This window comes from Variovorax sp. efr-133-TYG-130 (genome assembly GCF_030208835.1).
GTDB lineage: Bacteria > Pseudomonadota > Gammaproteobacteria > Burkholderiales > Burkholderiaceae_C > Variovorax.
Window position 1 is genome coordinate 1 of sequence record NZ_JARVTD010000044.1, and the last position, 55,803, is coordinate 55,803.

Here is a 55,803-nt window from a genome sequence, read left to right on the forward strand (position 1 = left end):
AAATAAAGGAGGAGGGGCGCAGCCCCGGGGGACATTCGCGGAGGGGAGTACCCGGCGGCCTGTGCGCGCGCCCCGAACAACGGCGTCGCGACCCGACATGAACAGTTCCCCAGACACCATCGCCATGGTGCCCCCCATGGCAAAGCACGCAAGCGCGTTCGATCGAGAACGCTGGATCACCGGCGCGGCCGTTCTGCTGGTCGTGCTGCTGCTGATCGTGATCGTCGCGCTGCCGGTCGGCGCGCTGGTCGGCCAGAGCTTCTTCGACCGCGCGGGGGCCTTCGTCGGCCTGGCCAACTTCGCGCGCTATCTCGACAACCCGGCGCTGGTGCAGTCGGCGTTCAACAGCCTGGGGCTCGCGTCCCTGAGCGCGGTGATCTGCACCGCCATCGCCTACGTCTACGCCTACGGCCTCACGCTGTCGTGCATGCCGGCCAAGGGCCTGCTGCGGGCGGTGGCGCTGGTGCCGCTGCTGGCGCCGTCTCTGCTGCCGGCCATCAGCCTGGTCTACCTGTTCGGCAACCAGGGCCTGTTCAAGGGGCTGATGGGCGACGTGTCGATCTATGGGCCGCTGGGCATCGTGCTGGGCTCGGTGTTCTGGACGCTGCCGCATGCGCTGCTGATCCTCACCACGGCCATGGCCACCTCCGACGGACGGCTCTACGAGGCCGCGCAGACGCTGGGCGCCTCGCGCTGGCGCATCTTCCGCACGGTGGCGCTGCCGTCCTCGCGCTATGGCCTGATCGTGGCCGCGATGGTGGTGTTCGTGCTGGTCATCACCGACTTCGGCGTGCCCAAGGTGGTGGGCGGCCAGACAGGCGTGCTCGCGACCGACATCTACAAGCAGGTGGTCGGGCAGCAGAACTTCCAGATGGGCGCGGTGGTGGGCCTGGTGCTGCTGATTCCGGCGGTGCTGTCGTTCCTGGTGGAGCGGCATGTGCGCGGCAAGCAGGCGGCGGCGCTGTCGGCGCGTGCCACGCCCTACCAGCCCGAGCCGGTGAAGGCGCGCGACCGTGCGCTGCTGGCCTTCTGCGTGCTCACGGCCTGCGGCATTTTCGTGATGATCGGCATGGCGGTGTTCGCGTCGCTGGCCACCTACTGGCCCTACAACCTGGCGCCTTCGTTCAAGAACTACGACTTCAGCAACATGGACGGCGGCGGCTGGGGCAGCTACTTCAATTCGCTGCGGCTGGCCGTGTGCGCCGCCGTTGCGGGCGCGTTCATCACCTTCGTCTCGGCCTACCTGGTCGAGAAGCCGCGCCACTTCGGCCTGCTGCGCGAACTGCTCAACCTGCTGGCCAACCTGCCGCTGGCGGTGCCCGGGCTGGTGCTGGGCGTGGGCTACATCTTCTTCTTCATCTCGCCGTCGAACCCGCTGCGCGCCATCTACGGCAGCATGACCATCCTGGTGGTGTGCACCGTGGCGCACTTCTTCTCGGTGGCGCACCTCACCTCGCTCACCGCGCTGCGCCAGCTCGACCGCGAGTACGAGCTGGTGTCCGAGTCGATGGGCGTGCCGTTCTGGCGCACGCTGTGGCGCGTGCACCTGCCGGTGGCGCTGCCCACCGTGCTCAACGTGGGCGGCTATTTCTTCGTCAACGCGATGACGACCGTGTCGGCCGTCGTGTTCCTCTATTCGCCGCAGACCTCGCTGGCCGCCATTGCCGTGCTCAACATGGACGATGCCGGCGACGTCGCGCCCGCCGCGGCCATGGCCTCGCTGATCATGCTCACGGCTGCCGTCGGCCGCGGAGTGTTCGCGCTGGCGGGGCACTGGGCGCTCGAGCGCACCCAGAACTGGAGGCACCGGTAATGCCCGGTACCCAAGCCCATCATCCCGATCATTTCGACCTCGTCGTGGTCGGCGCCGGCATCGTCGGCCTGGCCCATGCCTACACCGCGGTGCAGCGCGGCCTCAAGGTCTGCGTGGTGGAGCGCGACGCGGCCTGTATCGGCGCCTCGATCCGCAACTTCGGCTTCATCACCATCACCGGGCAGGCGCCCGGCGACACCTGGCGCCGCGCCATGCACGCACGCGACGTGTGGCAGCGCATCGCGCCCTGTGCGGGCATCGACATCGTGCACCGCAACCTCTGGCTCGCGGCCTGCCGGCCCGAGGCGCACGAAGTGCTCGAAGCCTTCATGCGCACGCCGATGGGCGAAGCCTGCGAGCTGCTCGACGCCGCCGATGCGCAAGCCAAGGCACCGGCGCTGAACCTGTCGGACGCATGCTCGGTGCTGTTCAGCCCGCATGAGCTGCGCGTGGAATCGCGCACCGCCATCGGCCTGCTCACAAGGTGGCTGGCCGAGGCGCACGGCGTGACGTTCCGCTTCGGCGAGGCGGTGCTCGAGGTGCAGACGCCGCGCGTGCGCACCTCCCGCGGCACGCTGCATGCCGAGCGCGTGGCTGTCTGCACCAACACCGATCTTCACGGCCTCTTTGCCGATCGCATGGCCGCGCACGAGCTCACGCTGTGCCGCCTGCAGATGCTGCGCGTGAAGCCCGAGGCGGGCTTCCAGTTGCCGGGCTCGGTGATGACGGACCTGAGCCTGGTGCGCTACGAGGGCTACAGCACGCTGCCCGAAGCCGCCGCGCTGCGTGCCCGCCTGCAGCAGGAGGAGGCCGCTTCGCTGGAACACGGCATCCACCTGATCGTGGTGCAGAGCGCCGACGGCTCCCTGGTGGTGGGCGACTCGCATCACTATGGCGACGCGCCGGAGCCCTTCGCGATGGAAGAGGTCGACCAGCTCATCCTGCGCCATCTGCGCAGCACGCTCAACCTCGAGACCGCGCGGGTCACCGAGCGCTGGACCGGCGTGTACCCCTCGTCGAAGACCACGCCCTGCGTGATCGACGCGCCCGACGACGCCACGCGCGTGGTGATCGTCACCAGCGGCAGCGGCGCCAGCACCGCCTTCGGCATTGCGCACGACGTCTTCGAGCAATGGTGATGCGCCCGCCGCGCTTGCCCCCGTTCCCATTCTTCCTGTCCTTGCAGCCATGAACGCCCACAACCATTCCCAGCTCCAGGCCGTCGTCTTCGATTGGGCCGGCACCATCCTCGACTTCGGCTCCTGCGCGCCCATGGGCGCCTTCGTGAAGCTGTTCGAACAGTTCGGCGTGGACATCACCATCGCCGAGGCGCGCGGCCCGATGGGCGTGGCCAAGTGGGACCACATCAAGGCGCTCGGCACGCTGCCGCGCATCGCCGCCCAGTGGGAAGCCAGGCAAGGCCACGCTTTCAGCGATGCCGACGTCGACAGGCTCTACGAAATCTTCACGCCGATGAGCGCAGCCAGCGCGCGCGACCACGCCACCTTCATTCCGGGCGCGGTCGAAGCGGTGAACGTGGCACGCCAGCGCGGCCTGAAGATCGGTTCCACCACCGGCTACAACCGCCCAATCATGGAAGTGGTCGTGCCCATCGCCGCGGCCGGCGGCTATTCGCCCGACAACCTGGTGTGCGGCGGCGACCTCGCCGAAGGCCGCCCGTCGCCGCTCATGATGTACCGCTGCTTCGCCGACCTCGGCGTGTGGCCGCCGCATACGGTGGTGAAGGTGGACGACACCGGCGTCGGCCTGCAGGAAGGGCTGAACGCGGGCACCTGGGCCGTGGGCGTGGCCATCAGCGGCAACGCCAACGGTCTCACGCTGGCCGAGTGGCAGGCGCTCGACGAAGCGCAGCAGCAGGAGCGCCGCACGCGCGCCACCGCCGAACTCGAGGCTGCCGGTGCGCACTACGTGATCGACAGCGTGGCCGACCTGCCGAAGGTGCTCGAGGACATCGAGCAGCGGCTGCAGCGCGGCGAGCGCCCCACGGCCTGATCGAAGCCGCGCGGCCCCGGCACGCGGCGGCGTCCGACTTGACGCGCCGCGGGGCAGGCATAGCATGGCCGCATGCGAAGCACATCCTTTGTTCTTCTGTTCTGTCTGGGCCTGCTCGTGGGCGCCTGCGACGACAAGCCGAAGCCCGGTGTGCCGGTGCCGAAGGCTTCCGTGAGTGTCGCCGTGCCCGTGCTGGCCGAAGGCTGACCCCGCAGGCAGGCGGTTGCGGCGCCTTCGGCGCGGCCGGCGCGCGCTTCAGCCATTGCCGTGCAGCACCAAGCCTGCGGCTGTCTTCCGCGAGAATGCCACGCGACATGCGCTGGCCCTTCCCGGCGCGGAGAAGAACAATGACGACGACCCGAGAGACAACCGCCCACCAGGCGGATTCGCGCTACGCCATGCTGCGCCTGGGACTCACGCTGCTGATCATGACGGTCGGCAGCAGCGGCATGTACGTGGTGTCGGTCATGCTGCCCGCGGTGCAGGCCGAATTCGGCATCGCCCGCGCCGATGCTTCGCTTCCCTACACGTTGCTGATGCTGGGCTTCGGCCTCGGTGGCGTGCTGATGGGCAAGCTGGCCGACCGCGTCGGCGTGATGTGGCCGCTGCTGTTCGGCTCGGTGTTCCTGGGCGCGGGGTACATCGCCACCGGCATGTCGGGCGGCATCGTGACGTTCACCGTGGCGCAGGCACTGCTGGTGGGGCTGCTCGGCAGTTCGGTGGCCTTTGCGCCGCTGGTGGCAGACACCTCGCTGTGGTTCGTCAAGCGGCGCGGCATCGCGGTCGCGGTGTGCGCGAGCGGCAACTACCTGGCGGGCGCGGTGTGGCCGCCGATCGCGCAGCACTTCGTCGAGCTGGTGGGCTGGCGCCAGACCTACATCGGCATGGGCGTCTTCTGCGGCGTCACGATGGCGCTGCTGGCCCTGTGCTTCCGTGCGCGGCCGCCGGCGCTTGCGCAGGCGCCGGCCGAGGTCAATGCATCGAGAACGGCACTTCCGCGAGACCCGGCACGGCCCTTCGGCCTGAGCATGGGCACGGCGCAGGGCCTGCTGTGCGTGGCCGGCGTGGCCTGCTGCGTGGCGATGGCGATGCCGCAGGTGCACATCGTGGCCTACTGCGGAGACCTCGGCTACGGTCCGGCGCAGGGCGCGATGATGCTGTCGCTGATGCTGGGCTTCGGCATCGTGAGCCGGCTGGTGTCGGGCGCCATCTGCGACCGCATCGGCGGGCTGCGCACGCTGCTGCTGGGCGGCGTGCTGCAGTGCGTGGCGCTGCTGCTGTTCCTGCCTTTCGACGGGCTGGTGCCGCTCTATGTGATCTCCGCGCTGTTCGGGCTGTTCCAGGGCGGCATCGTGCCTTCGTACGCGATCATCGTGCGCGAGCACTTTCCGCCGGCGGAAGCGGGCGCGCGCGTGGGCACGGTGCTGATGTTCACGCTGTTCGGCATGGCGCTGGGCGGCTGGATGTCGGGCAAGGTGTTCGACCTCACGGGCAGCTACCACGCGGCCTTCCTGAACGGCATCGGCTGGAACCTGGTGAACGTGAGCATCGCGTCGTTCCTGCTGTTCAGGACGCTTCGGCGATCAGGCGGCCGAGTGTTTGCATTGCCCGCTCGCTGAGCGCATGCCGTTGCGGGGCAGCACTTCATCTGCACCGGTCAATTGAGGCGAATCTGCATCTGTTCTTTTTTGCCCGACGGGGCCACACTAGTCCTCATGTCGAATCTGCTGGGCGCGGTGCGCGCCGTTCTCTGGAGTTTCATCGGGCTGGGCGGCCGCCGTGCCGATGCCGACAAGCGGACCGCTCAGGTCGGCATCCTGCCGCTCATCGGCGTCGCGCTGGTCCTGGTGCTGCTGTTGATCGCCGGGCTGCTGGCCCTGGCGCACTTCGCAGCCGGCGCATGAAGGCCGGCCTCCGATTCGCCGCGACCGCGCTGCTGCTCGTGGTGTCCGGCCTGGCCGGGACTGCAGGTGCCGCGACGCCCGCCGTCGTGCCCGACACCATCGAGCAGCGCGTGGCCGCATGCATCGCCTGCCACGGCCGCGAGGGCGCGACCACCAATGCCGGCTACTTTCCGCGCCTGGCGGGCAAGCCGGCCGGCTACCTCTTCAACCAGCTCGTGAGCTTCCGCGACGGGCGGCGCTCCAACAGCGACATGGCGTACATGGTGCAGCACATGTCCGACGCCTACCTGCGCGAGATCGCCGAATACTTTGCCGGGCTCGATTTGCCCTATCCGCCGATCTCGCCAGTCAGCGACGCCAAGCCCGAAGTGCTGGAGCGCGGCCGCGTGCTCGCGCTGCAAGGCGACGCGGAGCGCCGGCTCCCGGCCTGCGTGCAGTGCCACGGAGCGGCCCTGACCGGCGTGCAGCCCGCCACCCCGGGCCTGCTGGGGCTGCCGCGGCTCTATGTGGCGTCGCAGCTCGGCGCCTGGCTCACGAACGAGCGGCACGCCATCGCGCCCGACTGCATGGCCGAAGTCGGCCGCCGCATGTGGACCTCGGACGTCAATGCGGTGGCGAGCTGGCTGGCAACGCAGCCGATGCCGGCCAATACCAAGGCCGTTGCGTCGCTGCCGGCGCCGATGCCGATCGCCTGCGGCGGTACCGCGAAGTGACGAAAGAAGCACCCATGAGCCTGCTGCGGCGCACCGTATGGGTGGTGCTGGCGCTGATCGTGCTGCTGGCGCTGGTCTCCGGCGTCCTGGTGGCAATGAACCTGCGCGGCGAGGACGCGCTGCCCGCGCAGGCCGAGAGCTTCAATGCCACGCCGCAGCTGGTCGAGCGCGGCCGCTACCTCGCCTTGGCCGGCAATTGCGCGGGCTGCCACACCACGCGCGGCGGCCGGCCCTATGCGGGCGGCCTGCCCATCGAGACGCCTTTCGGCACCATCTATTCGAGCAACCTGACGCCCGATGCGCAGACCGGCATCGGCGGCTGGAGCAGTGCGCATTTCTGGCGCGCGATGCACAACGGGCGCAGCAAGGACGGGCGCCTGCTGTACCCGGCATTTCCGTATCCGAACTTCACCAAGGTGACGCGCGAAGATTCGGACGCCATCTACGCCTACCTGCGCAGCCTGGCGCCGGCATCGGAGCAGAACCGTGAGCACCGGCTGCGCTTTCCATACGACACGCAGGCCGCGCTGGCCGTGTGGCGCGCGCTCTCGTTCAAGCCCGAGCCCTTCGTCGCCAATGCGGGCAAGCCGGCCGAGTGGAACCGCGGCGCCTACCTGGTCGACGGGCTGGGCCATTGCATCGCCTGCCACGGCAGCCGCAATTCGCTGGGCGCCACCGAAGCCAAGCGCGGCCTGTCGGGCGGGCTGATCGCGGTGGAAAACTGGTACGCCCCGTCGCTCACCGATCCGCACGAGGCCGGCGTGGCCGACTGGCCGAGCGCCGACGTCGTCGCGCTGCTCAAGACCGGCGTTGCGCCGCGCGGCTCGGTCATGGGCCCGATGGCCGACGTGGTGTTCCGCAGCACGCAATACCTGAGCGATGCAGACCTGGGCGCAATGGCCAGTTACCTGAAAGACCTGCCCGACACGGCCGCCACGCCGGCCGCGTCCGCAGGCCCCAGGGCGCCCATCCGCCGCGACGCCGGCACGATGGCGCGCGGCGCGAAGATCTACGACCAGCGTTGCGCCTACTGCCACGGCGACCAGGGCCAGGGTGCCATGGGCGCCTACCCGCCGCTTGCGGGCAATCGTGCCGTGAACATGGCGCGGCCGACCAACCTGATGCAGGTCATCGCGCACGGCGGCTTCCTGCCCACCACGGCGGGCAACCCGCGCCCCTACGGCATGCCGCCGTTCGGCCAGACGCTCGATGCCGCCGACGTGGCGGCGGTGCTCACCTACATCCGCGGCTCGTGGGGCAACGACAGCGCCCCCGTCACGCAGCTCGACACGATGCGGCGCTGAACGCCGCGCGGCTCAGGCGGTGTGCGGGTGCCGCGCGGCCTCGTACAGCGTGCGCGCGAGGTCGCGGTGCCTTGCCAGCAGCGGCGCCAGTTCCAGCCCGGTGAACTCGCCGCCGCGGATGCGCACAGCGCCGCCGATCACGCTCAGCGACACCGATGCCGGCGTGCAGAACACCAGCGCCGCCACCGGGTCGTGCCCGGCGCCCGCGTGGGCGACGCCGCGCGTGTCGAAGGCCACGATGTCCGCCGACATGCCGGGCGCGAGCGCGCCGATGTCGTCGCGGCCCAGCACCTGCGCGCCGCCGAGCGTGGCGATCTCCAGCGCCTCGCGCGCCGTCATCGCCGCCGGGCCATGGCCCACGCGCTGCAGCAGCATGGCCTGGCGCGCTTCGCCCAGCATGTGCGCGCCATCGTTCGACGCGCTGCCGTCCACGCCCAGGCCCACGGGCACGCCTGCGCGGCGCATCGCACCGATGGGCGCGATGCCCGAGGCCAGCCGCATGTTGGAGCAGGGGCAGTGCGCCACGCCGGTGCCGGTGCGGCCGAACAGCGCGATGCCGGCTTCGTCGAGCTTCACGCAGTGCGCGTGCCACACGTCGCGGCCGACCCAGCCCAGGTCTTCGGCGTACTCGGCCGGCGTCATGCCGAACTTCTCGCGCGAGTAGGCGACGTCGTTGTCGTTCTCGGCCAGATGCGTGTGCAGCGACACGCCGCGCTCGCGTGCCAGCTCCGCCGACAGGCGCATCAGGTCGCGCGACACCGAGAACGGCGAGCAGGGCGCCAGCACGATGCGGCGCATCGAATGGCGCGAGGCGTCGTGCCAGCGGCCGATGAGGCGTTCGCTGTCGCGCAGGATGGCTTCCTCGGTCTCGACCACCTCGTCGGGCGGAAGGCCGCCCGCGCTGCGGCCCACGCTCATGCTGCCGCGCGCCGCGTGGAAGCGCATGCCCATGGCGTCGGCCGCCTCGATCGAATCGTCGAGCCGCGAGCCGTTGGGGAACAGGTAGAGATGGTCGCTGGTCGTGGTGCAGCCAGAGAGCATCAGCTCGGCCATCGCGGTCTGCGTCGACACGCGGATCATCTCGGGCGTGATGCGCGCCCACAGCAGGTACAGGTTGGTGAGCCAGCCGAACAGCTCGGCGTCCTGCGCCTCGGGCACGGCGCGCGTGAGGCTCTGGTACATGTGATGGTGCGTGTTGACGAGGCCCGGCATCACCACGTGGCCGCGCATGTCGATGGCCTCGGCACGGCCGTCGCGCAGGGCTTCGTGATATGCGATGGGCAAGTCGGCGGTGGGACCCGTCCAGGCTATGGCGGGGCCGTCGCACACCACGGCGCCGTCGGCGATTTCGCGCCGCGCGGCGTCCATGGTGACCAGGATGTCGGCGTGTCGGAGGATCAGCATGCCGGCATTCTTGCCCCGGTCAGCAGCGGGGGCAAGCACGAGGCCGGGCGCTCGGTTCAGGGCTCGTTGCTGATGCCGCTGCTCACGTGCCCGGCAGGCACATGTCGCGAGGCCGCGTCGACGTGCCCCGTCTGGTCGTCGAAGAAGAAGTCGGGCTCGAACTCGCGCAGGAACTCGCCCTTGGGCAGGCCGCCGAGGAACATGGCCTCGTCGACGCGGATGTTCCACTTCATCAGCGTGCGGATGGCGCGCTCGTGCGCCGGGGCGCTGCGTGCGGTGACCAGTGCGGTACGGATGCGCATCTGCGCATTGCCGGCCATCTGCAGCCGGTGCAGCGCCATCAGCAGCGGCTTGAACGGGCCTTCGGGCAGCGGCAGGTCGGCCTTGCTGAGTTCGTGTGCCTGGAAGGCGTCGAGGCCCTCGGCCTGGAACACGCGCTCGGCCTCGTCGGAGAACAGCACGGCGTCGCCGTCGAAGGCAATGCGCACTTCGTTCGGCCATGCGTCGCTGGCTTTCACCGATTCGACCAGCACGCGCGCGGCCGGAAAGCCGGCATTGAGCGCCTCGCGCACGTCCTGCGCGTTGACCGACAGGAACAGGTGGGCGCGCAGCGGGCGCAGGTAGCCGAAGGGCGGGCGGCCCTGCGTGAACACGCCGCGCTGCAGCTTGATGTCGGCGGCAGCGCTCGACCTGAAGATGCGCATGCCCGACACCGGGTCGTTGCGCGAGAGGATCACCACCTCGACGCGCTGCACGCCGTCGTCGTTGAAGCGCAGCAGCTTGCGGATCAGCGAATACGCGATGCCGGGCGCGGCCGGCACGTCGATGCGGTCGAGCTGCAGCTTCATGTAGCCCTCGTTGTCCCCCGACTCGAAGATCGTGTTTTCTTCTTCGAGGTTGAACAGGGCGCGCGAGGAGATCGCGACCACGAGCTTGTCTTCGAGGGTTACGGGCATGTTGCGTCCTGCCTGGCGGTGGCCGTCACTTGACGAACTGGTTCAGCTGGATGATCGGCAGCATCACCGCGAGCACGATCAGCATGACCACGCCGCCCATCGCCACGATCAGGAGCGGCTCGAGGATGGTGGCCAGGTGCATCGCGCGGCGCTGCACTTCGGCGCCGAGCTGGTTGGCCGCGCGCTGCAGCATCAGCGGCAGCGTGCCGGTCTGCTCGCCCAGGCGCGCGAACATCGACACGAGGCCCGGAAAGCGCTTTTTCTGCGCCAGCGCCGAGGCCAGCGGCGCGCCTTCGCGCACCAGCACCAGCGCGTCGAGCGCGTCGGCGCGCATCGCGCGGTTGCCCAGCGTTTCGGAAGCGGCTTGCAGCGCACGAAGAATGGGCACGCCGGCCGTGGCCAGCATGGCGAGCGTGCTCGCGAAGCGCGCCGCGTTGTAGCCGCGCGCGAGCTTGCCCACCAGCGGCAGCCTGAGCCAGGCCGCGTCGAACTTGAGGCGGAAGGCTTCCTGCGCCAGCGCCATCCGCATGCCGACGGCACCCAGCACGACGGCACCGAGCATCCACCAGCCGTAGTTGCGCACGCCCGCGCTCAGCGACAGCATCACCGTGGTGAGGAACGGCAGCGAGCGCTTGGTGCCCGCGAACACCTGCGCCACCTGCGGCACCACGTAGCTCACGAGGAAGATCACGATCACGATCGCCACCAGCGTGACGATGGCCGGGTACAGCGCCGCGCCGATCAGCTTCTGCTGCAGCGCCTGGCGCTCCTCGAGGTCGTCGGCCAACCGGTCGAGCACCAGGCCGAGGTTGCCGCTCTGCTCGCCGGCGCCGATCACCGCCGTGTAGATGGGCGAGAACTCGCGCGAGTGCGCCGACAGCGCCCGCGCGAACGGCGAGCCCGCGTTGACTTCCGCGCGCAGCGAGGCGACGAGGTTGCGTTGCGGCTCCGATTCGGCTTCATCGGTGAGCGCGGTGAGCGCGCGTTCCAGCGGCAGGCCGGACGACACGAGGCCCGCGAGCTGGCGCGTCCACACGGCGAGGCCGGTGGAGTTGAAGACCCGCTTGCCGCCGCCGAGCCAGCGCGACATGCCGCTGCGCTGGCCGGTGCCGTTGACGTGGTCGCTGCCGACCGGCTTGACCGACAGCGGAATGAGCGCCTGCGCCCGCAGCAGGCTGCGCGCGCTGCGGGCGGTGTCGGCTTCCAGCACGCCTTCGCGCGACTGGCCGCTGGCATCGATGGCTTCGAAGGAATAGGCGGGCATGGGGCGGCCGGGGCGCTGGTCAGTCGCGCGTGACGCGCAGCAGTTCGGCGCGCGATGTGATGCCGGCCTGCACCAGCCGCTCGCCGTCTTCGCGCATCAGGCGCAGTCCGCCGCGCGCGCCGGCCTGCAGCAGTTCGCTTTCGGCGGCCTTGCCGTGGATCAGCCCTTGCACGGTCTCGTCCGCCACCAGCAGCTCGAAGATGCCGGTGCGGCCCTGGTAGCCGGTCTGGCCGCAGACCTCGCAGCCGGCGCCGGCGCATGCCGTGCACACCTTGCGAACGAGGCGCTGCGCGAGCACGCCCAGCAGCGACGAACTCAGCAGGAAGGGCTCCACGCCCATGTCGGTCAGGCGCGTGACGGCGCTGACGGAATCATTCGTGTGCAGTGTGGCCAGCACCAGGTGGCCCGTGAGCGAGGCCTGGATGGCGATCTGCGCGGTCTCGAAGTCGCGGATTTCGCCGATCATGATCACGTCGGGGTCCTGCCGCAGGATGGCGCGCAGGGCCTTCGCGAAGGTGAGTTCGATCTTGGCGTTGATCTGCGTCTGGCCCACGCCCGGCAGCTCGTATTCGATGGGGTCTTCCACCGTCATGATGTTGCTGCGGCTCGCGTCCAGCCGGGCCAGCGCGGCGTACAGCGTGGTGGTCTTGCCCGAGCCTGTGGGCCCGGTCACCAGGATGATGCCGTGCGGCTGCGCGATGAGCTTCTCGAAGCGCTCCAGCGTGTCGCCCTGCATGCCGACCGACTCGAGCGTGAGCTTCGATTCGCTCTTGTCCAGCAGGCGCAGCACGGCGCGTTCGCCGTGGGCGCTGGGCAGCGTCGACACCCGCACGTCGACCGCGCGCGTGCCGATGCGCAAGCTGATGCGCCCGTCCTGCGGCAGCCGTTTCTCGGAGATGTCGAGGTCGGCCATGATCTTCAGGCGCGAGATCAGCGCGGCGTGCAGCGCGCGGTTGGGCTGCACCACCTCGCGCAGCGTGCCGTCGATGCGAAAGCGCACGGACGAGGTGCGCTCGTAGGGCTCGATGTGGATGTCGCTGGCGCCGTCGCGCGCGGCCTGCGTGAGCAGCGCGTTCAGCATGCGGATGATGGGCGCGTCGCCGGCGCTGGCCAGCAGGTCTTCGACCGCGGGCAGCTCTTGCATCATGCGGGAGAGGTCGGCCTCGTTCTGCACCTCGCTCACCACCGCGGCCGCGCTCGACTCGCCCTGCGCATAGGCCGCGCTGATGCGCTGCGCCAGCGGGCCGTCGGCCAGCACCTCGAAGGTCCGCACGCCGTACTTGCGCGAGACCTCGCCGACCGCGCTGCGCGCCGGATGGCTCGACATCCACAGCGTGTAGCTGCCGTCGTCGGTCTCCTCGAGCAGGAGTTGCTGGCTGCGTGCGAACGCGTAGGGCAGGGGATAGCGCATGGGCGGGATCAGCGGGGCGTGTGCGTTCTTGGCTTGGCGACGGGGAATGGTAGAGGCATCAGGGCAGTTCGCGCGCCGTGGCGGGGTCGGCCGTGGGCGGCAGCGTGCCGCGCAGCGGGCTCGGGGCCAGCCGGCGGGTGTCCGCAGCCGGGCGCGGCGGCGGAATGAGCTGGGTGCCTTCGATGCGCGACTCGACGCGCCGGGGCGGCTCCGCCGCGCGCGCCGGCGGGGCCAGCTCGGGCAGCACGTTCGCGCCGTCGACGCCGCGCAGCATCACGTTGGAGGTGTCGGGCTGCGAGCGCTGCTGCATGCCGCGGATCTCGTCGTAGCGGTCGTAGGCGAAGGCCTCGGTGGAAACGGCATCGCGCATCACCGCCGGGCGCAGGAACATCATGAGGTTGAGCTTCTCGCGCGTGCGCGCCTGGCTCTTGAACAGGTTGCCGAGCACGGGAATGTCGCCGGCCACCGGCACCTTCTCGACCGTGTTGTTGTAGGTGTCCGACAGCAGGCCGCCGAGCATGACGAGGCCGCCGTCTTCCACCAGCACGCTCGATTCGATGGAACGCTTGCTGGTGGTGGGGCCGTTCGGGTTGTTGACGGTGTTCGGGTCGACCGTGGAGGTCTCCTGGAAGATCGTCAGCTTCACCGTGCCGTTCTCGTTGATGGTCGGGCGCACGCGCAGCGTCAGGCCGACGTCCTTGCGCTCGACGGTGGTGAACGGGTTGACGCCCACGGAGCCCGAGGTGCTCGCGTACTGGCCGGTGACGAAGGGCACGTTCTGGCCGATCACGATCTTGGCCTCTTCGTTGTCCAGCGTCAGCAGGTTGGGCTTGGACAGCACGTTGGAGTCCTTGTCGCTGTCGAAGAAGCTGGCAATCGCGCCCAGGATGTACTGGCCGCCGATCTTGCCGGCAATGCCCAGGTTCAGCCCCGAGGTCAGGTTGAGGTTGGCCGGGTTCTTGGTGGCCAGCGCCTGCGTCAGCGTCAGCAGGTTGGCACCCGCCACCGACGAGTTGGTGCCGAGCACGGCGTTGTTGCCCAGCGCGCTCTGCCACTGCACGCCGAACTTCGCGGCGGCGGTGTCGCCCACTTCGACGATCAGCGCCTCGATCATGACCTGCGCGCGGCGGCCGTCGAGCCGGTCGATCACGGCGCGCATCTGGCGGTACTGCGGCTCGGGCGCGGTGATGATGAGCGAATTGGTCGACGGATCGGCCTGGATCTGGCCGCCGGTCGAGGGCTGGTTGGCGTTGTTGAGCGGTGCGCTGGCGGCGGGCGAGCTGCCGTTCTGGCCGCCGCCGCTGTTCAGGTTCACCTGCATGGCCTGCGGCGCGCTCTGCTGCGGCACCGAGCTGCCGCCCGCCGCGCCGGGCTGACCCGGGGTGCCGGACTGCTGGTTGGCGGCCATGGCCGCGCGCAGCGTGGCCGCGAGGCGCACCGCATCGGCGTTCTTCAGATAGACCACGTAGATGTTGCCGGCCGCGCCGTTGCTGCTTTCGGCGGCGGGGCGGTCGAGCTTCTCGACCAGCGTGCGCACCAGCTGCACGCGCGCCGGGTTGGCCGCGCGAAGGATCAGCGCATTGCTGCGCGGATCGGCCAGCAGCGTGGTGCGGAACGATGCATCGGCGGCACCCGGGGCGGCGGCCGCGCCCGGTGCGCCCGAGCCGCTGCCGTCGACCAGCCGCGTGAGCAGCGGCACCATGTCGGTGGCGACCGAGTGCTTGAGCTGGATGACCTCGACGTCGGACGCGTTGGGCACGTCGAGCGACGCGATGATGCGGGCCAGCCGGCGCATGTTGTCGGCGTAGTCGGTGATCACGAGCGAGTTGTTGCCCGGATTCACGTTGATGGTGTTGTTCGGCGGGATCAGCGGGCGCAGCACCGGCAGCAGGCTGTTCGGCGACTCGTAGTTGAGCCGGAAGATCTGCGTGACGATCTGGTTGCTGCCGCTGGACGAGACGGCGCCGATGGAGGTGTTGACGGCGCTGCTCTGCAGCTTGGCGTCGGCCTCGGGCACCACCTTGTAGAGGCCGTCGGCCTCCACCACCGCGAAGCCCTGCAGGCGCAGCGCCGAGGCGAACTGGTTGAACGCCGCCGCCGGCTGGATGGCGCGGTCGGTGACGAGGTTCATGGTGCCCTTGACGCGCGGATCGACCACCACGTCGCGGCCCGTGACCACGGCCATGGTGCGGGCCACGGCCTCGATGTCGGCATTGGCGAAGTTGAGCGTGATCGGCTCGCCGCGGCGCGGCGCGTCGCCGGCCTGCGCGAAGGCCGCGGGCGCGGCCTGCAGGAACGTGGCGGCGATCAGCACGCGCACGGCGAGCGCAACGGTGCCGGTCGAAAACAGTGGCTTCATCATGAGGATCAACCCAGGGTGATGATCGAACGCGCGTTGTCGCGCCGTCCGATGATGTTCAACAAATTGGAAAGTGCGTCTTCGCGGCCGGGCGCGGCATTGGCTTCGCCGTTGAAGCGGAAGGTGGTGCCGTTCCAGCTGCCGCTGCCGTTCAGTTCGAGGCTGCCTTCGCGCGTGCTGAGCAGCAGCGTGGGGCGGTTGCCGCCTTCGAGCGTGAGCCGGTAGCTGCCCATCGGACGCAAGGTCGACAGGCTGGAGGAAACGTCGGTGGCGTCGAGCGTGGCCTGGCCCGCGATGCGCAGCGCGGGGCCGTCCCATTGCATCGCGAAGGCCTTGGTGGTGAGGTCGAGCGCGCCGTCGAGCTTGAGCGTGTTCCAGGGCGCGCCCAGGCCGGTGAGCATGCTGGCGGGCCAGCGCGAGCGGCTGTCCTGCCATTCGAGCAGCACGCCGCCGGCGCGCGGGCTGGCGCGCAACTGCAGCGGCTGGGCCGCGCAGCAGGGCAGGTCGAGGCTGGCGGAGATGCCGCCCCAGCCCGGACGCATGCGCCAGTGCAGCAGGCCGGGCAGCGACACCGCGTCGGCGCCGCCGGCACCGCTGGCGAACACCACGGCGGCCGTGCCGTTCCAGACCGTGCCGCGCGGGTTGGCCAGCACCAGCCGGCCCTGGCTCCACCCCGACAGCGCCGCCGACAGCCAGCGCGCCGGCGCGAACATCAGCACCGTCAGCACCACGCCGATCGCGATGCCGAGCAGCGCCCAGCGCCAGCCACGGCGCGGCGCGGGACCGGAGGAGGGAGGCCGGGTCACCATGCGGGATGGCTCATCGTGCTGCGGGCAGCGCCATGACGACGGTGCCGTCCCAGCGGACCTGCGGCGCGGACGAAGCGTCCTTGTTGCCGGCTGAGGGCGTGGGCGTGGAGGCCACGGGGGCGCGGGTCAGGTGCGCCTCCCGCGGCACGGCATGCGCGTTGCCGCGTGCCTGCGCGAGCCACTGGGCGACAGTGTTTGCGGGCACCGACCGCATCGTGACGGTGGCGGCGCCGTCGCCGCCGATCGTCATGAGCTGGGCGTTGCCGTTGCCCAGGCCTTCGCGCACGGATGTTTCGAGGGCGCGCATCGCGTCGTCGCGGTTCAGCCGCGGCTGCGACTGCAGCGCCTTCGCGCGGTTCTGCAGCGTGGCCATCTGCTGCAGCTGGGCGTCGAGCTGCGCGTGTTCGGCCGGTGCCGCGGCCAGCGTGCGCAGGGCGGGCGCCAGCGCGATCCACCAGAGCAGCGCCAGCGCCACGAGCGTGACGGCGATGGCGACCATGCGCCGCTCGCGCGTTTCAAGAGTGGCCCAGCGGGCCTTGAGCTGTTCGCTGAAGTTCATCGGGTGGCCTCGGCCTGGACGAGCAGCAGGTCGCCTTCGGTGCGCACGTTGTAGCCGCGCGGCGTGAGTGCGTTGGTGATCTGCGAGACCTCGGAGGGCTGCAGGCCGAGCCCGCGCAGGCGCAACTGGCCGGCGCTGTAGTCGACGGCGGTCGGTGTCTTGCCGGGCGGGAGGTTGGTGGCGAGGGCGCCGACCATGGGTTCGAAGTCGCTGCCGACCACGTCGCCCACGGCCTGTTGCAGCGCCGCCACTTCGCGCTGCATCTGCAGCGGGGCGTCGACCACGATCTTCACCGAGGGGAAGGTCTGGGTCAGCATGGCCCTGGCGGCCTGGCGCTTGGCATCGAGCGCGTTGCGCTCCTTCCAGGCCCAGGCGTTCAGGCCGATCAGCTGCGTCAGCAGCAGCACGACCACGCCCCAGCGCGCGGCGCGCCATTCGGGGGCGTAGCGCAGCGTCTGCAGCACCGACGCGAACTTCTTGCCGGCGCGCGCGCGGCCGGTCGCGGCAAGGTCGAACTGCGCGAGTTCCCACGGCGTGCGCGCGGCCTGCAGCCAGCGCTGCGGCGTCTGCACGATCGGCACGCGGCGCTCCAGCAGGTGCTCGGCGGCCTCGGCCACGGCGGGCTCGGTGGTGATGACCGCGGTGTCCAGCGGCAGGCCGTCCGACAGGGCCATCCCCGCGCCGGCCAGTGGCAGCGAGACCACGCCGTCGGCGTCGCACACCGTGAGCTGTGGTGCTTCGGGCTCGCCCGTGATCTGCAGCAGCGGCGGGCCGTCGGCCGGCTGCGGTGCGAACTCCGGGACGATGCGCACCACGCGCCGCCCGGCCGCTTCGAGCCCTTGCACGACGCTGCGCAGCCAGATGCGGTTGCAGGCCGCGACCCACACAGGCGCGCCGGCCTTGGCGTCGGGTTCGAGCGCGAAGTGCAGGGCTTCGGGTTCGTCGAGCAGGTGTTCTTCGAGCAGGCCGTCCAGCACGGCGCGCAGTTTCGAGGCGCTACCCGTGCTGCCCTTGGGCAGGGTGACGCGGTGCCACGACAGCGCCGCGGAGGGAATGCCGAGCATGACTTCAGTGCTCGATGGCAGGAGCGCCAGCAGCGCGCGGCCTTGGTTGCGCAATGCAATGCCGTCGTCGCCTGCCTGGGCCCAGTCGTACTCGCTCGCGGCATCGGCCGGAGGGAGGGGGGCAATGAGCAGCAGGGGAGTCATGTCGATGTTGGAAAAGCCGGTGATTGTAGGTGGGCGTCTTACAGGCTGGCGCTCTGATTTCGATAGCGTAACTTGTTGACGTGACGGGCGTTGGAGGACCTTTTGTTAACAAAAATGCGCTCGAAATCAGGGTTTGACCGGAGAGTTCGTTGCGCCGGCGCCGCGCGTGCGCCAGACCGTCGTCACCGTGACACCGTTGCGTTGTAGGAGCGAGTGCTCCTCGACCCAGGTGCGGTCGAGCCTCAGCTTGCCGTAGACCTCGAAGAACTGCGTGCCCACGCCGTGCTGCGCGGCATTGAATGGAGCGCCGCCGCTGGGCAGCGCGGCATTGGCGGCGGCCAGGTCCTTGAAGAAGGCGCGCGTGCGCCGCTCGACGAGCTGGCGCGCATTGGCGATGCTGAGCGACTCCATGCTCGCGCTGATGGCTTCGGCGCTGGCCGTGTTGATGTTCAGCGTGGTGCGCACCGGCAGGATCGTCACGTAGGGTTCCAGTGCCGCGGCGGTGGAAGGCGAGAGGCCGAGCCACACCAGTTGCGAGACTTCCTGCGGCATCAGCGGCGCGCCGCTGCCGTCGGCACCGCTGTCGCTGGCCAGCGCACCCGCGAGCCCCGCCGTCATGCGGTTGAGCTCCGACAGCGGCAGGCCCAGCAGGTTGAACAGGCGGGTGAAGGTGGCCACGCTGGCCGGCACCGGCTTGCCGCCGTCGACCAGCGACAGCACGTTGAGCTTGGACTGCGCATCGACGATGCGTCCCGACAGGAATGCGTCGGGCAGGCCCTCGAGGTTGTCGCTGGCCACGTTCTTTTCGGCCGACAGGAAGCTGGTGAGCCGCGCTTCCTCGAGCGGCACGGCCCACGGCTCGCCCAGGTGGTCGGGGCCGCCGGCGCGCCCGTCCTCGGACAGGATCAGGCGCGACCAGTCGAGCGCGCCGATCAGCACCCATGCCGCCTGCACGCGCGCGCGCTCGGCGCCTTCGACCTCCGAAGCGCGCCACTGCTGCCACAGCGCGGCGGCCGCGAAGGTCGCGACCAGCATGACGGTCAGCATCGCCGCCAGCAGCGCGGCGCCCGACTGGTTGCGGCGGGTCGTCGTGGTCATGATCTGGGCGATCCCACGGTAGGGCGGACCCAGTCGCGCGTGAGCGTGCCCGAGAGGCCGTCGCCCGGCGGCAGGCTCAGCACGAGGCGCACGCCGTCGGGCATCGCGATGACGGGGCCCGCCGGGTTGTTGGGGTTGGGCGCGACGCTGGCCAGCTGGCTGGCGGGCACCCAGCTGTTGTCGCGGAAATAGAAGAGCTGCCAGCTGTTGACGGGCACCAGCGCGGTGTCGGAAGCGCCGCCGGTCTGCGTGCCGCCGTCCTGCGACCACGCGGCGGCGAGGTTCCAGGCCTGCTGCCATTCGCCGCGCGTGGTGAAGGGCAGCGACTGCCAGCGCCGCCAGCGCGTGCCGTCGGGGCCGGCCCGCAGCGCCCAGGCCACCACCAGCACCGAAGGCGACGTGGTGTCGCCGCCGCGCCGGGTGAGCCGCAGCACGCGGCCGTCCCAGTCGATCGGGCGGGTCTGCGCCAGCGTGGTCATGGCGTCGAGGTCGGCGCCCCACTGCGCGAGCGTGGCCTGCAGGGTCAGGACCGCGTCGGCGCGCTGCTTGTTCTGGGTGGTGGCGCGCGACATGCTGTCGAGCCCGCGCCAGCTCACGAGCGAAAGCAGCGCCATCACCGCGATGGCCACCAGCAGTTCGATCAGCGTGAAGCCGCGTGAAGTTGTGCCCCGACGGGCCTGGCGGGCGTCGTGCATCAGTAGCGCCCAACCACGGTGGAGATGCGCAGGATGGGCGCATTGGCCTCGTCGCGCACCTGCACGTCGACGCGGCGGAAATTCGGGTTGAGCGTGGGCGTGGTCGTCGTCGTCACGTTGAACGACAGGCCGGCCTGCGCGCAGATGGAGCCCGAGTCGCCCACGGCCGGCATCTGCCGTGCGAGGCGGGCCTTGGCGAGCTCGTTCTCGGCGCACAGGTCGGCCAGCACCAGGTCGGACTGGCGCTGCGCGTTGCGCGTGAGCGACATCGTGGCCTGCGAGCCGGCGGCCAGCGCGATCGCGACGATGCCCAGCGCGATCAGCACTTCGATCAGCGTGAAGCCGCTGATGCGCGCCTTGCGCGAGGCGAATGTGGCAGGCCTGCTGCGGGTCATGGTGCGTCCGCAAAGACGGTGAACGGGCGCAGCCCGTCGGTGGCGATGCGCAGCGTGCGTGCGGGTGGGCCGGCGGAGAAGAGCGTCACCTGCTGCGCCGGAATGATCGGGTCGGGACCGAGCTGCAACACGGGCACCGGCGTGCCGTTGGCAAGCGCGGGCTGGGCCGTGATGCCTTCGGCGGCCCAGCCGCTGGGCAGTGCGTCGGGCGGCAGGCCGTCGAACACGAAGCTGCCTTCCACGGGGCGCCAGCGTACGGCGACACCGCTGGCCCTCGACTGCGCGCGGGCCGATTCGAGCAGGGCGGCGAGCCGGTCGGCTTCGCGGTCGAGCTTGGCGGCGTTGGTGTCGCGCATCGCGAAGCTCACGGCGGCGGTGGCGATCGCGATGATCGCGATCACGACGATCAGCTCCAGCAGCGTGAAGCCGGAGGATGAGCAGCGCGGAGGCTGGTTGCGGCGCCGCGCGCCAATGCCGCTACTGCCAGCTGCCGATGTCGGCATTCTTGCCTTCGCCGCCGCTCTGGCCGTCGGCGCCGAACGAAAGCACATCGACCTCGCCCTTGATGCCCGGGTTCATGTACTGGTAGGGGTGGCCCCACGGGTCGTTGGGCAGCTTCTCCACGTAGGGCTTCCAGTTGGGCGCGGCCGGGCCGGTGGTCGGGCGCGTGAGCAGCGCCTGCAGGCCCTGCTCGGCGGTGGGGTAGCGCTGGTTGTCCAGGCGGTAGAGCTTGAGCGCCTGCATGAGATTGTTGATGTCGGTGCGTGCGGCCGTCACGCGGGCGTCGTCGGCGCGCTCGATCACGTTCGGCACGATCAGTGCGGCCAGCACACCGATGATGACCAGCACCACCATCAGCTCGATCAGCGTGAAGCCGCGTTGGGCGGTGCGGGTGGCGGCACGAAGGAATTTGTTCATAGGTTGGACGACATGATTCGGAAAGCGCGCTGCATGATAATCCGCGGCCATGACAAGTCCTTACTCCGCCGCCCGCTGGCATGCCCCACTTGCAACCACGGGAGTTTGGGCGCTGGCCGCCGGTGCCGCGGTGTTCTGGGTACTCCGGCTGGCTTCGCCCGCCGACGCGGTGGCGGCGGCAGCATCGATGCCGCGCCCTTCGGTGGCGGCTGATTCCGACGCGGTGGCCCGCCTGCTGGGCGTGCTGCCCGCGTCGAGCATGGCGCCGGTAGCGCCGGAAGCGGCGAGCCGCTTCGCGTTGTCGGGCGTGGTCGCGGACCCGTCTAGGCAGGGGGCGGCGCTCATTGCCATCGACGGCAAGCCGCCGCGCCCGTTCCGCGTCGGCTCCAAGGTGGGCGACAACTACGTGCTGCAGTCCGTGGGCCTGCGTTCGGCAACGCTGGGCGCGCAGCTCGACGGGCCGGCGGCGTTCACCCTGCAACTGCCGGTGCGCGCGCCCATCAGCGTGAGCGCGTCGCCGGTGCTTCCCACAGTGACTTCGCCCACGCCGGTCGTCGTGTCGCCTGTCGGACTGCCGCAGGCCGCGCCGCCCGCGGCCATGGCGCCGCAGCCGATGCCGGCGCAAGCGCAATAACGCGAACCACGCGCACCACGCGAACGACGAACCGAGCCGGCCTTGCGCCGGCTTTCGTTTTTCGGTCTTCCGCTCAGGCTTGCAGGAAGAGCCGGTATGCGGGGTTTGCCGTTTCCTCGACGTAGGGATAGCCCAGCGTTTCGAGGAAGGCCGTGAACTCCGTCGACTCGCCAGCCGGCACTTGCAGCCCGACGAGGATGCGGCCGTAGTCGGCGCCTTGGTTGCGGTAATGGAACAGGCTGATGTTCCAGTTCGGTTGCATCAGGCTCAGGAACTTGAGCAGCGCGCCCGGCCGTTCCGGGAACACGAAGCGCAGCAGGCGCTCGTCGTGCGCGAGGCCCGTGCGTCCGCCGACCAGGTGCCGCAGATGCTCTTTCGCAAGCTCGTCGTGCGTGAGGTCGAGCGAGTCGAAGCCGTGGTCGTTGAAGGTTCGTGCGATGGTGGCCGACTCGCCGCGCGCCGCGGTGGTGAGGCCGACGAACACATGCGCCTTGGCGGCATCGCTGATGCGGTAGTTGAACTCCGTCACGTTGCGCGGCGCACCGCCGCCCTCGGCATCGCTGGCCGGCATTTCGCTGATCAGCTCGCAGAAGCGGCGGAAGCTGCCGCGCTCTTCGGGCATCGTGACGGCGAACAATGCCTCGCGCTCCTCGCCGACCTCGGCGCGCTCGGCCACGAAGCGCAGCCGGTCGAAGTTCATGTTGGCGCCGCAGAGGATCGCCGCGTAGGTCTCGCCCTGGCGGCCGTGCTTCGCCACGTATTCCTTGATCGCGGCCACGGCGAGCGCCCCGGCGGGCTCGACGATGCTGCGCGTGTCGACGAAGATGTCCTTGATGGCTGCGCACACGGCGTCGGTGTCCACGGCGATGTAGTCGTCGACGAGTTCGTTGGCGATGCGGAAGGTCTCCTCGCCCACGAGCTTGACGGCAGTGCCGTCCGAAAACAGGCCGACGTCCGGCAGGTTCACGCGCTGGTGTGCCGCGACCGATTGCATCATCGCGTCGGAGTCGTTCATCTGCACGCCGATCACCTTGATCTCGGGGCGCACGGCCTTGATGTAGTTGGCCACGCCCGAGATCAGTCCGCCGCCGCCGATCGCGACGAACACCGCATCGAGCGGACCCTGGTGCTGGCGCAGGATTTCCATGGCGATCGTGCCCTGGCCTGCGATGACATCGGGGTCGTCGAACGGATGAACGAAGGTGAGGTTTTGTTGAGCCTGCAGTTCGAGTGCGTGCAGATATGCATCTGAATAGCTGTCGCCATGCAAGACGATTTCGCCGCCGAAACCGCGCACTGCGTCGATCTTCAATTTGGGTGTCGTCACCGGCATGACGATGACGGCGCGCGTACCGAGCTTGCGCGCGCCCAATGCAACGCCTTGCGCGTGATTGCCGGCCGATGCGCAAATCACGCCGCTCGCCAATTGCGCCGCGCTCAAGTGCGCCATCTTGTTATAGGCACCACGCAGCTTGAAGCTGAAGACCGGCTGCTGGTCTTCGCGCTTGAGCAGCACTGTGTTGCCGAGTCGCGCGCTGAGCGCACGCGCCTTCTCGAGCGCGGACTCGACGGCAACGTCGTAGACCCGGGCATTGAGTATTTTTCTGAGATAGTCGGCGGGCGTCAGCGCCGGAGTAACAGGTGCATTGCGCACGATTTTTTCCAAGGGAGTTTTCAGTTGTTAACTGTCGATGATAAGAGGCATCGCGATTGCATGCGGGATATGACATGGACACAAATGTCATAAACCTCTTCAACAAAGCCCCTGCCGCTAACGATTCGGGATTTTTTGGACGCACCTATCCCGCGATTCATACCACCGCCAATCAATTTACGATTGAGCAAAATCTGTTATCAATTTCTGTCAGTGATCTTTCGAAAGGGCTGATGCAAGCGGAGGCCGCGCGCGTTCAGCGAAAAGAAATCGGGCGTGCCACATGGCAGGTGATGGGCAACAGATTGCGCGCGCACATCGTTCCGCTGCTGGGTGATGTGCCTGCGCTGTCGTTTGCAACTGCGGACGCGCAACGTTTGATCGATCACCTGGGTGAGCAGGGCTTCACCAGTACGACGATTGCCCAGTACCTCGTGTTGCTGCGCAAGGTGGTCATGCACGGCGTTCACATCGGCGTGCTTCGCGATGCGCCTGCCTTTCCTAAGGTCAAGGTGCGCAGCCAGCCGCGTGGGAGCTTCAGCGTGGCGGAGTACCGGACGATCATCGAAACCGCGCGCAGCTTGCGAGGGCAATCGCATCCGGTGCTCGATCAACTTGCTGCCGGCGAACGTTTCTGGATAGCGCGCGAGTTGCTTGTGATGCCGGACGAGTTGCCCTGGCTGATTCGATGGATGGTTAACACCTTCGTGCGTCCGAGCGACATCAAGCTCATGAAGCACAAGCACATCGAGATCGTGCGCGGCAAGCACGTGTATCTGCTGATGAATTTGCCGGAGACCAAGCGGCACAGCCAACCTATCGTGAGCCTTCGTCCCGCGGTGCGCGTGTACGAATGCTTGCTCGCCTATCGCGGCGAGCATGGTTACGGTGGCGCAGAAGACTACATCTTCATGCCGCAGTTGAAGAACCGCGAGCATGCGCTGGCGGTGCTCAACTTCTTCTTTCACTGGGTGCTCGAAAAGGCCGGTCTCGCGAAAGGGCCGTTGGGCCAGTCGAGGACGCTCTACTGTTTGCGCCATACCGCAATCACGCTGCGGCTCCTGTACGGGCAGGGGATCGACATGCTGACCTTGGCGCGCAATGCGCGTACGAGCGTCAACATGGTCGAACGTTTCTACGCATCGGTGTTGAGCGGAGAAATGAATGTGGGGTTGCTGCAAAGCCGGCGGAGCCGGGGCAGCTGAAAAAGTGGGATGGAAAGGCCAAAAAGCCGCCCGGCGTGAGCCGGGCGACTTGAGGCGTTGCTGTTGACTCGAACTGGCAGGAGCCAGCATCGGGATCAGGCCGAGAAGATCAGAAAGCGTGGCGGACGCCGAAGTCGTAGCCCGTCGAGGTCTTCGGCGTGAACACGCGATCCGTAACCTTGTAGAAGCCAGGGCCGCCAACGGTCAGGGCGGCACCGTTCTTGTTGCTGACGCGAGCGATCGTTGCGTACAGAGCGGTGCGCTTCGACAGGTTGTGCACGTAGCCCAGAGCCAGCTTGTTGGCCTTCGGGTCGGCGTTGTTCAGCACGAACGGGTTGTACGGCTGGTTGAAGTCGTACTTGACTGCCGAGTACGACGCGCGGATCAGGCCAGCGCCCACCGGCACGGTCACACCGATCAGGTAACCGGTCAGATCGACGTCGGAACGCGCACCGGTGATCGGCCTGATTTCGTAGTCGCGCGAGTTCTTGAGGCGCGACAGCTCGCCGAACAGCTTCGCGGGGCCGAAGTCGTACGAGGCGCCCAGGTTGAAGGTCTTCACCGAGTCGGTGGTGCCGGCGTAGAACTGATCGCCGACCGTGCTGTTGCCATAGGCCATTGCCACGTCCAGGGGGCCGTTGGCATAGCCGATGCGACCGCCGATGTAACGGCCTGCGCGGCTCTTCGAGGTGGCGCTGTCTTCCGGGGTGAATCGGCCGCTGCTGTACTTGTCGTTCTCGTGGAACGCGTACATCACTTGACCATAGAAGCCACCAAGGTTCGGCGGCAGGAAGTAGCCGATCGAGTTGCTGGCGCGAGCGTAGTTCTGGTTGCCGCCGAAGCCGCCGGTGTCCTTGGCGCCGCCCGTGCTCAAGTTGTAGCCGCTGGCCGTGTTGATCAGGTTGGAGCCCACGCCGTTGGTGCCGAACGGGTCGAACACGGTGTCGTTCCAGAAGGTCGGGGTGTAGTCACGACCCAGGCGGATTTCACCGAAACCGCCCGACAGGCTCACGGTAGAGCGACGCGAGAAGGTCGAAACGCCAGTGGCGCCGTCGTCGTTGGAGACGGGGGCTTCGAGCCAGAAGCTGGCTGCCAGGCCGCCACCGAGGTCTTCCGTGCCACGGAAGCCCAGGCGGCTGGTGTTGTAGCCAGAGTTGGCCAGGGCCGTACGGCTGACCTTGACCGAACCTTGGTTCAGGTACGTCGGAATGCCGAATTGGTTGGGGAACACGGTCGGACGGTTGTCGCGCGTGGTGGCCGAATAGCCGCTGATCGATGCGTCGACCACACCGAACAGGGTGACGGACGACTGAGCAGAGGCAACACCGGCGACAGCCAGGGCAGCCAGAGCAACTGCCCTTTCGGCGCGAAAACTAGAGTGGCTTCAGGGGGCGCAAGGGTGGCGCGGAAAGAAAAAAGCCCCGAGCTTTGCAGCTCGGGGCTAAATCCACCAATTGGAAGGGTGGAGGAGACAACTGGGTGCGCATACGTTTGCGCGATGAAATAAAGTATATCGGCTGTTTGTTGCGATGCAACAAGCGAGTGATGCTTTTCCCACACACAAACGGGTGTCGATGTGCATTTTTGCCCGACATCCCTCACTGGAAACCCAATATTTCATGGAATGCACAGTAAGTTGGACCGGCGACTCGGGCACCAGGTCGGCGATGGGCTTCGTGGCCGAGACGGGCAGCGGCCACGTCCTGATGATGGATGGCGCCCCTGACGCCGCAAAACCCGAGAACGGCGGCCAGAACCTGGCCGCCAGACCGATGGAAACCGTGCTGGCCGGCACGGGCGGCTGCACGGCCTATGACGTCGTGCTGATCCTCAAGCGCGGGCGTCACCAGGTGGAGCGATGCAGTGTCAAGCTCACCAGCGAGCGCGCTGAAAAGGACCCCAAGGTCTTCACCAAGATCCACATGCACTTCACCGTGGCCGGCAAGGGCATTCCGGCCTCCGCCGTGGAGCGCGCGATTGCGCTGAGCCACGAAACCTACTGCTCGGCCAGCATCATGCTGGCGAAGACCGCTGAAATCACGACCAGCTTCGACCTGATCGAGACCTGAGGCTGGCGGCCGCCCTCAGATGCGGTGTGCCAGCGTGGTCATCACGCGGGAAGCCATGCGCATCAACGCCTTGGCCGGGGCGGGCAGCTCCGCGGCGCCTGCATCGACGGCTTGCGCGGCGTGGCGTGCTTCGTCAACCTTCATCTGCTCGACCACGGCCCTTGAGGCGCTGTCCGCCAGCGGAAGCCGGTCCAGATGGCTGTCCAGGTGGGCCTCCACCTGCCGCTCCGTCTCCGCAACGAAGCCCAGGCTCATTGGGTCTCCAAGACGCCCCGCAACGAGGCCGAGGCCGAATGCCCCGGCATACCAGATCGGATTCAGGAGGGACGGCCTCGCCCCCAGATCATCGAGGCGCTGGCGTGTCCAGGCCAGGTGATCCGTTTCCTCATGCGCAGCCTCGATGAAATGCGCGCGCAGGGCGGGATCACGTGCCACGGCGGCCTGGGCCGTGTAAAGCGCCTGCGCGCAGACTTCGCCGACATGGTTCACGCGCATCAACGCGCCGGCTTCGCGGCGCTCCGCCTCGCTCATTTCGCCCGGTGGCTGGGAAGGCGCAGGCAGTGCCCGGGTTGCGTGGGGACGGGCAAACAGGGTGCGCAATGCCGCGTCCGCCGCGGTCAGGACGGGATCAAACAAAGCAGTCATGCCCCTATTTGACCGCACACGGGAAACCCCGGATCGAACGGGCATTGCATTTCATATAGTGGAGCGAAGCTGCCCTAAGACCTTTGTTGCAGGACTGCAACGAAACGCGCAGACCAGCCAACATTTCGGGAGATTTGTTTTGCCCTGCCGCAGCGGCTCTGGTGCAATAGCATCAACTTCCCAAAAGGAGGTTGGCCCGGGGTCCGGTGGGAGCACAAATGTGCCAGTCACGGTGAGCCCTTCGCACCGGAGCCCTATGTTTAACCTTGGAGAAACTTGCAATGAAAAAATCTCTAGTTGCTCTGGCTGCCCTGGCTGTCGCCGGTGTTGCCTCGGCTCAGTCGTCCGTCACTCTGTTCGGTGTGGTCGACGCGTCGATCAGCGGCTATTCGAGCACGGCACGTGACCTGAACCCGACCGTGTTCCCCAATGCTTTCGGCATTCCCGTCTACCTGAACCAAGGTTCGGTCAAGACCAGCAGCCGTCAACTGGCTAACTCGGGCTACAACTCCAGCCGTCTGGGCTTCCGTGGTACGGAAGACCTCGGTGGTGGCCTGGCAGCCAGCTTCTGGCTCGAAGCCCCGATCTCCAACGACGACGGCCAACAAGGTATCGCTACGTTCGCACGTCGCTCTACCGTGAGCCTGTCGGGTGGTTTCGGTGAAATCCGCCTGGGTCGTGACTACACCCCGACGTTCTGGAACGACACCGTGTTCGATCCGTTCGGCACCAACGGCGTTGGCACCAACCTGATCTCGACGGCTAACACCTCGTTCGGCGGCTTCGGTACCCCCGCAGCTTCGACCGGCGCGTTCACCAACGTCGGTACCAGCAACTACGTTCGCGCAAGCAACACCATTGGCTACTTCCTGCCCCCGAACCTCGGCGGCTTCTATGGCCAAGTGATGTACGGCATGAGCGAGAAGACCAAGTACGACAACGGCATCTACACGCCCACGACGGCTAACGCCGCTCGTCAAGGTCGTTACGTCGGTGGCCGTTTCGGCTACGCGAACGGTCCTCTGGACGTGGCTCTGGCCTACGGTTCGAGCACTGTTGGCGACAACTACTACGCTGGCACGACCACCAAGATCAACACCCTGAACCTGGGCGCTTCGTATGACTTCGGTCCCGTGAAGCTGTTCGGTGAAGTGTCGCAAGCCAAGAACAAGATCGACTACGAAGTGACGCCTTTCCTGGGCGGCCGCAACGACATCGACCTGAAGGGCTACCTGATCGGCGTGACGGTTCCCGTCGGTGCCGGCCTGATCCGCGCTTCGTACTCGGCAGTCAAGTACGACCTGAACCAGCCGTTCAACCCGTTCGTGCTGAACAACAACGCCGACCCGAAGGCTAACAAGCTGGCTCTGGGCTACGTGCACAACCTGTCGAAGCGCACGGCTCTGTACGCTACGGTTGCTCGCATCAGCAACAAGAACGGCGCTGCCCTGACAGTTGGCGGCCCTGGCTTCTACCAAAACGCAGCTGGCACCTTCACCCCGAAGAGCTCGACCGGCTACGACTTCGGTATCCGTCACGCTTTCTAATTTGACGCTGGCGCAAGCCAGCTTCGGATGAAAAAGCCAAAAGCCACTCGGCGAAAGTCGAGTGGCTTTTTTTCGTCCGCAGTTTTCATGCTGCCCTTGGGGAAATCACGGACAGCACCCTCGGGGAACCACCGTGCGGGCACGTACCTTGCACTGCTAGCATGCCAGTTCACTCTGTTTATTGAATGATTGCCTTCGTACTGCGCCGCCTGATCCAGGCCGTGATCGTGATGGTCGCGGTCGCGTTCATCGCCTTCCTCTTGTTCCAATATGTCGGTGATCCCGTCGTGTTCCTCCTGGGGCAGGACGCGAAACCCGACCAGATCCGTGAATTGCGCGCCGCATTGGGGCTCGACCAGCCCTTCTTCGTGCAGTTCTGGCACTTCCTGGTCAATGCCGCCCAAGGCGAGTTCGGGCTGAGCCTGCGCCAGGGCGCGAAGGTGTCGCGCCTGATCGGCGAGCGCTTCCCGGCCACGCTCGAACTGGCGCTCGTGGCTGCCGTGCTGGCGCTGTTCATCGGCATTCCGATGGGTGTCTACACCGCACTGCGCCGGGGCACCTTCCTGAGCCAGTTCTTCATGACGGTGTCGCTGCTCGGCGTGTCGCTGCCCACATTCCTGATCGGCATCCTGCTGATCCTCGTCTTTGCCGTGACGCTGGGCTGGTTCCCGAGCTTCGGGCGCGGCGAGACCGTCAAGTTCGGCTGGTGGAGCAGCGGTCTCTTCAGCGTCGACGGCTGGCAGCACATCGTGCTGCCGGCGGTGACGCTGGCGATCTTCCAGCTCACGCTCATCATGCGGTTGGTGCGCGCCGAGATGCTCGAAGTGCTGCGCACCGACTACATCAAGTTCGCGCGCGCCCGCGGCCTGTCGAACCGCGCGATCCATTTCGGCCATGCGCTCAAGAACACGCTGGTGCCCGTGATGACCATCACCGGCCTGCAGCTCGGCGGCCTCATCGCCTTTGCGATCATCACCGAATCGGTGTTCCAGTGGCCCGGCATGGGCCTGCTGTTCATCCAGGCCGTGACCTTCGCCGACATTCCGGTGATGGCCGCCTACCTGTGCCTGATTGCCTTGATCTTCGTGGTGATCAACCTCGTGGTCGACCTGCTGTACTTCGTCGTCGATCCGCGGCTGCGCGTCGGCAAGGCGGGAGGGCACTGACATGACCGCAGCGACAGCAGAAGCTCCGCGCCTGAAGGCATCCGGCCGCGCATTCGCGCACATCGCCAGCTTCTACCCCGAGATCACGGCCTTTCGCCGCGACCTGCACGCCCACCCCGAACTCGGCTTCGAAGAGGTCTACACCTCCGGGCGCGTGCGCGAGGCCCTGCGTGCCTGCGGCGTGGACGAGATCCACGAGGGCATCGGCAGGACCGGCGTGGTCGGGGTCATCCGCGGGCGCTCGACGGCCAGCGGCCGGATGATCGGCCTCCGCGCCGACATGGACGCGCTGCCCATGCGCGAGGACAACGATTTCGGCTGGCGCTCCGCCAGCGACGGCCTGATGCACGGCTGCGGCCACGACGGCCACACCGCCATGCTGGTCGGCGCCGCGCGCTACCTGGCCGAGACGCGCGACTTCGACGGCACTGCCGTGCTGATCTTCCAGCCCGGCGAAGAGGGTTTCGCCGGCGCGCGCGTGATGATCGAGGACGGCCTGTTCGACCGCTTCCCCGTGAACGCCGTCTACGCGATGCACAACTGGCCCGCCATGCCGGCCGGCACCGTCGGCATCAACCGCGGCGCGATGATGGCCGCGGCCGACCGCATCACTATCAACATCAAGGGCAAGGGCGGCCATGGTGCGCATGCCTACCTGACCGTCGACCCGGTCGTGGTCGCGGCGCACATCATCACCGCGGCCCAGACCATCGTCTCGCGCAACGTGCGCCCGATCGATGCCGCCGTCATCAGCATCTGCGCGATGCAGGCCGGCGACCTCGGCGCGATGAGCGTGGTGCCGGGCGAGGCCACGCTGGTGGGCACCGTGCGCACCTTCAGCGCGCGGGTGCAGGCGCAGGTCGAGCAGCGGCTGAACGAGCTGTGCGCGGCGATCGCGTCGGGCTTCGGCGCCACCGCCACCATCAAGTACGAGCGCATCTACCCCGCCACCATCAACACCGCGCCCGAGGCCATGTTCGCGGCCGACGTGGCCGAGTCGCTGGTCGGCGCGAAGAACGTCGACCGCAGCATGGAGCCCAGCATGGGCGCCGAAGACTTCTCCTTCATGCTGCAGAAGAAGGCGGGCGCCTATCTGCGCATCGGCCAGGACGTGCGCGACGGCGCCTTCCTGCACAACAGCCGCTACGACTTCAATGACGAGATCCTGCCGCTGGGCGCCGCGTTGCACGCGGGCCTGATCGAGCAGGGCATGCCGCTTGCCGCCACCCGCGGCGCGCAGCCAGGGAAAGCCGCCGCTACCGCGGCGCCGTGATTTGTTTGATTCCAACCCGAGGAGTGTTCCCATGAGTTTCAAGAAGAATGTGGCCGCGGCCGCCGTTTTGTGCGCCCTGAGCGCCGTCAGCATGGTCGCCGGCGCGCAGACCATCCGCATCGCGAACCAGGGGGACGCGCTATCGCTGGACCCGCACTCGCTCAACGAATCGCTGCAGCTGAGCGTCACCGCCAACGTGTATGAAACCCTCGTGGGCCGCAACAAGGACCTGAGCCTCGCACCGCTGCTGGCCACCAGCTGGAAGCAGACTTCGCCGAACGTCTGGCGCTTCGAACTGCGCAAGGGCGTGGTGTTCCATGACGGCACGCCTTTCACCGCCGACGACGTGGTGTTCAGCTTCGCGCGCGCCCAGGGCGACGGCTCCGACATGCGCGCCACGCTGAGCGACATCAAGGCCGTGCGCAAGGTCGGCGACCTCGCGGTCGAGATCGAGACCAACGGCCCGTTCCCCATCCTGCCCGACGTGATCTCGCTGACGATGATCATGAGCAAGAAATGGTGCGAGGAAAACCAGGCCACCAAGCCGGTCGACCGCCGCAAGGGCATCGAGAACACCGCCTCGTTCAAGGCCAACGGCACCGGCCCGTTCCGCGTGCGCGAGCGCCAGCCCAACGTGCGCACCGTGTTCACGCGCAACGGCACCTACTGGGGCAAGATCGACGGCAACGCGCAGGAGATCATCTTCACGCCCATCGCCAACCCCGCCACCCGCGTGGCCGCGCTGGTCTCCGGCGAAGTGGACGTGATGGAACCCGTGCCGGTACAGGACATCGCGCGCATCAATGCCGCGCCCAACGCCCGCGTCATCACCGGCCCCGAGCTGCGCACCATCTTCCTGGGCATGGACCAGAAGCGCGACGAGCTGCAGTACTCGAACATCAAGGGCAAGAACCCGTTCAAGGACAAGCGCGTCCGCCAGGCCTTCTACCAGGCCATCGACATCGCCGGCATCCAGCGCACCGTGATGCGCGGCGCCTCGCGCCCCACCGCCTTGCTGGTCGGCCCCGGCATCAACGGCTGGACCGCAGAGCAGGACAAGCGCCTGCCCTATGACGTCGAAGCCGCCAAGAAGCTGCTGACCGAAGCCGGCTACCCCAACGGCTTCGAGGTGTCGCTGAACTGCCCGAACGACCGCTACGTGAACGACGGCCAGATCTGCCAGAGCGTGGCGTCCAGCCTCGCGAAGATCGGCGTCAAGATCAACCTGGTGGCCGAGACCAAGGGCACCTACTTCCCCAAGGTGCTGCGCCGCGACACCAGCTTCTACATGCTGGGCTGGACTCCGACCACCTACGACGCGCACAACGCGCTGAGTTCGCTCACCTCCTGCCCCGACGACAAGGGCACCGGCCAGTTCAACCTGGGCGCTTATTGCAATCCCAAGCTTGACGAGCTGACCAAGCAGATCCAGTCGGAGACCGACAAGGCCAAGCGCAACGAGCTGATCAAGGAGGCCTTCAAGATGCACGCCGACGACGTGGGCCACCTGCCGCTGCATCAGCAGTCGCTGGCCTGGGGCGTGAGCAAGAAGGTCGAGCTGGTGCAGCTGGCCGACAACTTCATGTACTTCAAGTGGATGAGCATCAAGCCGTAAGGATGCCTGCCCTCAGGCTTTTGACTCCGCTGCGCTGCATGTGACTTAGCCACCCCCTTCCAAAGGGGGTGGCACGGCCGCCCCGGGGCGGCCCGGCGGCGGCGGCCTTACGCGGATTTGCTTCACGATGAAAAAAACTTTTGCCCGTTGGCTCGACAGCGATGTCGGCTACAGCTTTCGCACATCGCCGGTGGCCATTGCCGCCGCGCTCATCGCGCTGGTCTGCGTGGTCTGCGCGGTGTTCGCCGGCTGGGTGTCGCCGCACAACCCCTTCGACCTGGCCGCCCTCGAACTCGGCGACGCGCGGCTGCCGCCCGCCTGGAGCGCCGAAGGCTCGTCCAAGTACCTGCTGGGCACCGACGACCAGGGGCGCGACATTCTCTCGGCCGTCATCTATGGCGCGCGCATCTCGCTGATCGTCGGCCTCGTGTCGGTGGTGCTGTCGGTCGTGGTGGGCGTGGTGCTGGGCCTGGTTGCCGGATTCTTCGGCGGCTGGCTTGATTCGTTCCTCATGCGCGTGTGCGACGTGATGCTGTCGTTTCCGCCCATCCTGGTGGCGCTGCTCATTGCCGGTGTCGGCCGCGCGCTCTTTCCCAACGCGCAGGAGTCGCTGGCCTTCGGCGTGCTGATCATTTCCATCTCGCTGACCGGCTGGGTGCAGTACGCGCGCACGGTGCGCGGCTCCACGCTGGTGGAGCGCAACAAGGAATACGTGCAGGCCGCGCGCGTCACCGGCGTGGCGCCGCTGCGCATCATGCTGCGCCACGTGCTGCCCAACGTGATGGGGCCGGTGATGGTGCTGGCCACGATCCAGGTGGCGACGGCCATCATCACCGAGGCCACGCTGTCGTTCCTGGGCGTCGGCGTGCCGCCGACTTCGCCGTCGCTGGGCACGCTCATCAGCATCGGCAACCAGTACCTGTTCTCGGGCGAATGGTGGATCACGGTGTTTCCGGGCCTGATGCTGGTGCTCATCGCGCTCAGCGTGAACCTGCTCGGCGACTGGCTGCGCGACGCGCTCAACCCGCGCCTGCGCTGAAGACAAGAAGGAGAACGCCACCATGACGCTGCTCCAGGTCAAAGACCTCGTCGTCGAGTTTCCGCACCGCCGAGGCACGCTGCGCGCGCTCGACCGGATTTCCTTCGACATCGCGCCCGGGGAAATCCTCGGCGTGGTGGGCGAGTCGGGCGCCGGCAAGTCGCTCACGGGCGCGGCCATCATCGGCCTGCTCGAAGCGCCGGGCCGCGTGGCGGGCGGTGAAATCCGCCTCGATGGCCAGCGCATCGACAACCTCGGCTTCGATGCGATGCGGCCGATTCGCGGGCGCAAGATCGGCGCGATCTTCCAGGACCCGCTGACTTCGCTGAACCCGCTCTACACCGTGGGCCGGCAGCTGGTCGAGACCATCCGGGCGCACCTGCCGGTGACCGACGCCGAGGCCCGCAAGCGTGCCATCGGCCTGCTGCAGGACACCGGCATTCCCGCCGCCGAGCAGCGCATCGACCACTTTCCGCACCAGTTTTCCGGCGGCATGCGGCAACGCGTGGTGATCGCGCTGGCGCTGGCGGCCGAGCCCAAGCTCATCGTGGCCGACGAGCCGACCACCGCGCTGGACGTGTCGATCCAGGCGCAGATCATTCAGTTGCTCAAGCGCATCTGCAAGGAGCGCGGCGCGGCGGTGATGCTCATCACCCACGACATGGGCGTGATCGCCGAGACCTGCGACCGCGTGGCCGTGATGTATGCCGGGCGCATCGCCGAGATCGGCCCGGTGCACGAGGTGATCCACCAGCCCGCGCACCCCTACACCTCGGGCCTGATGGCGTCGATTCCCGACATGGCGAGCGACCGCGAACGGCTCAACCAGATCGACGGCGCCATGCCGCGGCTCAACGCCATTCCGACGGGCTGCGCCTACAACCCGCGCTGCCCGCGCACTTTTGCCCGCTGCCTGACCGAGCGGCCGGAACTCATGCACGCCGGCGCCACCCGCGCCGCCTGCTGGCTGCACGACGCAACCGATCCGCACACCGGCCAGGCCGAACTGGCCGCGCGGCACCACGACGCTCTGGCGGCCGGCGAACGCGCCACGCCCGAAGCGGCAGAACCCCTGAGCGAGGTGACGCGATGAGCGCAGCAGTGATCGAACCCCGCGGCAACGCAACTGCAACCGCAACCGCCGCGGCAGGCGAACCGCTGGTGGTGGCCCACGACCTGGCCCGCACCTTCGACGTTTCGCCGCCCTGGCTCAACCGCGTGCTCGAACGCAAGCCGCGCGTGCTGCTGCATGCGGTGGACGGCGTGAGCTTCTCCATAGAACGCGGCAAGACGCTGGCGCTGGTGGGCGAGTCGGGCTGCGGCAAGAGCACGGTGGCGCGCCTGCTGGTGGGCCTGTATGCGCCCACGCGCGGCGGCCTGCAGTTCGACGGGCAGGACGCGCACGCCGCGTTCAAGACCCCCGAAGGCCGCAAGCTGCGCCGCCGCATCCAGATGATCTTCCAGGACCCCTACGCGAGCCTGAACCCGCGCTGGATCGTGGAGGACATCATCGGCGAGCCGCTGCGCGAGCACGGCATCATCAGCGACAAGGCCGCGCTGCGGGAGCGCGTGGGCGAACTGCTGAAGTCGGTCGGCCTGTCGCCGCTGGACATGAGCAAGTACCCGCACCAGTTCTCGGGCGGCCAGCGCCAGCGCATTTCCATTGCCCGCGCGCTCGCCACGCAGCCCGAGTTCCTGGTGTGCGACGAGCCCACCTCGGCGCTGGACGTGAGCGTGCAGGCGCAGGTGCTCAACATCATGAAGGACCTGCAGCGCGAGCAGGGCCTGACCTATCTCTTCATTTCGCACAACCTCGCGGTGGTGCGCCACGTGGCCGACCAGGTCGGCGTGATGTACCTGGGCCGGCTGGTCGAGGTGGCCGACAAGCAGAAGCTGTTTGCCGCGCCACAGCATCCGTACACGCGCATGCTGCTGGACGCCATTCCGCAGATGAAGCACACCGGCCGCTCCCGCACACCGGTGCAGGGCGAGGTGCCGAATCCGCTGAACCCGCCCACGGGCTGCGCCTTCCATCCGCGCTGCCCGCATGCCAATGCGCGCTGCTCGGCGGAGCGGCCGAAGCTGCTGGGCATCAAGGGCGTGCAGGTGGCTTGCCACGCGGTCGAAGAGGGGCGCATCTAGCGCGGCGGCCACCCATCTTCGAAAAAGTGTGCGCAAAGGCACCGCCTTGCGCAGAAAACTGTTGCAGAGTGCCGCCATGCCGATCACGACCACTCTTGCAAGCTCCGAACTGGGCCGCCGCGGCTTCCTCATGGGCACCGCCCTTGGCGCAACCGCCGTGCTGGCTTCCCTGGCCTGCAGCGTGCAGGCCGCCGGCGCGGCCACGCGGCGCATGCCGGTCGTCTTCATCGGGCACGGTTCGCCCATGAACGCCATCACCGACAACGCCTTCACGCGGCGCCTGTCGGCGTGGGGGCGGGAGCTGCCGCGGCCGTCGGCCATCCTCAGCGTGTCGGCGCACTGGCTGAGCCGGGGCGCCACGGGCGTCGGCATGCAGGAGCGGCCGAAGACCATCCACGACTTCGGCGGCTTCCCGCAGGCGCTGTTCGACGTCGAATACCCCGCGCCCGGCCACCCGGCGCTCGCGCGGGAAACCGTCGGTGCGGTGAAACAGGCGCCGGTGATCGGCACCGACCAGTGGGGCCTGGACCACGGCACCTGGACGGTGCTGAAGCACCTGTACCCGAAGGCCGACGTGCCCGTGTTCCAGCTCAGCATCGACTACGACAAGCCGGCGGCCTTCCACTATGCGGTGGGGCGGGATCTGGCGGCCTTGCGCGACAAGGGCGTGCTGGTGATGGGCAGCGGCAACGTGGTGCACAACCTGCGCGCCACCGACCGCGGAACGCCGGACGGCCCGAGCGCCAGCCGCCCGTGGGCGCAGTCTTTCGACGATGCGGTGAAGTCCGCGCTGGCCGGCCGCGACGACCGCGCGCTGGTCGATTACGCCAAGCTCGAAGGCGCGTCGACCGCGGTGGCCACGCCCGACCACTACTACCCGTTTCTCTACGCCCTTGGCGCCGCCGGCACCGGCGAGCGCGCGAAGACGGTCTACGAGGGGTTCCAGTCGGGCACGCTCAGCATGCGTTGCCTGCAGTTCGGCTGAGCGCGGCCCGGGCCCGAGGGGGCCTTACTGCTCCTCGCCCCAGGAGAAGCCGTCGCGCGCGATCATCGCGCTCGACGCGCTCGGGCCCCAGGTGCCGGCCGCATAGGGGCGCGGGCCGCCGTCCGATTCCCAGCTGTCGATCAGCGGCTCGACCCAGCGCCAGGCTTCTTCCTGCTCGTCGCTGCGCACGAACAGGTTGAGCCGGCCGTCGATCACGTCCAGCAGCAGGCGCTCGTAGGCGCCCACGCGCTCGGCGCCGAAGCGCTTGTCGAAGTCCAGGTCCAGCTGCACCGGCGCCAGCTGGTTGGCCGAGCTCTGGTTGCCGTTGCTGCGCTGGCGGTTGTCCTGGGCCTGCGCGAGCATGTGCAGCTCCAGCCCGTCCTTGGGCTGCAGGTTGATGACGAACTTGTTCACGTTGCCGGCCGGCGCGCGATAGATGGCGTGCGGCGTGGGCCTGAAATTGACCTCGATGCGCGCGTCGCGCGAGGCCAGCCGCTTGCCGGTGCGGATGTAGAACGGCACGCCGGCCCAGCGCCAGTTGGCGATTTCGGTGCGCAGCGCCACGAAGGTCTCGGTGCGGCTGTCGGGGTTCACGCCCGGCTCGTCGCGGTAGCCCTGCACCCGCTCGCCGTAGGCCGTGCCGGCCGTGTACTGGCCGCGCACCGCATGCAGGCTCAGGCTCTCGGGCGTCCAGGGCTTGAGCGCGCGCAGCACCTTGAGCTTTTCGTCGCGGATGGCGTCGGCGTGCGAGTTGATCGGCGGCTCCATGCCGATGGCGCACAGCAGCTGCAGCGCATGGTTCTGCACCATGTCGCGCAGCGCGCCGGTCTGGTCGTAGAAGGCGCCGCGCTTTTCCACGCCCAGGTCTTCGGCGATGGTGATCTGGATGTTGGCGATGTGCTCGCGGCGCCAGATGGGCTCGAACAGCGCATTGCCGAAGCGCATGGCAAACAGGTTCTGAACCGAGGGCTTGCCCAGGTAGTGGTCGATGCGGAAGACCTGCTTTTCCTCGAGCACCTTGCCCACGGCCGCGTTGATGGCGCGGTTGGAAGCCAGGTCGTGGCCCAGCGGCTTTTCCAGCACGATGCGCGTCCTGGGGCCGTTCATGCCGGCGGCGGCGATCTGCTCGACCACCTGCGTGAAGAGCGCGGGCGCGGTGGCCACGTACATCACCACCGTGTCGGCGTCGCGCTGCTTGAGCAGTTCGGAGAGGCGCGCGTAGTCTTCGGTCTTGGACAGGTCCATGCGCAGGTAGTGCAGCATCGACGCGAACTTCTTGAACTCGTCGGGCGAGGGCCGCTTGGCGCCTTCGACCGCATTGAAGCGCGACTGGATGAGCTCGCGGTACTGGTCGTCGGAGTGATCGTCGCGAGCCACCCCGATGATTCGCCCGTCTTGCGGCAGGCTGCCGTGCCGGAATGCCTGGAACAGCGCGGGCATGAGCTTGCGCCATGCGAGGTCGCCAGTACCGCCGAACAGAACGAGATCGAAGCTCATGAGAAAACTTTCCTTTGTCTGAGTGCCGAGCAGGCCGATGTGCCAGTCGCGATGGTACTTGTACCGATTCGCGAGACCTGTACTAAAGCTACGCTGCACCACGGCCGCAAGGCCATTTTTTATGCCGAGGTGGAGATTTCGAATGAAGAGCAAGCTTTTTACCGCAGCCGCGCTGCTGGGTCTGTCGGCCGCGGCGTCGGCGCAGACCGTCAATGTCATCTGCTCGGTCCAGGCCGAGTGGTGCAACGTGATTTCCACCGTCTACGCGCGTACCACCGGCGTGCGCATCAACATGGCGCTCAAGGGTTCCGGCGAGGCGCTGGCCCAGCTGATCGCCGAGAAGGACAACCCCAAGACCGACGTCTGGTTCGGCGGCACCGGCGACCCGCACCTGCAGGCGGCCGAACAGGGCCTGACGCTCGAATACAAGTCGCCCACGCTGTCGCAGTTGCACCCCTGGGCGCAGCAGCAGGCCAAGCAGTCGGGCTACAAGACTGTCGGCATCTACTCGGGCCCGCTGGGCTTCGGCTACAACCCCGAGCTGCTGGCCAAGAAGAAGCTGCCGGTGCCCAAGACCTGGGCCGACCTGCTCAAGCCCGAGTACAAGGGCGACATCCAGGTGGCCAACCCCGCGTCGAGCGGCACGGCCTACACCATGATCGCCACGCTGGTGCAGATGATGGGCGAGGACAAGGCATTCGAGTACCTGAAGGCGCTGCACAAGAACGTGGGCCAGTACACCCGCTCGGGCACCGGCCCGATCAAGGCGGTGGCGCGCGGCGAGACCGCCATCTCCATCAGCTTCGTGCATGACGGCCCGGGCGAGAAGATGCAGGGCTTCCCGGTCGAGACCATCACGCCGAGCGACGGCACCGGCGCCGAGATCGGCTCCATGAGCATCATCAAGGGCGCACGCAACCTCGACGCCGCCAAGAAGTTCTACGAATGGGCGCTGACGCCCGCCGCGCAGGAACTGGGCGCCGCCAACAAGCAGTTCCAGCTGCCGAGCAACGTGAACGCCAAGCTCGACCCGCGCATTCCCGACTTCAAGAAGATCAAGTTCATCAACTATGACTACGCCAAGTACGGCGCCAGCGCCGAGCGCCGCCGCCTGATCGCGCGCTGGGAAAAAGACGTCAATTCGCTGCCTCGCTAAGTGGAAGCGCGCGCTATCGAAGGCGCGCCGGTCAATCCGGCGTCCCTGGCCGCCGCCCGGCGTTCGCAGCGCTGGATCTGGGCATGGGTCGCGCTGGGCCTGGCGGCCTACCTGCTGCTGCCCTGGTATGCGATCCAGGATTCGACCTGGTACGAAGCCGTTCCGCAGGTGTTCAGCCAGGCGGAGGGCGCCAACGGACTGATGCAGGCGGCCACGCAGGGGCGCGGCTGGCTCTTCATCGGGCTGGCGGGGCTGCTGCTGTGCGCCGTGGGCGCTTGGCTGCCGGCCGGCAAGGCGCAAGGGCGCTGGCTGCTGGCGGGCGGGCTGACAGGCGCGCTCGGGCTGGCGGTGGCGGGCTTCACCATCGGTGCGCGCGGCTGGAGCTTTGCCGCGCTCAACGCGCAGTTCGGCGAACTGGCGGTCAACCAGTTCGGCATCGGCGCGGGCGGCTTCGTGGCGCTCACTGCCCTGCTGGTGCTGATGGCCTTCGGCATCGCGCGGCTGGGCCTGTTCAAGGGCGACCTGTTCGTGGCGGCTGCCGTCGTCGGCTGCGGCGTGCTGATGGCGCTGTTCATCGCGTACCCGGTAAGCAAGGCGCTGTCGGGCGCCTTCTTCAATGAAGACGGGCAGTGGTCGATCACGGCCTTCGTCGCCCGCGTGTTCACCGAGCGCATCTGGGGCCTGGGCTGCCTGAGCGGCGGCGTGCGCTGCGGCGTGGCCTGGAACACGCTGGTGCTGGCGCTGCTCACGGCTGCCGGCACCACCTTCCTGGGCACGCTGATGGCGCTGATGGCCGAGCGCGGCAGCAAGCGCGGGCAGGGCGCGCTGCGGGTGCTGGCGCTGCTGCCGATCATCACGCCGCCGTTCGTGGTGGGGCTCGGGCTCATCTTGCTGTTCGGCCGCGCCGGCATCGTCAACCAGGTGCTGGAGAGCGTGTTCGGCATCGAGCCCACGCGCTGGTTCTACGGCATGCCGGGCGTGCTGGTGGCACAGCTGTTCGCCTTCACGCCCATCGCCTTCATGATCATGCGCGGCGTGGTGCAGGGCATCGCGCCCAGCCTGGAAGAGGCGGCGCAGATGCTGCGCGCCGACCGCCGCCGCACCTTCTTCACCATCACGCTGCCGCTGCTGAAGCCCGGGCTGGCCAATGCCTTCCTGTTCGGCTTCATCGAAAGCATTGCCGACTTCGGCAACCCGGTGGTGGTGGGCGGGCAGTTCTCGGTGCTGTCGACCGACATCTTCTTCGCCATCGTCGGCGCGCAGTACGACCAGGGCCGCGCGGCCTCGCTGGCCTGGGTGCTCACGCTGTTCGCGCTCGGCGTGTTCGCGCTGCAGCGCGGCCTGCTGGGCAAGCAGAACTACACCACCGTGAGCGGCAAAGGCGACGCCGGCATCGCGATGGCGCTGCCCGACGGCGTGCGCCGCACCATCTACTGCATCGCCATGCCGTGGATCGCGTTCACCGCGGTGGTCTACCTGTTCGCCTTCGCGGGCGGCTTCGTGCAGACCTGGGGGCGCGACTACAGCTTCACGCTGAACCACTTCAAGAGCGCCTTCGCACTGGAGTGGGGGCAGTTCGGGCTGGTGTGGGCGGGCACCGCGTGGAACTCGCTGATCACCACGCTCAAGCTCGCGGGCATCTCGGCGCCGATCACCGCCGCGCTGGGCCTGCTCATCGCCTGGCTGCTGGCGCGCAACGAGTTCAAGGGGCAGGGGCTCTTCGAGTTCGGCGCGCTGCTGGCCTTCGCGATTCCGGGCACGGTGCTGGGCGTGAGCTACATCCTGGCCTTCAACGTACCGCCCTTCGAGCTCACGGGCACGGGGCTGATCATCGTGCTGTGCTTCATGTTCCGCAATCTGCCGGTGGGCGTGCGCGCCGGCACCGCGGCATTCAAGCAGCTCGACCGCTCGCTCGACGAGGCCTCGCTGATGCTGCGCGCATCGACCTCGCAGACGCTCTTCAAGGTGGTGCTGCCGCTGCTCAAGCCCGCCCTGGTGGCCGCGCTGGTCTACAGCTTCGTGCGCGCGATGACCACGGTGAGCGCGGTGATCTTCCTGGTCACGGCAGAGAACGAACTGGCCACCACTTACATCATCGGCCGCGTCGGCAACGGCGACTACGGCATTGCGCTGGCTTACTGCACGGTGCTCATGATCCTGATGTCGCTGGCGATTGCGCTGGTGCAGTGGGTGGTGGGGGAGCGCAAGCTGGGGCGGCGCAAGGCGGGGGCGGCACCCGTGGTGGCCGCGCCGGTGCATTGAAACGGGAGAACAACACATGAGCAACGGCATCGAATTCCGCAACGTCACCAAGCGCTACGGCACCGACAGGAACGCGCCGCTGGCCGTCAAGGGCATCAGCTTCGAGGTGCCCGTGGGCACGCTCACCACCATCCTCGGCCCCTCGGGCTGCGGCAAGACGACCACGCTGCGCATGATCGCGGGGCTGGAGTCGCCGACCTCGGGCTCGATCTTCATGGGCGGGCGCGACGTGACCACGCTGGGCCCGGCCGAGCGCAACGTCAGCATGATGTTCCAGAGCTATGCGCTGTTCCCGCACATGAACGTGATCGAGAACGTGGGCTACGGCCTGCGCATGAGCGGCGTGAAGAAGGACGAGGCCACTTCGCGGGCGCGCGAGGCGCTGCGCGGCGTGGGCCTTGTCGGTTTCGACGAGCGCCTGCCCAGCGAGCTTTCGGGCGGCCAGCAGCAGCGCGTGGCCCTGGCGCGCGCGCTGGTGCTGGAGCCGGCGGTGCTGCTGTTCGACGAGCCGCTGTCCAACCTCGACGCCCGCCTGCGGCGCGAGATGCGCGAAGAGATCCGCACGCTGCAGCAGCGGCTGAAGCTCACGGTGGCCTACGTCACGCACGACCAGAGCGAGGCGCTGGCCGTGAGCGACCAGATCATCGTCATGGACCATGGCGTGATCGCCCAGCGCGGCACGCCCGAGCAGCTCTACGGCCGGCCCGAGAGCGAGTTCGTCGCCGGCTTCATGGGCGAGGCGATGGTGTTTCCCGCCACGGCGCACGCCGACGGCAGCGTGGCGCTGGGGCCGCTGCGCCTGCAGCCGCGCTACGCGGTGGCGCCCGGCACGGTAAAAGTGGCGGTGCGGCCCGAGGCGTGGCAGATCGGCGCCCACGGCGCGGCCGACGGCCTGCCGGCCACGTTGCGCAAGTCGGCCTACCTCGGCAGCTTCTATGAATATGGCTTCGACACCACCCTGGGGCCGGTCTTCGTGGTGTCGACCGACCTGTCGCGGCCGCTGGCGGCTGGCGCCCAGGCGACGCTGTCCCTGGGAGCCCACGGCGTGAGCGTGGTGCCCGGCGCATGAAACAATGGCGCCATGAACGTGGTTTTCGATCTGGGCGCCGTGCTGTTCGCATGGGAGCCCGCCCGCCTGGTACAGGCTCACCTGGCGTCCCATGCACCCACCGAGGCCGCCGCGGCCGCGATGGGGCGGGCGCTTTTCCATCACGACGACTGGACCGGCTTCGACTGCGGCACCCGCACGCTGGATGACGCCATCGCCCGCATGTCGGCCCGGCTGTCACTGCCTCCGGAGCCGTTGCACGCGATGCTGCAGGGTCTGGGCGAGCGGCTGGAGCCGATCCCGGTCACGGTGGCCATGCTCGAGCAGCTCATGGAACACCGCGAGGCCGGCCAGCCGCTGCGGCTGTACTACCTGTCGAACATGCCCGCGCCCTACGCCAGGGCCATCGAGCGCCGGCATGCCTTCATGCGGCGCTTCGACGGCGGTGTGTTCTCGGGCGACGTGAAATTCCTCAAGCCGGAGCGCGAGATCTACGAGGTGCTGGCCATGCGCCATGGCCTCGACCCCGAGCAGACGGTGTTCATCGACGATTCCGCCGCCAACGTGGAAATGGCCCGTGCCTTCGGCTGGCACGCCATCCATTGCACGTCGCCGGCCATGCTGCCTTCTCAGCTGCAGCGTTACCTGCCGGTCAGCACGACCTTGTCGGTGTCGAACCCCAGGCTGCGGGCGTAGTCGAGTTCGGCTTCGAGCACGGCGGCATCGAGCCGCGGCGCGCGCGACAGCACCCACAGGTACTGCCGGTCCGGCGTGCCGACGAGCGAGACCTGGTATTCGCGGTCGAGCTTCAGGATCCAGTAGTCGCCCCACACCAGCGGCAGCCAGCTGAGCCATGCCGGCGCAAAACGCACTTCGAGGCGGCCCGCGCCGGGCTGTCCCGCCACGGGCACCACGCGCGCGGTGCCGACGGCCTCGTCGAAGTTGCCGTCCTGCCGAACGCATCGGTTGACCACCTGCACGGTGCCGTCGGGCTGCGGCGTGTATTCGGCGGTGACGGGGCCGGCGCATTGTTTCTGGAAGCGATTGGGCAGGCGGGCCTGCTCGTGCCACATGCCGGCATAGCGCTGCAGGTCGACCGGGGCCACCACCTGCAGCGGCGCGCGCATCAGCGGAGCGCCGTCGGCCGGGCCGGCCGGCTGGGCGCGTGCGGTGCGCGCCGCCCCCAGCGCCAGCCAGGTCGCAACGCCGCCCACCACGAAGGCCGTGGCCATGGCGCCGATCGCATGGCTGGTGCGGCGGTCGTCGAAAGGTCGGACGGCGGGCGCCGTGGGGCGCGGGCGTTGGGTCATGGGGCACTCCTGGAAGGGATGGAAAAGTTCAGCATCCGCTTCAGGGTAAGTGGGGGGCGGGCGCCCGGCCGTCAGTCGCGGACCACAGCCGCTGTAGGGCGAGGAGGCCGGACGCGCCCCATGAAGAAGCGGACAACCCCACGGGCATCAGGCTGATGGAGCCGCGCGGAAACCCGTGCTACGGTGCGCATGAAAACATCGGCCAACGCGCAACTGCGTGCAGGACTTGTCATAACCCGCACAGGATAATGATTTCATGAACCAACTCGATGCCCTCCGCCAGTGGACCACCGTCGTCGCCGACACCGGTGACTTCAAGCAACTCAGCGTTTCCAAGCCGCAGGACGCGACCACCAATCCGTCGCTGATCCTCAAGGCCGTGCAGAAGCCCGAATACCGCCCGCTGCTCGACGAGACCGTGAAGAAGCACGCAGGCAAGCCGCTCGACGAGGTCATCGACCGCCTGCTGGTGCGCTTCGGCACCGAAATCCTTTCCATCATCCCGGGCCGCGTGTCGACCGAAGTCGACGCCCGCCTGTCGTTCGACACCGCCGCGACCATCGCGCGCGGCGAGCGCATCGTGGCGCTCTACAAGGCCGAAGGCATCGACACCGAGAAGCGCCTGCTCATCAAGGTGGCTTCCACGTGGGAAGGCATCGAGGCCGCGCGCGCGCTCGAGCAGAAGGGCATCCGCACCAACCTCACGCTGCTGTTCTCGTTCGCGCAGGCCGTGGCCTGCGGTGCGGCCGGCGTGCAGCTCATCTCGCCGTTCGTGGGCCGCATCTACGACTGGTACAAGAAGACGGCAGGCGCCAAGTGGGACGAGGCCGCCAGCGCCGGCGCGAACGACCCCGGCGTGAAGTCTGTGCGCCAGATCTTCGAGTACTACAAGCAGCACGGCATCAAGACCGAAGTCATGGGCGCGAGCTTCCGCAACGTCGGGCAGATCAAGGCGCTGGCCGGCTGCGACCTGCTGACCATCAGCCCCGAGCTGCTGGCCGAGCTGGCCGCCAGCAACGAGCCGCTCGAACACGCGCTCGACGCCAAGGCCGCGGCCAAGGGCGACGCGCCCAAGGTGAGCTACGACGAAGCCGGTTTCCGCTTCGCGCTCAACGAAGACGCCATGGCCACCGAGAAGCTCGCCGAAGGCATCCGCGCCTTCGCGGCCGACGCGGTGAAGCTCGAAAAGCTGATGCAGGAAAGCGGCAAGTAGACATGGTCATGCAACTTCGCTGCGACCGTGCGCCGGCCTGGGCGCAGCTGCAATCCGCCTTCGATATCGCGGGCCGCCAGTTCGACGTGCGCCATGCCTTCGTCGACGACGCCGGCCGATTCGAGCGCTTCAGCCAGGAGGCGCCATATGTGTTCGCCGACCTGTCGAAGAACCTGATCGACGCGCGCACGGAAGAGCTCCTGCTCACGCTGGCCCGCGAATGCGGCCTCGAGGCGCACCGCGACGCCATGTTCGCCGGCGAGCACATCAACAACACCGAAGACCGCGCAGTGCTGCACACGCTGCTGCGCGCGCCGGCCGATGCGCCCACCGGCCCGAAGACCGCGAACGAGCTGCGCGAGGTGCACGCCACGCTCGACGCGATGCTGGCCTATGCCGAGAAGGTGCGCGCCGACCACACGATCACCGACGTGGTGAACATCGGCATCGGCGGCTCCGACCTCGGACCGCAGATGGCTGTGCTGGCGCTGGCCGAGTTCGCCGCGCCGGGCAAGCGCTTCCACTTCGTGTCGAACGTCGACGGCCATGAACTGGCGGGCGTGCTTAAGGGCCTGGCGCCCGAGCACACGCTCTTCCTCATTGCCTCGAAGACCTTCACCACGGCCGAGACGATGACCAACGCGCAGTCGGCCAAGCGCTGGTACGAGCAATCGGGCGGCACCGACATCGCGGGCCACTTCGCGGCGCTCACCACCAACGTGGAAGCGGCGAAGAAGTTCGGCATCGACACCACCTTCGGCTTCTGGGACTGGGTGGGCGGGCGCTATTCGCTGTGGTCGGCCATCGGCCTGCCGATTGCGCTGGCCATCGGCGCCGACGGTTTCCGCCGGCTGCTGGCAGGCGCGCATGCCATGGACGAGCACTTCCGCACCGCGCCGCTCGCGCAGAACCTGCCGGTGCGCCTGGGCCTGCTCGACGTCTGGTATCGCAACTTCCACAAGTTCACCAGCCGCGGCATCGCGCCGTACCACAGCGCCCTGAAGCGCCTGCCGGCCTACCTGCAGCAGCTCGAGATGGAAAGCAACGGCAAGCAGGTCGATGCGGACGGCAAGCCGGTGGCATTCGGCACCTCGCCGGTGCTGTGGGGCGAGCCGGGCACCAACGGCCAGCACGCCTACTTCCAGATGCTGCACCAGGGCACGGACGTGATCCCGCTCGAATTCGTGGCGGTGCGCGACGCCTCGCACGACCTCGAAGGCCATCACCCCAAGCTGCTGGCCAACGCGCTCGCGCAGGCGCAGGCGCTGATGGTCGGCAAGCTCGACGAGGGCGGCCACAAGAACTTCCCGGGCAACCGGCCGAGCACCTTCTTCGTGTTCGAGAAGCTCACGCCCGAATCGCTGGGCGCCTTCCTCGCGATGTACGAGCACCGCGTGTTCACCAGCGGCGCGCTGTGGGGCATCAACAGCTTCGACCAGTGGGGCGTGGAGCTGGGCAAGGTGCTCGCCAGGGACATCGAACCGCGCCTGGCGTCGGGCGACATCACCGGCCTCGACGCCTCCACGGCCGGCCTCCTCAAGCGCCTCGGCAGCTGAATCGACCGCCAGGAATGCACTGAATAAGCCGTTTGTTTGCGAGCAGATGGCTGTTTTTGGCTGTATTTGTGGTTGAAAGATGCGCCGATATGATCGGCCCAGGGAAATTTCCCTGGGATCAATCAAGAGGAGCCGATAAATGGATTTTCAAACAGCGGTCAAGACCTGCTTCAACAAGTACGCCGACTTCACCGGCCGGGCCACGCGCTCGGAGTACTGGTGGTTCGTGCTTGCCGAGGTGGTCGTTCTCATCGTGGCGAGCCTTATCCACCAATACGTGTACGTGATCGCCGCGCTGGCCTTCCTGCTGCCCGCGCTGGCGGTGGGCGCGCGCCGCCTGCACGACATTGGCAAGAGCGGCTGGCTCCAGCTGCTGATGCTGATCCCGGTCATCAACCTCGTGCTGATCTATTTCTACGTGCAGCCGACGCAGCCGGAGCCCAACGCCCACGGTGCGCCGCCGGCCGCCTGAACATTGAAGCGGCGCCGCCGGGCGCCATGGTTTCCGAGGGCCGCGCAAGCGGCCCTTTTTGTTTGCCTCAGCCGGCCGGCACGCGCACCGGCGCGCCGCTGGCCATGCGCACGCACAGGTCGAAGGCCTGCTGCAGCCCCTCGATCTGCGCGATGCCCCGGCCCGCGATGTCGAAGGCGCTGCCGCTGGCCGACGTGGCCACCGGCACCGGCAGGCCGCCGTGCAGGGTCACGCCCTGCTCGAACCCCATGAGCTTCATCGCGATCTGGCCCTGGTCGTGGTACATCGACACCACTGCGTCGACATCGCCGCGCCGCGCGCCGATGAACACCGTGTCGGGAGAGAACGGGCCGCGCGCGTCGAAGCCTTCGGCGCGCAGGCGCTCGATGGCCGGCGCGATGATTTCGATTTCTTCCATGCCGATCGAGCCGCCGTCGCCCGCGTGCGGGTTGAGCCCCGTCACCGCGATGCGCGGATGCGCCACGCCCGAGCGGCGCAACGCGGCGGCGATGATCTTCACCGCGTCGCTCACGCCCTGCACGGTGATGTGGCTCGCCACGTCCTTCAGCGGAATGTGCGAGGTCACGCGCGAGGTCCAGAGCGAGCCCGTGAGGTTGAACTCGCAGACGAAGCCGGTGACGGCGAAGCGCTCCTGCATGTAGCGCAGCTCGTCCTCGTGCGCCAGGCCGCCCAGGCGCAGCGAATGCTTGTTGAGCGGCGCGAACAGGATCGCGTCGGCCTGGCCGCGCCGCACGGCGGCGGTGGCCAGCTCCAGCGCCTCGAACGACGCCCGGCCCGATGGCTCGTTCGATTCGCCGAGCACCGGCTCCTGCCCCTGCATCCAGTCCTTCGCGAGCAGGGTGGGCCGGCCGTCCTCGAAGCGCAGCGTGTCGAGGCTGTCGGCCGTCAGCACGTCGAGCTTCGCGCCCGCCACCCGCTCGCCGGCCGCGAGCACGACCGGGTCGGCGATCAGCAGCACGCGGGCCGCATCCAGGTTGCGCTGGCGCGCCAGCAGCTTCACGGCCATTTCGGGGCCGATGCCGCTCGGGTCGCCGAGCAGCACGGCGATGCGGGGCTTGGCGAGTGTCACGCCGGGGGTTGGGGATGGGGTGGGCATGTTGTCGGATGCGTTGTGGAAAAAAGGAAGCGGCCGGCTCACTCGGCCTTGATGTTGGCTTCGCGCACGAGCTGGCCGTAGTGCTCGAACTCCTGCCGGTTCATGGCCGCGAAGGGCTCGCCCGTCAGGCCGCCGGGCTCGCCGCCCAGCGCCTTGATGCGCGCCTGCACGTCGGCCAGCTTCAGCGTGCGGCCGAGTTCGGCGCTCAGCCGCTCGACCGCGGGACGCGGCGTACCGGCCGTCACGTACAGGCCGTACCAGGTGGACACGTCGGCGCCCTTGATGCCCTGCTCGGCCAGCGTGGGCACGTCGGGCAACTCGGGCGAGCGCTGGGGCGCGCTCACGGCCAGCGCGCGGAACTTGCCGGCCTTGATCTGGCCCATGGCCGAGGAGGTGCTGTCGAACATCATGTCGACCTCGCCCGCGATGATGTCGACGTGCGCCTGCGAGCTGCCCTTGTAGGGCACGTGGATCGACTTCATGCCGGTGGCCAGGTTGAAGGCCTCGCCGCCCACGTGCTGCGTGCTGCCGATGCCTGAAGAGGCGTACTTGAAGCCGCCAGGCTTGGCGGCCATGGCCGCCACGAGGTCCTTCACCGACCTGTAGGGCGAGCTGGCCGACACCACCAGCACGTTGGGCATCACCGCCACCAGCCCGATGGGTTGCAGGTCCTTGAGCGGGTCGTACTTGAGCTTGAGGATGTGGGGCGCCACCGCCTGTGCCGTGTTGGTGGCCAGCAGCAGGGTGGCGCCGTCGGCCGGCGCGCGGGCCGTGAGTTCGCCCGCGATGGTGTTCGAGGCGCCGGGGCGGTTCTCGACCACCACCGTCTGCTTGAGTGTCTGCGAGAACTTGTCGGCCAGCACGCGCGCCAGGATGTCGGTGCCGCCGCCGGGCGAGGCGCCGACCATGATGCGCATCGGCTTGTCGGGGTAGGGCGCCTGCGCAACGGCCGTGAGCGGGGCCGTCAGGAGCAGCAGGGCCGCCGCGAGCCCCGCCGCGCGGGCCAGCAAAGAAAGCTTCATCGGGTTGTCTCCAGCTTGTTATGGCGCCGAGCGTACGGAGCTTCGGGTTTGCGATCCAATCGAAAAAGCCGGGGAATCCATATACTTTTGTGCATGACTCCCGGCCTCACAGACGCCTCGCTGATGCTCCATGTGCGGCCACGCCAGCTGCTGCTGCTGGCCCGGCTCGACACCCACAGGCACCTCGGCCGCGCGGCGGAGGCCATGAACATCAGCCAGCCGGCGGCCACCAAGCTGCTGCAGCAGCTGGAAGACTCGCTCGGCGAACGGCTCTTCGAGCGCCTTGCGCGCGGCATGGAGCCGACGCCCTACGGCCAGATCCTGATCCGCTATGCCCACCGCGTGCTCAGCGACTTCGGCACCGCCCGCGAGGAGATGCTGGCGCTGCGCTCCGGCCTGAGCGGCGCGCTGCGCGTGGGCAGCGTGCCGGGCGCGGTGCCCGAGCTGCTGGCGCCGGCGCTGGTGGAGTACCACCGGCGCCATCCGCAGGTGGCCGTGTCGGTGGTGGTCGAGACCAGCGACGTGATCCAGGCGCAGCTGGAGCAGGGCGATGTCGACCTCGTGCTGGGCCGGCTCACCGACGGGCACGACGAGGCCAGGTACGCGAGCGTGCCGCTGCTGGGCGAGTCGCAGGTGGTGGTGGTGCGCGCCGGGCATCCGGTGTTCGAGCGCGCCAACCTCACGCTGGCGGACATGGCGCACTGGTCGTGGGTGCTGCAGCCGCCGGGTTCGCCGCAGCGCGGGCGCTTCGAGGCGGCGATGCGCGAGGCCGGCATCCGGGCGCGGCTGGACATCATCGAAACGGCATCGCCGATCGCCATCACGGCGCTGCTCGAGAACTCCGACATGGCGGCCGTGATGCCTGCCTCGCAGGCCGGCCACTACGCCCGGCTGGGCGTGCTGCGCACCGTGCCGATCGAGCTGCCGGTGCGCGTGCCGCCCATCTGCCTCATCACCCGCGAGGGCCGGCCGCTGTCGCCGGCGGCGATGCAGTTCCGGCGCCAGCTGCTCGGCGGCGTGTGAGGCGGTGTGTTTGAGGCCTTTGGACCGCTCCCCATGCATGCTGTATTGCGCTGACTAGGGAATCTCCCAGTCAACTGGTGCATGAAAGTACCAGTGTCGACATTCGAAGTACCAAAGCCGCAGGCGCGCTTCTCCAGAATTCCCGGCACGGCGACCCGACAACAACAGGGCGTCGCTCACCTCTAGGAGACAACATGAAGCGTTTTCTGAAAGCGGGCTTCGTCCTCGCACTCATCGGCACGGGCGTCGTTTCCCAGGCCGCCACCGAACTCGTGATCGCGACCGTCAACAACGGCCACATGATCGAGATGCAGAAGCTCACGCCCTTCTTCGAGAAGGCCAACCCCGACATCAAGCTCAAGTGGGTCACGCTGGAAGAAGGCACGCTGCGCCAGCGCGTGACCACCGACATCGCCACCAAGGGCGGCCAGTTCGACGTGATGACCATCGGCCTGTACGAGGCGCCGATCTGGTCGAAGAAGGGCTGGCTCAAGCCCATCGCCACCGATGCCGCCTACGACATCGACGACCTGCTGCCGGCCATCCGCAACGGCCTGTCCTACGAGGGCAAGCTCTACGCGGCCCCGTTCTACGGCGAGAGCTCCATGCTCATGTACCGCAAGGACCTGGCCGACAAGGTGGGCGTGAAGTTCGCCGACCAGCCGACCTGGGCGCAGGTCAAGGAGTTCGCCGACAAGGCCAACGACCCCAAGAACGGCGTGTACGGCATGTGCCTGCGCGGCAAGCCGGGCTGGGGCGACAACATGGCCTTCCTGACCACGCTGGTCAACACCAACGGCGGCCAGTGGTTCGACATGCAATGGAAGCCGCAGATCGACACCAAGCCCTGGAAGGATGCGATCACCTTCTACGTCGACATGATGAAGAAGGACGGCCCTCCGGGCGCCTCGGCCAACAGCTTCAACGAGAACCTGGCGCTCTTCAACGAAGGCAAGTGCGCGGCCTGGGTGGACGCCACCATCGCGGCTTCGTTCATCAGCGACCCGAAGCAGTCGAAGGTGGCCGACAAGGTGGCCTTCGCGCAGGCACCGACCGCCGTCACGCCCAAGGGCGCCAACTGGCTGTGGTCGTGGAACCTCGCGATTCCCGCCAGCTCGACCAAGGACGACGCGGCGCAGAAGTTCATCAAGTGGGCCACTTCCAAGGACTACATCAACCTGGTGGCCAAGGAAACCGGCTGGGCCTCGGTGCCGACCGGCACGCGCAAGTCGACCTACGCGAACCCCGAGTTCCAGAAGGTCGCGAAGTTCGCCGAAGCCGAGAAGAAGGCCATCGACAGCGCCAACCTGACCGACAGCACGCTGCCCAAGTCGCCGTACGTCGGCGTGCAGTACGCGGCCATTCCCGAGTTCCAGGCCATCGGCGTGGCGGTGGGGCAGCAGATGAGCGCGGCGCTGTCGGGCAAGGTCACGGTGGACCAGGCGCTGAAGACTTCGCAGACGGCGGCGGAACGCGAGATGAAGAAAGCGGGCTACTACAAGTAAGCCAAGCCGGGCTTGCTCCCTCCCCCGCTGGGGGAGGGTCGGGGTGGGGGCACGCGGCGCTCGCGACAACGCCGCGCCTGAACAGGGGCAGCCCCCATCCCAGCCTTCCCCCAGCGGGGGAAGGAGCCAGGGACCACAAGAAGGGATACCTCATGAAAAGACTCCTGCCCCGCGCCCTCATGGCGCCCGCGGTGCTCACGCTCTTCCTCTGGATGATCGTGCCGCTGCTGATGACGTTGTACTTCTCGTTCGTCAACTACAACCTCATGCAGCCCGGCGAGCGCACGTTCGCGGGCATCGAGAACTTTCACTACTTCGTCACCGATCCCGACTTCTGGCCCGCCACATGGAACACGCTGCTGCTGATCGGCAGCGTGATCGTCATCACCGTGGTGCTGGGTGTGCTGCTGGCGCTGCTGGTGAACGAGCCCTTCCCCGGGCGCGGCATCGTGCGGGTGCTGCTGATCTCGCCGTTCTTCGTCATGCCCGCGGTCAATGCGCTGCTGTGGAAGCACATGATGATGAACCCCATCTATGGTGTGCTCGCCGACCTGTGGCGCTTCTTCGGCGCGCAGCCGGTGGACTGGCTCACCGACTTCCCGCTGCTGTCGGTGATCATCATGGTGGCCTGGCAGTGGCTGCCATTCGCCTGCCTGATCTTCATCACCTCGCTGCAGTCGCTCGACCGCGAGCAGATGGAGGCCGCGCGCATGGACGGCGCGAGCCCGGTGCAGCGCTTCTTCTATCTCACCATTCCGCACCTGGGCCGCCCGATGGCGGTGGTGATCATGATCGAGATGATCTTCCTGCTCAGCGTGTTCGCGGAGATCGCCATCACCACCAACGGCGGCCCGGGCAACGCGAGCACCAACATGACCTACATGATCTTCAAGCAGTCGCTCATGAACTTCGACGTGGGCGTGGCCTCGGCCGGCGCGCTGTTCGCGGTGGTGCTGGCGAACATCGTTGCCGTGTTCCTGATCCGGATCATCGGCAAGAACCTCGACTGAGGCGCACACGTCATGCAACAACAACAAGCTCCCAGCAACTTCCTGCCGCAGGCCATTCGCACCGTAGGTGCGTGGGCCGTCGCGCTGCTGCTGTTCTTTCCGCTCGGCTGGCTGTTCCTCACGGCCTTCAAGACGGAACTGCAGGCCATCCACGTGCCGCCGCTCTTCATCTTCGAACCCACGCTCGACAACTTCGGCGAGGTGCAGCGCCGCAGCGACTACCTGCTGTATGCGCGCAACTCGCTCATCACCAGCCTGGGCTCGACCGTCATCGGCCTGCTGATCGCGGCGCCGGCGGCGTATTCGATGGCGTTCTTTCGCACGAAGAGAACGCGCGACATCCTGATGTGGATGCTCTCCACCAAGATGATGCCGGCCGTGGGCGCGCTGGTGCCGATCTACGTGCTGGCGCAGACCGCCGGCATGCTCGACTCGCTGCCCGCGCTGACCATCGTGTTCACGCTGTCGAACCTGCCGATCATGGTGTGGATGCTCTACAGCGCCTACAAGGACATTCCCAACGAGATCCTGGAGGCCGCGCGCATGGACGGCGCCAGCCTGTGGACCGAGTTTCGCCACGTGGTGCTGCCGCTGTCGGTGGGCGGGCTCGCATCGACCGGGCTGCTGTGCCTGGTGCTGAGCTGGAACGAAGCCTTCTGGGCGCTCAACCTCACCTCCGCCAAGGCCGGCACGCTGGCCACGCTGATCGCCTCGTACTCCAGCCCCGAGGGCCTGTTCTGGGCCAAGCTGTCGGCCGCCTCGCTGATGGCCATCGCGCCCATCGTGGTGTTCGGCTGGTTCAGCCAGAAGCAACTGGTGCAGGGCCTGACCTTCGGTGCCGTGAAATGAACACCACCCCCAGTCTTCGCGCACTTCGTGTCGCTTCGCCAACCCCCTCGCGGGGGCGCCGCCAGCGGCCCGGCAAAGCCGGTTCCGCGGCAGCTCCCGGATTGCGCTGCGCGCTCTCAAGCGCTGTGGGCACCTCGCTTGCCCGCTCACAAAACATCAAGGAGTCGTGAATGGCCTACCTCGAACTCAAGAACATCAAGAAGAGCTTTGGTGACATCCACATCATCAAGGGCGTCGACCTGCAGATAAAGAAGGGCGAGTTCATCGTCTTCGTCGGGCCCTCGGGCTGCGGCAAGTCGACTCTGCTGCGGCTGATTGCCGGGCTGGAGCCCATCACCAGCGGCAACCTGCTGCTCGACGGCAAGGACATCACCTGGACGCCTTCGGGCAAGCGCGACCTGGCGATGGTGTTCCAGAGCTACGCGCTGTATCCGCACATGAGCGTGTACGACAACATGTCGTTCGCGCTGAAGCTGGCGGGCGTGCCGAAGGACGAGATCAAGACCAAGGTCGAGTACGCGGCCAAGACGCTCAACCTCACGCAGTACCTCGACCGCACGCCCAAGGACCTGTCGGGCGGCCAGCGCCAGCGTGTGGCCATCGGCCGCGCCATCGTGCGCGCGCCCAAGGTGTTCCTGTTCGACGAGCCGCTGTCGAACCTCGACGCGGCGCTGCGCGGCAATACGCGGGTGGAGATTCACAAGCTGCACCGCGCGCTCGGCGCCACCACCATCTACGTCACGCACGACCAGGTGGAGGCCATGACGCTGGCCGACCGCGTGGTGGTCCTCAAGGACGGGCTGATCGAGCAGGTCGGCACGCCGCTGGAGCTGTACGACCACCCGGCCAACCAGTTCGTCGCGCAGTTCATCGGCATGCCGTCGATGAACATGGTGGCGGCCAATGCCATTCCCAGCTTCTCGGCCGCCACCGGCGGCAGGCTGCCGAACGACGGCTTCCTGGGCGTGCGGCCGGAAGGCCTGCGCGTGCATCCGAAGCAGGGCGCGCCGGTGAGCGACGTGCAGGGCCGCGTCGAGCTGATCGAGGCGCTGGGCGCCGACACGCTCATCCACGTCGACGTGGGCGGCGTGCCGCTGATCGCGCGGCAGAACGACCGCACGCCGCTGCAGGCCGGCGACGACGTGGCCGTGGAGCTCGATCCGTCGGTGCTGCACCTGTTCAACCGCGAAGGCCGCTCGGTCGGCGCGTGATCGATTCCAGATTTCTTCCAACGTCTTTTCAACGGACATTCCCGTGACCATCGCGCAAATTCCACCGGCTCCCACGGAGTTCACGGTGCTTCATCTCGGCCTGGGCTCGTTCCATCGGGCCCACCAGGCGGTGTACCTGCAGCGGCTGATCGACGCGGGCGACACCCGCTGGTCGCTGTCGGGCGCCAACATCCGGCCGGACATGGCCGACATCGTCGCGGCGCTGCAGGCGCAGGGCGGGCGCTACACGCTCGAGACCGTGTCGCCCGCGGGCGAATACCGCTACGAGCAGATCGACGCCATCCGCGAGGTGCTGCCGTGGGAGCGCTCGCTGGCGAACGTGGTCGCGCGCGGCGCGGCGCCGTCGACCCGCATCGTGTCCTTCACCGTGACCGAGGCCGGCTACTACCTCGACAACAAGGGCAGGCTGGACCTGTCGTTCAGCGACCTCGCGGCCGATGTGGAACGCGCGCGCAAGGGCGAGGCCGGCGGCGACAACGTGACCATCTACGGCGCGGTCTGCGCCATCCTGCGCGCGCGCAAGGCGGCCGATGCCGGCGCCGTGACGCTGCTGAACTGCGACAACCTGCGCCACAACGGCGAGCGCTTTCGCGCCGGGCTGCTGGAGTTCATCGAGCTCGCGGGCGACGCCGGCCTGCTGGCCTGGGTGAACGCGAACACGCGCTGCCCGAACGCGATGGTGGACCGCATCACGCCGCGTCCGCCGCCCGAGCTGCGCGCGCGCGTCAAGGCGG

The 55,803-nt window shown here is 68.0% G+C and carries 52 protein-coding genes (1 of these 52 only partly in view); 32 read left to right on the forward strand and 20 right to left on the reverse strand.

All coding sequences use genetic code 11. From position 1 onward, the window contains the following. Nucleotides 1-97 precede the first annotated feature (97 nt). The 8 genes from QRN67_RS30975 to QRN67_RS31010 all read left to right on the forward strand — a co-directional run bounded on the left by QRN67_RS30975 (nucleotide 98) and on the right by QRN67_RS31010 (nucleotide 7,747). The gene (locus tag QRN67_RS30975) at nucleotides 98-1,813 is read left to right on the forward strand and encodes a putative 2-aminoethylphosphonate ABC transporter permease subunit (protein WP_285414917.1); all 1,716 of its coding nucleotides are present in this window, start codon (nucleotides 98-100) and stop codon (nucleotides 1,811-1,813) included. Continuing rightward, nucleotides 1,813-2,952: a TIGR03364 family FAD-dependent oxidoreductase gene (locus QRN67_RS30980; protein ID WP_285414918.1), complete on the forward strand. Its 1,140-nt coding sequence runs from the start codon at nucleotides 1,813-1,815 to the stop codon at nucleotides 2,950-2,952. The genes QRN67_RS30975 and QRN67_RS30980 overlap by 1 nt, the downstream gene beginning before the upstream one ends. 49 nt (nucleotides 2,953-3,001) lie before the next feature. Continuing rightward, on the forward strand, nucleotides 3,002-3,826 hold the full coding sequence (gene phnX / locus QRN67_RS30985) for a phosphonoacetaldehyde hydrolase (RefSeq protein ID WP_285414919.1): 825 nt from the start codon (nucleotides 3,002-3,004) through the stop codon (nucleotides 3,824-3,826). Nucleotides 3,827-3,898: 72 nt separating this feature from the next. Continuing rightward, entirely contained in the window at nucleotides 3,899-4,033 is a 135-nt protein-coding gene (locus QRN67_RS30990; protein WP_267898692.1) for a hypothetical protein, read from the forward strand. Between the two features lie 140 nt (nucleotides 4,034-4,173). Beyond that, nucleotides 4,174-5,445: an MFS transporter gene (locus QRN67_RS30995; RefSeq protein ID WP_285414920.1), complete on the forward strand. Its 1,272-nt coding sequence runs from the start codon at nucleotides 4,174-4,176 to the stop codon at nucleotides 5,443-5,445. A gap of 96 nt (nucleotides 5,446-5,541) precedes the next feature. Then, nucleotides 5,542-5,730, forward strand: a complete 189-nt coding sequence (locus tag QRN67_RS31000; protein ID WP_106935607.1) for a DUF2970 domain-containing protein — start codon at nucleotides 5,542-5,544, stop codon at nucleotides 5,728-5,730. Further along, nucleotides 5,727-6,443, forward strand: coding sequence for a c-type cytochrome (locus QRN67_RS31005; RefSeq protein ID WP_285414921.1), 717 nt, complete (start codon nucleotides 5,727-5,729; stop codon nucleotides 6,441-6,443). The genes QRN67_RS31000 and QRN67_RS31005 overlap by 4 nt, the downstream gene beginning before the upstream one ends. Before the next feature lie 14 nt (nucleotides 6,444-6,457). Beyond that, entirely contained in the window at nucleotides 6,458-7,747 is a 1,290-nt protein-coding gene (locus QRN67_RS31010) for a c-type cytochrome (protein WP_285414922.1), read from the forward strand. Between the two features lie 12 nt (nucleotides 7,748-7,759). Here QRN67_RS31010 and QRN67_RS31015 read toward each other — a convergent pair whose 3' ends face one another. From QRN67_RS31015 to gspG, 13 genes are all read right to left on the reverse strand, one after another. Then, nucleotides 7,760-9,151, reverse strand: coding sequence for an 8-oxoguanine deaminase (locus QRN67_RS31015; protein ID WP_285414923.1), 1,392 nt, complete (start codon nucleotides 9,149-9,151; stop codon nucleotides 7,760-7,762). A gap of 56 nt (nucleotides 9,152-9,207) precedes the next feature. Next, nucleotides 9,208-10,107 carry a 5'-nucleotidase gene (locus QRN67_RS31020; RefSeq protein ID WP_081268526.1) on the reverse strand — a complete coding sequence of 300 codons (900 nt, stop codon included), beginning with the start codon at nucleotides 10,105-10,107 and terminating at the stop codon, nucleotides 9,208-9,210. 25 nt (nucleotides 10,108-10,132) lie between these two features. Then, nucleotides 10,133-11,371, reverse strand: coding sequence for a type II secretion system inner membrane protein GspF (gene gspF, locus QRN67_RS31025; RefSeq protein WP_081268525.1), 1,239 nt, complete (start codon nucleotides 11,369-11,371; stop codon nucleotides 10,133-10,135). Nucleotides 11,372-11,390: 19 nt separating this feature from the next. Continuing rightward, nucleotides 11,391-12,782, reverse strand: a complete 1,392-nt coding sequence (locus tag QRN67_RS31030) for a GspE/PulE family protein (protein ID WP_081268524.1) — start codon at nucleotides 12,780-12,782, stop codon at nucleotides 11,391-11,393. Between the two features lie 58 nt (nucleotides 12,783-12,840). After that, nucleotides 12,841-15,144, reverse strand: a complete 2,304-nt coding sequence (gene gspD / locus QRN67_RS31035) for a type II secretion system secretin GspD (protein ID WP_285414924.1) — start codon at nucleotides 15,142-15,144, stop codon at nucleotides 12,841-12,843. A 5-nt stretch (nucleotides 15,145-15,149) separates the two neighbouring features. Beyond that, nucleotides 15,150-15,950 carry a type II secretion system protein N gene (gene gspN / locus QRN67_RS31040; protein ID WP_285414925.1) on the reverse strand — a complete coding sequence of 267 codons (801 nt, stop codon included), beginning with the start codon at nucleotides 15,948-15,950 and terminating at the stop codon, nucleotides 15,150-15,152. A gap of 10 nt (nucleotides 15,951-15,960) precedes the next feature. Next, nucleotides 15,961-16,509, reverse strand: a complete 549-nt coding sequence (locus QRN67_RS31045; RefSeq protein ID WP_285414926.1) for a type II secretion system protein M — start codon at nucleotides 16,507-16,509, stop codon at nucleotides 15,961-15,963. Beyond that, entirely contained in the window at nucleotides 16,506-17,717 is a 1,212-nt protein-coding gene (gene gspL / locus QRN67_RS31050; protein WP_285414927.1) for a type II secretion system protein GspL, read from the reverse strand. Before gspL ends, QRN67_RS31045 begins: the two co-directional genes overlap by 4 nt. Before the next feature lie 126 nt (nucleotides 17,718-17,843). Next, entirely contained in the window at nucleotides 17,844-18,815 is a 972-nt protein-coding gene (gspK, locus tag QRN67_RS31055; RefSeq protein WP_285414928.1) for a type II secretion system minor pseudopilin GspK, read from the reverse strand. Beyond that, nucleotides 18,812-19,510, reverse strand: coding sequence for a PulJ/GspJ family protein (locus QRN67_RS31060; RefSeq protein WP_081268518.1), 699 nt, complete (start codon nucleotides 19,508-19,510; stop codon nucleotides 18,812-18,814). Before QRN67_RS31060 ends, gspK begins: the two co-directional genes overlap by 4 nt. Then, nucleotides 19,510-19,905: a type II secretion system minor pseudopilin GspI gene (gene gspI, locus QRN67_RS31065; protein WP_285414929.1), complete on the reverse strand. Its 396-nt coding sequence runs from the start codon at nucleotides 19,903-19,905 to the stop codon at nucleotides 19,510-19,512. The genes QRN67_RS31060 and gspI overlap by 1 nt, the downstream gene beginning before the upstream one ends. Then, nucleotides 19,902-20,408, reverse strand: a complete 507-nt coding sequence (locus QRN67_RS31070; RefSeq protein WP_081268516.1) for a GspH/FimT family pseudopilin — start codon at nucleotides 20,406-20,408, stop codon at nucleotides 19,902-19,904. Before QRN67_RS31070 ends, gspI begins: the two co-directional genes overlap by 4 nt. Further along, the gene (gspG, locus tag QRN67_RS31075; protein ID WP_081268515.1) at nucleotides 20,383-20,823 is read right to left on the reverse strand and encodes a type II secretion system major pseudopilin GspG; all 441 of its coding nucleotides are present in this window, start codon (nucleotides 20,821-20,823) and stop codon (nucleotides 20,383-20,385) included. Before gspG ends, QRN67_RS31070 begins: the two co-directional genes overlap by 26 nt. A 49-nt stretch (nucleotides 20,824-20,872) precedes the next feature. On the opposite strand from gspG, the gene QRN67_RS31080 reads away from it, so the two are divergent. Next, complete coding sequence (locus tag QRN67_RS31080; protein ID WP_285414930.1) at nucleotides 20,873-21,457, forward strand: type II secretion system protein N; 585 nt, start codon at nucleotides 20,873-20,875, stop codon at nucleotides 21,455-21,457. Nucleotides 21,458-21,530: 73 nt separating this feature from the next. On the opposite strand, the gene ilvA is transcribed toward QRN67_RS31080, so the two are convergent. Then, nucleotides 21,531-23,135: a threonine ammonia-lyase, biosynthetic gene (ilvA, locus tag QRN67_RS31085; protein WP_285414987.1), complete on the reverse strand. Its 1,605-nt coding sequence runs from the start codon at nucleotides 23,133-23,135 to the stop codon at nucleotides 21,531-21,533. 50 nt (nucleotides 23,136-23,185) lie between these two features. Here ilvA and QRN67_RS31090 point away from each other — a divergent pair, with 50 nt between their 5' ends. Then, on the forward strand, nucleotides 23,186-24,316 hold the full coding sequence (locus QRN67_RS31090) for a site-specific integrase (RefSeq protein WP_285414931.1): 1,131 nt from the start codon (nucleotides 23,186-23,188) through the stop codon (nucleotides 24,314-24,316). 109 nt (nucleotides 24,317-24,425) lie between these two features. On the opposite strand, the gene QRN67_RS31095 is transcribed toward QRN67_RS31090, so the two are convergent. Then, complete coding sequence (locus QRN67_RS31095) at nucleotides 24,426-25,664, reverse strand: porin (RefSeq protein ID WP_285414988.1); 1,239 nt, start codon at nucleotides 25,662-25,664, stop codon at nucleotides 24,426-24,428. Between the two features lie 271 nt (nucleotides 25,665-25,935). Between QRN67_RS31095 and QRN67_RS31100 the strand changes: the two genes are divergently transcribed. Next, nucleotides 25,936-26,385 (forward strand): OsmC family protein, encoded by a 450-nt coding sequence (locus tag QRN67_RS31100; RefSeq protein WP_081268510.1) that lies wholly within the window; start codon nucleotides 25,936-25,938, stop codon nucleotides 26,383-26,385. A gap of 15 nt (nucleotides 26,386-26,400) precedes the next feature. On the opposite strand, the gene coq7 is transcribed toward QRN67_RS31100, so the two are convergent. After that, a complete protein-coding gene (gene coq7, locus QRN67_RS31105) occupies nucleotides 26,401-27,030 on the reverse strand; it encodes a 2-polyprenyl-3-methyl-6-methoxy-1,4-benzoquinone monooxygenase (protein WP_285414932.1) in 630 nt (209 codons plus the stop codon). A gap of 281 nt (nucleotides 27,031-27,311) precedes the next feature. Between coq7 and QRN67_RS31110 the strand changes: the two genes are divergently transcribed. The 8 genes from QRN67_RS31110 (at nucleotide 27,312) to ygiD (ending at nucleotide 36,797) form a co-directional block, all read left to right on the forward strand. Then, nucleotides 27,312-28,577 (forward strand): porin, encoded by a 1,266-nt coding sequence (locus QRN67_RS31110; protein WP_285414933.1) that lies wholly within the window; start codon nucleotides 27,312-27,314, stop codon nucleotides 28,575-28,577. Between the two features lie 185 nt (nucleotides 28,578-28,762). Beyond that, nucleotides 28,763-29,743: an ABC transporter permease gene (locus tag QRN67_RS31115; protein WP_081268507.1), complete on the forward strand. Its 981-nt coding sequence runs from the start codon at nucleotides 28,763-28,765 to the stop codon at nucleotides 29,741-29,743. A 1-nt stretch (nucleotide 29,744) separates the two neighbouring features. Continuing rightward, the gene (locus QRN67_RS31120) at nucleotides 29,745-31,016 is read left to right on the forward strand and encodes a M20 aminoacylase family protein (protein ID WP_081268506.1); all 1,272 of its coding nucleotides are present in this window, start codon (nucleotides 29,745-29,747) and stop codon (nucleotides 31,014-31,016) included. A 31-nt stretch (nucleotides 31,017-31,047) separates the two neighbouring features. After that, a complete protein-coding gene (locus tag QRN67_RS31125) occupies nucleotides 31,048-32,631 on the forward strand; it encodes an ABC transporter substrate-binding protein (protein ID WP_106935592.1) in 1,584 nt (527 codons plus the stop codon). Between the two features lie 127 nt (nucleotides 32,632-32,758). After that, entirely contained in the window at nucleotides 32,759-33,670 is a 912-nt protein-coding gene (locus tag QRN67_RS31130; protein ID WP_081268504.1) for an ABC transporter permease, read from the forward strand. Between the two features lie 22 nt (nucleotides 33,671-33,692). Then, on the forward strand, nucleotides 33,693-34,763 hold the full coding sequence (locus tag QRN67_RS31135) for an ABC transporter ATP-binding protein (protein WP_285414934.1): 1,071 nt from the start codon (nucleotides 33,693-33,695) through the stop codon (nucleotides 34,761-34,763). Next, nucleotides 34,760-35,812, forward strand: a complete 1,053-nt coding sequence (locus QRN67_RS31140) for an ABC transporter ATP-binding protein (RefSeq protein WP_285414935.1) — start codon at nucleotides 34,760-34,762, stop codon at nucleotides 35,810-35,812. Before QRN67_RS31135 ends, QRN67_RS31140 begins: the two co-directional genes overlap by 4 nt. Before the next feature lie 76 nt (nucleotides 35,813-35,888). Next, nucleotides 35,889-36,797, forward strand: a complete 909-nt coding sequence (gene ygiD / locus QRN67_RS31145; protein WP_285414936.1) for a 4,5-DOPA-extradiol-dioxygenase — start codon at nucleotides 35,889-35,891, stop codon at nucleotides 36,795-36,797. Nucleotides 36,798-36,821: 24 nt separating this feature from the next. Here ygiD and zwf read toward each other — a convergent pair whose 3' ends face one another. Further along, on the reverse strand, nucleotides 36,822-38,294 hold the full coding sequence (gene zwf / locus QRN67_RS31150; protein ID WP_081268501.1) for a glucose-6-phosphate dehydrogenase: 1,473 nt from the start codon (nucleotides 38,292-38,294) through the stop codon (nucleotides 36,822-36,824). Between the two features lie 142 nt (nucleotides 38,295-38,436). On the opposite strand from zwf, the gene QRN67_RS31155 reads away from it, so the two are divergent. The 4 genes from QRN67_RS31155 to QRN67_RS31170 are packed head-to-tail and all read left to right on the forward strand — an operon-like array spanning nucleotide 38,437 to nucleotide 43,456. Continuing rightward, nucleotides 38,437-39,450 carry an ABC transporter substrate-binding protein gene (locus QRN67_RS31155; RefSeq protein ID WP_081268500.1) on the forward strand — a complete coding sequence of 338 codons (1,014 nt, stop codon included), beginning with the start codon at nucleotides 38,437-38,439 and terminating at the stop codon, nucleotides 39,448-39,450. Next, on the forward strand, nucleotides 39,451-41,712 hold the full coding sequence (locus QRN67_RS31160; protein ID WP_285414937.1) for an ABC transporter permease: 2,262 nt from the start codon (nucleotides 39,451-39,453) through the stop codon (nucleotides 41,710-41,712). Nucleotides 41,713-41,728: 16 nt separating this feature from the next. Beyond that, nucleotides 41,729-42,781, forward strand: a complete 1,053-nt coding sequence (locus QRN67_RS31165; protein ID WP_285414938.1) for an ABC transporter ATP-binding protein — start codon at nucleotides 41,729-41,731, stop codon at nucleotides 42,779-42,781. A gap of 12 nt (nucleotides 42,782-42,793) precedes the next feature. Further along, on the forward strand, nucleotides 42,794-43,456 hold the full coding sequence (locus tag QRN67_RS31170; protein ID WP_285414939.1) for an HAD family hydrolase: 663 nt from the start codon (nucleotides 42,794-42,796) through the stop codon (nucleotides 43,454-43,456). Here the strand turns inward: QRN67_RS31170 and QRN67_RS31175 are convergent. After that, on the reverse strand, nucleotides 43,402-44,070 hold the full coding sequence (locus QRN67_RS31175; protein ID WP_285414940.1) for a lipocalin family protein: 669 nt from the start codon (nucleotides 44,068-44,070) through the stop codon (nucleotides 43,402-43,404). The genes QRN67_RS31170 and QRN67_RS31175 overlap by 55 nt on opposite strands. Nucleotides 44,071-44,326: 256 nt before the next feature. On the opposite strand from QRN67_RS31175, the gene tal reads away from it, so the two are divergent. The 3 genes from tal to QRN67_RS31190 all read left to right on the forward strand — a co-directional run bounded on the left by tal (nucleotide 44,327) and on the right by QRN67_RS31190 (nucleotide 47,311). Then, nucleotides 44,327-45,283, forward strand: a complete 957-nt coding sequence (gene tal, locus QRN67_RS31180; RefSeq protein ID WP_106935587.1) for a transaldolase — start codon at nucleotides 44,327-44,329, stop codon at nucleotides 45,281-45,283. Between the two features lie 2 nt (nucleotides 45,284-45,285). Beyond that, complete coding sequence (pgi, locus tag QRN67_RS31185; RefSeq protein WP_285414941.1) at nucleotides 45,286-46,839, forward strand: glucose-6-phosphate isomerase; 1,554 nt, start codon at nucleotides 45,286-45,288, stop codon at nucleotides 46,837-46,839. Between the two features lie 139 nt (nucleotides 46,840-46,978). Further along, a complete protein-coding gene (locus QRN67_RS31190) occupies nucleotides 46,979-47,311 on the forward strand; it encodes a DUF805 domain-containing protein (protein ID WP_081268493.1) in 333 nt (110 codons plus the stop codon). A 67-nt stretch (nucleotides 47,312-47,378) separates the two neighbouring features. Here QRN67_RS31190 and QRN67_RS31195 read toward each other — a convergent pair whose 3' ends face one another. Both QRN67_RS31195 and QRN67_RS31200 read right to left on the reverse strand, forming a co-directional pair. Continuing rightward, the gene (locus QRN67_RS31195; RefSeq protein WP_285414942.1) at nucleotides 47,379-48,428 is read right to left on the reverse strand and encodes a 4-hydroxythreonine-4-phosphate dehydrogenase PdxA; all 1,050 of its coding nucleotides are present in this window, start codon (nucleotides 48,426-48,428) and stop codon (nucleotides 47,379-47,381) included. A gap of 38 nt (nucleotides 48,429-48,466) precedes the next feature. Further along, nucleotides 48,467-49,450, reverse strand: a complete 984-nt coding sequence (locus QRN67_RS31200) for a Bug family tripartite tricarboxylate transporter substrate binding protein (RefSeq protein WP_285414943.1) — start codon at nucleotides 49,448-49,450, stop codon at nucleotides 48,467-48,469. Between the two features lie 93 nt (nucleotides 49,451-49,543). Here QRN67_RS31200 and QRN67_RS31205 point away from each other — a divergent pair, with 93 nt between their 5' ends. The 6 genes from QRN67_RS31205 to dalD all read left to right on the forward strand — a co-directional run. After that, entirely contained in the window at nucleotides 49,544-50,473 is a 930-nt protein-coding gene (locus tag QRN67_RS31205; RefSeq protein WP_285414944.1) for a LysR family transcriptional regulator, read from the forward strand. Between the two features lie 194 nt (nucleotides 50,474-50,667). After that, nucleotides 50,668-51,978: an ABC transporter substrate-binding protein gene (locus QRN67_RS31210; RefSeq protein WP_081268490.1), complete on the forward strand. Its 1,311-nt coding sequence runs from the start codon at nucleotides 50,668-50,670 to the stop codon at nucleotides 51,976-51,978. Between the two features lie 152 nt (nucleotides 51,979-52,130). Beyond that, nucleotides 52,131-52,988: a carbohydrate ABC transporter permease gene (locus QRN67_RS31215; protein WP_081268489.1), complete on the forward strand. Its 858-nt coding sequence runs from the start codon at nucleotides 52,131-52,133 to the stop codon at nucleotides 52,986-52,988. A 12-nt stretch (nucleotides 52,989-53,000) separates the two neighbouring features. Further along, nucleotides 53,001-53,837: a carbohydrate ABC transporter permease gene (locus tag QRN67_RS31220; protein WP_106935583.1), complete on the forward strand. Its 837-nt coding sequence runs from the start codon at nucleotides 53,001-53,003 to the stop codon at nucleotides 53,835-53,837. Nucleotides 53,838-54,007: 170 nt separating this feature from the next. Then, nucleotides 54,008-55,048 carry an ABC transporter ATP-binding protein gene (locus tag QRN67_RS31225; protein ID WP_285414945.1) on the forward strand — a complete coding sequence of 347 codons (1,041 nt, stop codon included), beginning with the start codon at nucleotides 54,008-54,010 and terminating at the stop codon, nucleotides 55,046-55,048. 85 nt (nucleotides 55,049-55,133) lie between these two features. Continuing rightward, nucleotides 55,134-55,803: the beginning of a D-arabinitol 4-dehydrogenase gene (dalD, locus tag QRN67_RS31230; protein WP_285414989.1), read on the forward strand. 725 nt of this gene lie beyond the right edge of the window; 670 of the gene's 1,395 nt are visible here — the first part of the coding sequence; it begins with the start codon at nucleotides 55,134-55,136; its stop codon lies beyond the right edge, outside the window.

Excerpts from the sequence above, each read along its gene's own strand:
- QRN67_RS30975 (WP_285414917.1), top strand. The coding sequence starts at position 98 with ATGAACAGTTCCCCAGACACCATCGCCATGGTGCCCCCCATGGCAAAG.
- QRN67_RS30980 (WP_285414918.1), top strand. The coding sequence starts at position 1,813 with ATGCCCGGTACCCAAGCCCATCATCCCGATCATTTCGACCTCGTCGTG.
- phnX (WP_285414919.1), top strand. The coding sequence starts at position 3,002 with ATGAACGCCCACAACCATTCCCAGCTCCAGGCCGTCGTCTTCGATTGG.
- QRN67_RS30990 (WP_267898692.1), top strand. The coding sequence starts at position 3,899 with ATGCGAAGCACATCCTTTGTTCTTCTGTTCTGTCTGGGCCTGCTCGTG.
- QRN67_RS30995 (WP_285414920.1), top strand. The coding sequence starts at position 4,174 with ATGACGACGACCCGAGAGACAACCGCCCACCAGGCGGATTCGCGCTAC.
- QRN67_RS31000 (WP_106935607.1), top strand. The coding sequence starts at position 5,542 with ATGTCGAATCTGCTGGGCGCGGTGCGCGCCGTTCTCTGGAGTTTCATC.
- QRN67_RS31005 (WP_285414921.1), top strand. The coding sequence starts at position 5,727 with ATGAAGGCCGGCCTCCGATTCGCCGCGACCGCGCTGCTGCTCGTGGTG.
- QRN67_RS31010 (WP_285414922.1), top strand. The coding sequence starts at position 6,458 with ATGAGCCTGCTGCGGCGCACCGTATGGGTGGTGCTGGCGCTGATCGTG.
- QRN67_RS31015 (WP_285414923.1), bottom strand. The coding sequence starts at position 9,151 with ATGCTGATCCTCCGACACGCCGACATCCTGGTCACCATGGACGCCGCG.
- QRN67_RS31020 (WP_081268526.1), bottom strand. The coding sequence starts at position 10,107 with ATGCCCGTAACCCTCGAAGACAAGCTCGTGGTCGCGATCTCCTCGCGC.
- gspF (WP_081268525.1), bottom strand. The coding sequence starts at position 11,371 with ATGCCCGCCTATTCCTTCGAAGCCATCGATGCCAGCGGCCAGTCGCGC.
- QRN67_RS31030 (WP_081268524.1), bottom strand. The coding sequence starts at position 12,782 with ATGCGCTATCCCCTGCCCTACGCGTTCGCACGCAGCCAGCAACTCCTG.
- gspD (WP_285414924.1), bottom strand. The coding sequence starts at position 15,144 with ATGATGAAGCCACTGTTTTCGACCGGCACCGTTGCGCTCGCCGTGCGC.
- gspN (WP_285414925.1), bottom strand. The coding sequence starts at position 15,950 with ATGGTGACCCGGCCTCCCTCCTCCGGTCCCGCGCCGCGCCGTGGCTGG.
- QRN67_RS31045 (WP_285414926.1), bottom strand. The coding sequence starts at position 16,509 with ATGAACTTCAGCGAACAGCTCAAGGCCCGCTGGGCCACTCTTGAAACG.
- gspL (WP_285414927.1), bottom strand. The coding sequence starts at position 17,717 with ATGACTCCCCTGCTGCTCATTGCCCCCCTCCCTCCGGCCGATGCCGCG.
- gspK (WP_285414928.1), bottom strand. The coding sequence starts at position 18,815 with ATGACCACGACGACCCGCCGCAACCAGTCGGGCGCCGCGCTGCTGGCG.
- QRN67_RS31060 (WP_081268518.1), bottom strand. The coding sequence starts at position 19,510 with ATGCACGACGCCCGCCAGGCCCGTCGGGGCACAACTTCACGCGGCTTC.
- gspI (WP_285414929.1), bottom strand. The coding sequence starts at position 19,905 with ATGACCCGCAGCAGGCCTGCCACATTCGCCTCGCGCAAGGCGCGCATC.
- QRN67_RS31070 (WP_081268516.1), bottom strand. The coding sequence starts at position 20,408 with ATGCCGACATCGGCAGCTGGCAGTAGCGGCATTGGCGCGCGGCGCCGC.
- gspG (WP_081268515.1), bottom strand. The coding sequence starts at position 20,823 with ATGAACAAATTCCTTCGTGCCGCCACCCGCACCGCCCAACGCGGCTTC.
- QRN67_RS31080 (WP_285414930.1), top strand. The coding sequence starts at position 20,873 with ATGACAAGTCCTTACTCCGCCGCCCGCTGGCATGCCCCACTTGCAACC.
- QRN67_RS31090 (WP_285414931.1), top strand. The coding sequence starts at position 23,186 with ATGGACACAAATGTCATAAACCTCTTCAACAAAGCCCCTGCCGCTAAC.
- QRN67_RS31100 (WP_081268510.1), top strand. The coding sequence starts at position 25,936 with ATGGAATGCACAGTAAGTTGGACCGGCGACTCGGGCACCAGGTCGGCG.
- coq7 (WP_285414932.1), bottom strand. The coding sequence starts at position 27,030 with ATGACTGCTTTGTTTGATCCCGTCCTGACCGCGGCGGACGCGGCATTG.
- QRN67_RS31110 (WP_285414933.1), top strand. The coding sequence starts at position 27,312 with ATGAAAAAATCTCTAGTTGCTCTGGCTGCCCTGGCTGTCGCCGGTGTT.
- QRN67_RS31115 (WP_081268507.1), top strand. The coding sequence starts at position 28,763 with ATGATTGCCTTCGTACTGCGCCGCCTGATCCAGGCCGTGATCGTGATG.
- QRN67_RS31120 (WP_081268506.1), top strand. The coding sequence starts at position 29,745 with ATGACCGCAGCGACAGCAGAAGCTCCGCGCCTGAAGGCATCCGGCCGC.
- QRN67_RS31125 (WP_106935592.1), top strand. The coding sequence starts at position 31,048 with ATGAGTTTCAAGAAGAATGTGGCCGCGGCCGCCGTTTTGTGCGCCCTG.
- QRN67_RS31130 (WP_081268504.1), top strand. The coding sequence starts at position 32,759 with ATGAAAAAAACTTTTGCCCGTTGGCTCGACAGCGATGTCGGCTACAGC.
- QRN67_RS31135 (WP_285414934.1), top strand. The coding sequence starts at position 33,693 with ATGACGCTGCTCCAGGTCAAAGACCTCGTCGTCGAGTTTCCGCACCGC.
- QRN67_RS31140 (WP_285414935.1), top strand. The coding sequence starts at position 34,760 with ATGAGCGCAGCAGTGATCGAACCCCGCGGCAACGCAACTGCAACCGCA.
- ygiD (WP_285414936.1), top strand. The coding sequence starts at position 35,889 with ATGCCGATCACGACCACTCTTGCAAGCTCCGAACTGGGCCGCCGCGGC.
- zwf (WP_081268501.1), bottom strand. The coding sequence starts at position 38,294 with ATGAGCTTCGATCTCGTTCTGTTCGGCGGTACTGGCGACCTCGCATGG.
- QRN67_RS31155 (WP_081268500.1), top strand. The coding sequence starts at position 38,437 with ATGAAGAGCAAGCTTTTTACCGCAGCCGCGCTGCTGGGTCTGTCGGCC.
- QRN67_RS31165 (WP_285414938.1), top strand. The coding sequence starts at position 41,729 with ATGAGCAACGGCATCGAATTCCGCAACGTCACCAAGCGCTACGGCACC.
- QRN67_RS31170 (WP_285414939.1), top strand. The coding sequence starts at position 42,794 with ATGAACGTGGTTTTCGATCTGGGCGCCGTGCTGTTCGCATGGGAGCCC.
- QRN67_RS31175 (WP_285414940.1), bottom strand. The coding sequence starts at position 44,070 with ATGACCCAACGCCCGCGCCCCACGGCGCCCGCCGTCCGACCTTTCGAC.
- tal (WP_106935587.1), top strand. The coding sequence starts at position 44,327 with ATGAACCAACTCGATGCCCTCCGCCAGTGGACCACCGTCGTCGCCGAC.
- pgi (WP_285414941.1), top strand. The coding sequence starts at position 45,286 with ATGGTCATGCAACTTCGCTGCGACCGTGCGCCGGCCTGGGCGCAGCTG.
- QRN67_RS31190 (WP_081268493.1), top strand. The coding sequence starts at position 46,979 with ATGGATTTTCAAACAGCGGTCAAGACCTGCTTCAACAAGTACGCCGAC.
- QRN67_RS31195 (WP_285414942.1), bottom strand. The coding sequence starts at position 48,428 with ATGCCCACCCCATCCCCAACCCCCGGCGTGACACTCGCCAAGCCCCGC.
- QRN67_RS31200 (WP_285414943.1), bottom strand. The coding sequence starts at position 49,450 with ATGAAGCTTTCTTTGCTGGCCCGCGCGGCGGGGCTCGCGGCGGCCCTG.
- QRN67_RS31205 (WP_285414944.1), top strand. The coding sequence starts at position 49,544 with ATGACTCCCGGCCTCACAGACGCCTCGCTGATGCTCCATGTGCGGCCA.
- QRN67_RS31210 (WP_081268490.1), top strand. The coding sequence starts at position 50,668 with ATGAAGCGTTTTCTGAAAGCGGGCTTCGTCCTCGCACTCATCGGCACG.
- QRN67_RS31215 (WP_081268489.1), top strand. The coding sequence starts at position 52,131 with ATGAAAAGACTCCTGCCCCGCGCCCTCATGGCGCCCGCGGTGCTCACG.
- QRN67_RS31220 (WP_106935583.1), top strand. The coding sequence starts at position 53,001 with ATGCAACAACAACAAGCTCCCAGCAACTTCCTGCCGCAGGCCATTCGC.
- QRN67_RS31225 (WP_285414945.1), top strand. The coding sequence starts at position 54,008 with ATGGCCTACCTCGAACTCAAGAACATCAAGAAGAGCTTTGGTGACATC.